This window comes from Halomonas elongata, assembly GCF_029081005.1.
In the GTDB taxonomy this organism is placed as follows: domain Bacteria; phylum Pseudomonadota; class Gammaproteobacteria; order Pseudomonadales; family Halomonadaceae; genus Halomonas; species Halomonas elongata_B.
This window is the reverse complement of record NZ_JAJQTQ010000028.1, coordinates 1-48,977: the sequence shown is the minus strand read 5'-3', so window position 1 is coordinate 48,977 and position 48,977 is coordinate 1. Positions and strand designations below refer to the sequence as shown.

Genomic DNA, 48,977 nt, shown 5'->3' with positions numbered 1-48,977 from the left:
TTTTTATGCCTGAATGGAGGAACTGCGTCCTTGCCATGTGCTCCGTGCGTCGGGCGCCAACGGGAACCGCTCTGGCGAGCCCGAGATCGAGGCCACGCAGGGGCCGCAGAGGCGTCAGGCACTGATACCGAGAAGCTTCCGGGCCCTGAAAGCTCGGGGTTTTTTCATGGGAGAACGTTGCCCGGGTATGGCGCGCTGGTCAGACAAGGGCGTTCCCCTGGAAAGTCGCGGAGAGCCGCCCTCCGGAGCGCCGGCCGGAACCTCGTCAGGCATTTACATCAAAAAATCCCCCGGGAAAGCCCGGGGGATTTTTTGATGTGCAGCACAACGAGTGATAAAGAGCCATCATTCGAGTCATCGTCATGCTTAGGCCACCGGTATCGCTGCGTGTTCGTCGGCTGAAAGGTGGCGCTCAGCCTTACTGGGCACCCACAACGAAGGGTGCGGAACTCCTGCCGAGGCGGTAGCTCCACAGCAGCACCGCGACGAAGATGGCCAGGCCGAGCAGATCCAGGGTCAGGTGGCCGTGGGGCCACAGCATCAGCGCGCCGATCGGGAACATGCCGAGGCGCAGCCACCAGGGCAGCTCGTGCTCCAGGTAGCCCTCGAGCCCGGCGATGATGGCGTAGATCCCGAACGCGGCGAATACGAACACCGTCACCATGTCGAGCGCCGAGCCGGTGATCAGCGGCGACCACACGAACAGCAGGGGGATGATGTACAGCCCCTTGGCGATCTTCCAGGCGGTGAAGCCGGTGCGCATCTGCGGCGTTTCGGCGATGGCCGCCGCGGCGAAGGCGGTCAGACACACCGGTGGAGTGACGTTCGAGTCCTGGGACAGCCAGAAGATCACCATATGGGCCGCGACCAGCAGCATGGTCAGGGTGTGCGGGGAAAGTGCCTGCTCGTAGAGCTGGCTGCGGAAGTTGTCCGGCACCACCGACAGCAGCTCCCTGGCCGCGCCGGCATCCATCGGTGCGTTCAGGGCGGCCAACTGGTCAGGGGCGGCCAGCATGAAGATGGCCTTGGCCTGCTCGGGTAGCTGGCCGCTCACCAGCAGGTCGATCAACTGGCCCTGTGCCATCAGGCCGTAGAGCGCCGGCGCCGACAGGGTGCCCAGCACGATGTAGGCCGCGGTGACCGGCAGCCCCATGCCCAGCACCAGGGAGGCCACGGCGATCAACACCAGGGTGATCAACAGGCTGCCGCCGGCCCAGTCGGCGATCATCAGCGAGAAGACGTTGCCGATACCGGTGGTGGAGACCACGTTGACGATCAGCCCGACCGTCATCAGCAGGATGGCGGTGGTGATCATGTTGCGGGTGCCGAGCGACAGGGCCTCGAGGATGGCCCTGACGGTCATCGGCGTCTTCGACAGCCAGGAGGCGGCCACCACCGAAAGGATGGCGATGCCCGCGGCGTAGGTGGGGGTGAAGCCGTAGATCAGGGCGGCCACCAGCACCACCAGGGGCAGCAGGTAATGCCAGCCGCCCTTGAGCACGCTCGCGAAGCTCGGAGCGTCCTCGTCGGCCAGTTGGTGGGCATGGCTGCGCTTGGCCTCGATGCGCACGAACATGGCGACGGAAAGGAAGTACAGCAGCGCCGGCAGGGCCGCGATGCCGATGATGGAGAGGTAGGAGACCTGGGTGTAGGACGCCATGATGAAGGCGCCCGCGCCCATCACCGGAGGCATCAGCTGGCCACCGGTGGAGGCGGCGGCCTCCACGCCGGCGGCGAAGCGCGCCGGGAAGCCGGCCTTGCGCATCATCGGGATGGTGATGACGCCGGTGGAAACGGTGTTGGCGACGCTGGAGCCGGAGACCGAGCCCATCAGGCCGGAGGCGAAGACGGCGACGAAGCCGGGGCCACCCACGAAGCGCCCGGCGGCGCAGCGCGCCAGCTCGATGATGAAGTCCCCGGCCCCCGAGCGCACCAGGAAGGCGCCGAACAGGATGAACATGAACACGTATGACCAGGAAATGCGGGCGATGGAGCCCAGCATGCCCTCGCCGCCCATATAGCTCCTGAACAGCACGGTCTCCCAGCTCAGCCCGGGGAAGTTGAACACCCCGCCGACGTACTGGCCCCACCAGGCCACATAGGTCAGGGCGACCAGGCACAGCGCCGGGATGAACCAGCCGGTGGTGCGCCGGGCGAATTCCAGCACCAGCCCCAGGGCGACGATGGAAACAATCCAGTCGGCGATCGAGAAACGCACGCCGCGGTCGTACAGCGCATCCTCGAAGGCGATCAGGTACAGCGCGCAGCCCACCGCGGCGAGGCCCAGCAGGATATCGATCAGCAGCACCAGCCGCCGATGCGACGGCTTTGCCGCGTGGCGCATCGGCACGGCCAGGGCGCACAGCAGGCCGAACAGCCCGAAGTGCAGCGCACTGGTCCAGATCTCTGACAGGGTGCTGAAGGTATTGAAGTAGAGGTGGCTCAGGGCGATGACGAGGGTCAGGCCGAACAGCAGACGACCCAGCCAGGGGTGCTCGAGGCGCTCCGGGGCCTCGCTGGCCGACTCGTCACGCACCTCGCTTGCGGGTGTGGTGTTCATGGGGAAGTTCTCCTGGAGCGGACGGCCGCGGTCGGGTGTCAGGGGCGCGGCCGTCGGCGATGCCTCGGATGGTCGTCGTGCTCCGAATGAATCGGGGCGCGATGACGGGGCGCGGGAAGGCCGTCAGTCGGCGATCAGGGCGTCCGGTATCTCCAGCCCCTGTTCCTCGAAGAAGCGGGCCGCGCCGGGGTGCAGGGGCATCGGCAGGCCGTCGAGGGCCTTCTCCAGCGCCATGGCGCGAGTGGCGGGGTGAATGTTGTTGAGAAACGGCAGGTTCTCGTACATCGCCTTGGTGATCTGGTAGACGTCCTCGTCGGGCACGTCGGCATTGACCACCAGGATGTTGGGCTGGGCGATGGTGTGGACGGCCTCGTCCTGGCCCGGATAGGTGTCGGCGTCGATCTCGTAGGGGCTCCATACCGGGAACTCCTGATTGATGCGGGCCAACTGGTCCTCGGTGACGTTCAGCACGTGGATATCGTCGCCCATGTTGGCGAAGGCGCTGGTGACCGCGGAGGCCGGAGCGCCGGCCGGGATGTTCATGCCGTCGATGTTGCCGTTCTGCATGGCCTCGGCACTGGCGCTGTAGCCCAGGTAGGCCAGGTCCATCCGCTCGGGATCGATGTCGAGACCGGCAAGAATCTGCCGACCGGAGCCCTCGGTGCCGGAGTTGCGCGCGCCGATGGAGAAACCGTGATCGTAGAGGCCGGTCAGGTCGTCGATGGTGCCGGTGTCCACCAGGTCGTTGCGCACCACGAAGTGCTCGACGTTCTGCCACAGCATGGACACCGAACGGATGTCCTTGTAGGCCTTGGGCACCGGGCCGCTGCCGTTCCAGGCCCAGGCGCCGTACAGGGCCTGAATGATGCCGAACTGGGCCTCGTCGACATCCATCAGGCGCAGGTTTTCCGCCGAGCCGGCCGAGCTGATGGCCGAGACCGAGAGGTCATGGGTGGGCTCGAGCTTGACCCGCACCAGGGTCGACAGGGCGACGCCGACCGGGTAGAAGGTACCGCCGGTGGTGGCCGTGCCCATGATGTACTGGCCGCCGTCTTCCCCGGACTGGGCGGATGCCGCGGATGCGCCCAGTCCGAGGGCCGTGGCGGTGGAGAGGGTCAGGGCGAGTTTCAGGAACTGGCGTTTTTGCATACGAGCCTCCGTCGCAAGCGAGTTATTTTGATGACTGGCTCGCTGCTATAGCGACAAGCTTGCCAAGGGGAGGCTTTTGCTTTTCCTTCAGTGGGTTGGCGTGATAATGCGCGGGGCGACGGGGCCTTGGCGCCCTGGCGTCGGCCATTTTCTGCCGACATCCGTCGGCGCCATCGGCAAGAAATGGCCGACGCTCGTCAGTCCTCGTCCGAGCCTGCGGACTCGCGGTCCTCGGGGGCGAGGAAGGCCTCCCGGCGCAGCCCGTGGCGGAGCATCTTCTGGTTCAGGGTGCGCCGGGGCAGCTCCAGCTCTTCCATCACTGCCTGGATGTTGCCGCCGTGGCGGCCCAGGGCGGCCCGCAGCAGGGCGCCCTCGAAGGCGGCGACCTGGGCATTCAGCGAGCCTGGCTCGGCCTCCCCGCCGTCCGCGAGGCCGGGAATCTCGAGCCCCAGCACGAAGCGGGTGGCGGCATTGCGCAGCTGGCGCAGGTTGCCCGGCCAGGCCTGCCCCTCGAGGGCCTGGAGCAGGGCGGGAGATGCCTCGGGGACGTCGCGCTCGTGGACCGCGGCGGCCTGCCGGCAGAAGTGGCCGAACAGCGTCGCGATGTCCTCGCGGCGTTCGCGCAGCGGCGGCAGGCACAGCTCGGTGATGGCCAGACGGTAATAGAGGTCCTCCCGGAACCGGTCCTCCCGCGCCATGGCCGGCAGGTCGGCCTTGGCGGCCGCCACCACGCGCAGGTCCACCGGGCGCACCGCGTTGCTGCCGAGCGGCGTGATCTCCCCCTCCTGCAGGGCCCGCAGCAGCTTGACCTGGGCGCTCAACGGCAGGGACTCCACCTCGTCGAGGAACAGGGTGCCGCCGCTAGCGTGCTCCAGCTTGCCGATGCGTCGGCCGTGGGCCCCGGTGAAGGCCCCCTTCTCGTGGCCGAACAGCTCCGACTCGATCAGTTCGGGGGCCAGGGCGCCGCAGTTCAGGGCCACGAAGGGGGCGCTGCTGCCGGGGCCGAAATCATGCAGGCAGCGGGCGACCACCTCCTTGCCGCTGCCGGTCTCGCCCTGGATAAGCACGTTGGCCCGCACCGGGGCCAGGGTCTCGAGCTGCCGACGCAGGGCCACCATGGCCGGCGCCTGTCCCAGCAGGCGGCCCGCCAGGTCGCCCTCGCGCAGGGCACGCCGGAGGCGGTCGTTCTCCAGCGCCAGGCGACGCTGCTGGAGGGCGCGCCGCACGCATTCCTCGAGGCGTTCCGGCGCGAAGGGCTTCTCCACGAAGTCCCAGCAGCCGGCCTGCATGGCCGCGACCGCCATGGGCACGTCGCCATGGCCGGTGATGAGCACCACGGGGGGCGGTATCTCGAGCGCCTGCACGGCGTCGAGCAGCGCCAGGCCATCCATGCCCGGCATCTTGACGTCACTGACCAGCACACCGCAGGGGGCGTCGTGGCGCAGGGCCTCGAGGGCCGGCATCGCGGCATCGAAGGTACGCACCGCCAGGTCCGAGACCTCCAGCCATTGGCTCAGCGATTCCCGCACGTCCGGGTCGTCGTCCACCAGCCATACGGGGAGGGTGTCGTCAGTCGGCATCCGGGGGGGCTCCTTCGGCTAGGCGGCGGTCCACGGCGAGGGGCAGGGTGACCTCGAAGCAGGCGCCGCCCTGCTCGAGGTTGGTGGCGCTGATGCGGCCTTCCAGGTCCTGCACGATGCCGAAGCAGATGAACAGGCCGAGCCCCAGGCCGTCGCCCACCGCCTTGGTGGTGAAGAAGGGGTCGAAGAGCCGGCTCAGGATGGCCGCATCGATGCCGGGGCCGTTGTCGGCGATCCGCAGCACCACGCTCTCCTCGGCGGTCGCCAGGGCGATGGCGAGCCGCGGTCGCGCGACCGTCTCCAGGGCATCCAGGGCGTTGCGCCGCAGGTTGGTCAGCAGCTGCTCGATGCGCAGCGTGTCGCCGAGGACCCGTGGGTTCGGCGCCTCGCCGCGGTCGAACGCCACCTCGACCCCCTGGCGGCGAATTCGCTCGTCGAGCAGCTCCAGCACGAAGGCCAGGCGGTCCTCGAGGTCGATCGGTTCGCGTCTGCCGCCCCGGCGGGCAAACAGGCGGAGCTGGCGGATCAGGGCATCCTGGCGGTCGCACAGCGACTGGATGCGCGTGAAGTTGCTCTCGGCCGCGTCCTGGCGACCCCTGGCCAGCAGGCGAGCGCCGTTGGCGGCATAGGTGCGAATGCCCGAGAGGGGCTGGTTCAGCTCGTGGGCGATGCCCGCCGCCATGGTGCCGAGCGAGGCCAGCTTGCCGGCCTGCACCAGCTCCTCCTGGGCCTCCTGCAGCGCCCGGGTGCGCTCGACGACCCGCGACTCGAGGCGCTCGTTGGCCTCGCGGATGATCCGCGCCTCGCGGTCCCGCAGGCGATGGCGCTTCTGGCGTTCGCGCAGCCACAGGCCCAGCAGCACCAGCACCAGGGTGGCGCCCGCCGCCGCCAGGAAGGCGTTGCGGGCGTCCAGGTACAGCGGCCGCATCGGCACCAGGTAGTGCATGGTCCAGCCCAGCCGCCGTTGCTCCCGCGACAGGTCCAGGTAGCGCTCGCTGACAGAGCCGCCGCCGATCGCCAGGGAACCGTCGGCCAGCCCCTGGCCTAGGCGCTCGAGGGGCCGATCGAGGAACTGGCGCTGCTGGCGGATCTCGTCCATGGCCGCGGGGGCGATCGGGGCGAGCGTCCGATACCGCCAGCCGGGGCGGCTGGAGAGGATCACCACGCCGTTGGCGTCGGAGAGCAGCACCGTCTCCCCGGCCCGCCGCCAGCTCGCTTGCAGGGATTCCAGTGCCACCTTGATGGCCACCACGCCCAGCGGTTGGCCGTCGGCGGCCGAGATCACCGGCGCCGAGACGAAGTAGCCTGCGCGCTTGGTGGTGCTGCCGATGGCGAAGAACTCGCCCTCGCCCCGGTCCATGGCATCCTGGAAGTAGGGGCGGAAGCCGTAGTGGTGGCCGATGAAGCTGTCCACGGTGGCATGGTTGCTGCTGGCCACGGTTTGGCCGTGTCGGTCGAGCAGGAAGATGGCCTCGGCCCCGGCGTCCGCGGCGACCCGCTCGAGGTAGCGGTTGGCGCGCTCGACGTCGTCCCCGGCCGTGTTGTCGTCCACCGCCGCGCGGACCCGCGACTGGCCGGCCAGCAGCCTAGGCAGGTAGGCGAAGCGCGCCAGGGCGCCCTCCAGGGTGGTGGAATACAGCGACAACCGGTTATCGGCATGCTGGCGGGCGACGTCCAGCGACTGCTGGAACTGCCACTGCCAGACGCCCCACCACAGGGCAGCCGCCAGCAGGCCGGCGGCGCTCAGCAGGGCGATGCGCCAGGGGCGCGTCACGGCAGCGGGTCCGATCACGATGCGGTTTCGTATAGCTCGATGGGCGTGCCGTCCGGATCGCTGAAGAAGGTGAAGCGGGCGCCGGTAATCTCATCGATGCGGATCGGTTCGGGATCGGCTCCCCGCGCCTCGAGCAGGGCCACGCAGGCATCGAGATCCGGTGTGGCCAGCGCCAGGTGACGCAGCCCGCAGGCCTCGGGGTAGCTGGGCCGTGGCGGCGGCGAGGGAAAGGAGAACAGTTCTAGGCGGATGCCGCCGGGCAGGCGCAGGTCGAGCTTGTGGCTGTCGCGCGGCTCGCGATAGGTCTCGTGGAGGATCTCGGCGTCCAGCACCTCCAGGTAGAAGCGCCTGGCGCGCGGATAGTCGGCGGTGATCAGGGCCACGTGGTGCACACCGCCCAGTGGCAATCGTTCCTCGCTCATGGGATGACTCGTCGATGGGACAGGAGAACGGGCGGGGCAAGCGGCCCCGTCCGCAAGGCTTGGCTAGGGGGTGAGCCCTTCCAGGACTTCGATCAAGCTATCCATCTCGTCCTCGGTGCCGATGGAGATGCGCAGCCAGCCGCTCAACGCCTCGGTATTGAAGTGGCGCACCAGGATGCCGCGCTCGCGCAGGCCGACGAACAGCTGGGCGGCGTCCTGCTCCGGGTGACTGACCAGCAGGAAGTTGCTCTGCGACGGCAGCACCCGGAAGCCGAGACCCTCCAGGCGGGTGCGGGTGCGCTCGCGAGTGGTGATCACCGCTTCGCGGCAAGCGTCGAAGTGCTCGTGGTCTTTCAGGGCGGCGATGCCGATGGCGCTGGCCAGGCTGTCGATCGGATAGGAGTTGAAGGAATCCTTGACCCGTTCGAGCCCTTCGATCAATTCCCGAGAGCCCACCGCATAGCCGAGCCGCAGGCCGGCCAGGCTGCGCGACTTGGAGAAGGTGCCGGTGACCAGCAGGTTGGGATAGTGATCGATCAGTGGCACGGCGCTTTCGCCGCCGAAATCGACATAGGCTTCGTCGACCAGCACGACCGATTCGGTGACCCGTTCGAGCAAGCCGGCGATCGCCTCGCGGCCGTGTCCGTGTCCAGTCGGCGCATTGGGGTTGGCGAAGATCGCGCCGCCGGCTTGCGGCGAGAAGGCCTCGAGGTCGACCCGCCACTCGGTATCCAGTGGCAGGGTGCGGCGCTCCACGTCGTAGAGTCGGCAATACACCGGATAGAAGCTGTAGGTGATGGCCGGCATCTCCAGCGGGCGGTCATGATAGAAGAACGCCTGGAAGGCCAGAGCCAGCACCTCGTCGGAGCCGTTGCCGACGAACACCTGCTCTACCTCGACCTTGAACTCCCGGGCGAGGGTCTCGCGCAGGGCGCGAGACTCGGGGTCGGGATAGCGACGCAAATGATCCACCGGGAACTCGCGCAATGCGGTCTCCACACCGGGCGCGGGTGGATAGGGGTTCTCGTTGGTATTCAGCTTGATCAGTCGCTCTCGGGGTTGCTCGCCGGGGATATAAGGCGTCAGCCCCCGCAACTTGGGGCTCCAGAACTTGCTCATCGTCACTCGCTCGGGGTGGAAACACTTTGGCCATGGTGACTCGACCGCCCGAACCGCGCAAGCCGGTGTCGTGCTAGGCTCGTCGTTCCCGTGAACGATGAGTCCGCCATGGATGAGGCCGAATGCTTGCCCAGATTCTTTCCACCCTGTTGCCGGTATTCCTGATCGCGGGATGCGGCACTCTCTATGGACGCTATCGACGTCCGGATATCCGGGGGCTGAACACGCTGAACATGGAGCTGTTCGTGCCCATGCTGGTGTTCGCCGCGCTGGCGGATCGGCAAGCGCCGTTGACGGATTACGTCCGACTGGCCCTGGCCGCTGCCGTGGTCGTGCTGGGCTCCGGTGTGTTGCTGTGGCCGGTGGTACGCTGGTTGAAACTGGAGGTGCGGACCTTTCTGCCGCCGATGATGTTCAACAATGCCGGCAACATGGGGCTGCCGTTGATCGTGCTGGCGTTTGGCGAGGCGGCACTGCCGGCGGCGGTGGTGGTGTTCATCGTCGAGATGCTGTTGCACTTCTCGGTGGGGCTCTGGATGCTCGATCCCCGCACGCCGCTATGGCGTTTGCTGCGAATGCCCATCGTGCTGGCCAGTCTCGCGGGGCTCGGGGCCAACCTGAGTGGGGCGACGCTGCCGGTCTGGTTGCTCGAGACGTTGAATATGCTGGGGGGTGTCAGTATTCCGTTGATGCTGTTCGCCCTGGGCGTCCGGATGCTCGACATCGACTTCGATCACTGGCGCATGGGGCTGCTTGGTGCCGTATTATGTCCGCTTTCGGGGCTGGTGATAGCGGCGCCGATGGTGGCCTTGCTGGGCCTCTCGGGCATCACGGCAGCGGCGCTGTGGGTATTCGCCGCCCTGCCGCCGGCGGTGCTGAACTACCTGGTGGCCGAGCAGTATCGGCAACAACCCCATCAGGTGGCCTCGTTGGTGCTGATCGGCAATCTGGGCAGCCTGGTGGTGATGCCGTTGCTATTATGGGTGGTGTTCGAGCATGTCCGTCCGATGGCATCATGAACAATGGAACCTGGCGTCGTCCAGGCTGTCCGCTGTTGGCGCGAGAGGTTATGCTATCGAGCAGGTTGCCGTGCATCACGGCGCCATGCCCATTGGTTAGGAGAACGAATATGCAAATCAGGACGTTGCTGGCGGGCTCGGCCATGCTCGCCTTGTTGGCGGGTTGTGCGGCGGGCCCCACCGATCAGGGAACCGCCGAGCCGGGGATGACGAGTACCGAGCAGACGTATCAGGGTACCCTGCCGTGCCGCAACTGCGAGGGGATCGACCTGAACGTCACCATGACGGGTGAAGAGCAGGGCGAAGCCGCCGACCGCACCTTCGATCTGGAAGCGGCCTATCGCGGCCATCCGGAAAATCCGCCCAACGAGACGTATTCGGGCAACTGGGAAGTGCTCGACGGAACGGCCGACAACCCGGAAGCCACTGTCTACGAGCTCACCCCGAGCGGTGAAGGCCAGGTCTATTACTTCCTGCGAGTGGATCCGCAGACCCTGGAGCTGATCGACCCACAGCGTCGCCGCTTCCAGAACAACGAAGTGCTGCGCCTGAAGCGCATGTGACGCGACAGGCATGTGTTGATGAGGGGCGGCCATCGGGCCGCCCCTTGTGCATGGTGCTACCGCAAGTCTTCCTCCTTCGACGAGACATCCATGGCCAAAGCCAAGAGCGCCTTCGTCTGCACCGAGTGCGGCGCCGAATATCGAAAGTGGCAGGGGCAATGCTCCAGTTGCCAGGAATGGAATACCCTGAGCGAGGTGAGGCTCTCCGCAGCCCGGCCCGGGGCCGCCAGCGGCGGTACCGCTGGTCGAGGGGGGTATGCCGGTGCCGTGTCGCGCGAGGTCGTCGAGCTGTCCAACGTCGATCTGAGCGAAGTGCCCAGGCTGACCTCCACCTTCGAGGAGTTCGATCGGGTACTGGGGGGCGGCCTGGTGCCTGGCTCCGCCGTGCTGCTGGGCGGACATCCCGGCGCCGGCAAGTCGACTCTCTTGTTGCAGACGGCCTGCAAGCTGGCTCAGCAGCGTCGCGTGCTCTATGTCACCGGCGAGGAGTCGCTGAGCCAGGTGGCGATGCGTGCCCACCGCCTGCAGCTACCTACCCAGGGCTTGAAGATGCTCGCCGAGACCAGCATCGAGACGATCCTCGGCGTCGCCGAGCGAGAGCGCCCCGAAGTGTTGATCATCGACTCCATCCAGACCACCCATCTGGAAGATATTGCCTCGGCGCCCGGGGGCGTGGCCCAGGTGCGAGAATCGGCCGCCGCCCTGACGCGTTTCGCCAAGCAGTCCAGCACGGTGCTCATGCTGGTGGGGCACGTGACCAAGGATGGCACTCTGGCCGGACCCAAGGTGCTCGAGCACATGATCGACGCCTCGCTGTTGCTGGAAGGCGGCGCCGACTCGCGCTTCCGTACGTTGCGGGGCCAGAAGAATCGCTTCGGCGCGGTCAATGAACTGGGTGTCTTCGCCATGCTCGAGCATGGTCTCAAGGAGGTGAAGAACCCCAGTGCGATCTTCCTGTCGCGCAGCGAGGAACAGGCGCCGGGCAGTCTGGTGATGGTGGTCTGGGAAGGTACTCGGCCGATCCTGGTGGAGGTACAGGCGCTGCTCGATGACTCGGCGCTGGGCAATCCTCGACGCGTGGCGGTGGGCCTCGACCAGAATCGCCTGGCCATGCTGCTGGCGGTGCTGCACCGCCACGGCGGGCTGTTCACCGGCGATCAGGATGTCTTCCTCAACGTGGTGGGCGGGGTCAAGGTGCTCGAGACCAGTGCCGATCTGGCGGTGTTGCTGGCGGTGGTATCGAGCCTGCAGAGTCGGCCGCTGGCCCGCGAGCTGGTGGTGTTCGGCGAGGTGGGGCTGTCCGGCGAGATCCGTCCGGTGCCGAGCGGCCAGGAGCGCATCGTCGAGGCTGCCAAGCATGGCTTCCGCCGTGCCATCGTGCCGCGTGCCAATGCGCCCAAGCAGGCCCCGGAGGGCATGGAGGTGGTGGCGGTGGATAAGCTGGCCGATGCCCTAGAAGCACTCTAGACGTTGTAGAATGCCGGTAACGATTGCCAAGGAGAACCAGATGAGCGCCATCCGCCTGACTCAGTACAGTCACGGTGCCGGTTGTGGCTGCAAGATCGCCCCCGACGTCCTGGACGGTATCCTGGCCAAGGCCGGGCCGGGAGCTTCCCACTCCCGGTTGATCGTCGGCAACCAGGGGCGCGAGGACGCCGCCGTCTATGACCTGGGGGACGGCCGCGGCATGATCGCTACCACCGACTTCTTCATGCCGATCGTCGATGATCCCTTCGATTTCGGCCGGATCGCCGCCACCAACGCCATCAGCGATGTCTTCGCCATGGGCGGTTCGCCCGTCATGGCGCTGGGTATCCTCGGCTGGCCGATCGACAAGCTCGGTCCCGATATCGCCGGTGACGTGGTGGCCGGCGCCCAGGCGGTGTGCCGTGAGCTGGGCCTGGCGCTGGCCGGAGGGCACTCCATCGACTCGCTGGAGCCGATCTTCGGGCTGGCGGTCAATGGCCTGGTCGATCTCGAACACCTCAAGCTCAACAAGGGCGCTCAGGTTGGTGACCTGCTCTACCTCACCAAGCCGCTCGGCGTGGGGATGCTGACCACCGCGGAGAAACAGGGGCGTCTGGAGCCGGGCCATCAGGGGCTTGCTCGACGAACGATGCTCGAGACCAATCGCATCGGCATGGAGCTGGCGAGGATTCAGGGTGTGCATGCGATGACCGATGTCACGGGCTTCGGTCTCGCCGGCCACCTGACCGAGATGTGCGACGCCAGCGGTGTCGCGGCACGGATCGATTTTCGACGCCTGCCGCGACTGGCCGAAGCAGAGGCCTATCGGCGCCAGGGTGCTGTGCCGGGCGGGAGCGGCCGCAACCGCGACGCCCTGGGCAAGGCGTTGCCGGCCATGGATGACGCCCACTGGCAGTGGCTGTGCGACCCCCAGACCTCTGGCGGCCTGTTGCTTTCGGTTCACCCCTCCTGGGAGGACGATATCGAGCGTGTCGGGCGGTCGCACGGCCTCGAGCTTCAGCCCTTCGGCGAAATCGTCGCCGCTCGGGGGGAGGCACGCATCGAGGTTCGAGGATGACGCCGACGCTGATCGAACCCGATCTCGAGTTGTTGCGTGAAGGTCGTGTCCTGATCGACGTGCGCGCCCCGGTGGAGTTTCGTCAGGGGGCACTGCCCGGTTCGATCAACTTGCCGTTGATGGATGACGAAGAGCGCCATCGAGTCGGCATCGAGTACAAGCGTGCCGGCCAGGATGCCGCCATCGCCCTGGGTGAGCACCTGGTCGCCGGGGATGTGCGGGCTGCACGCGTCGATGCCTGGCAGCGTCTGCTGGCTCGCCATCCCGATGCATTGATCTACTGCTTCCGAGGAGGCCAGCGTTCCAGGATCGCCCAGCAGTGGCTCGCCGAGGCCGGGATCGAACGACCGCGTATCCGGGGCGGCTGGAAGGCCATGCGTCAGGCGCTGTGTTCGCGAATCGATGCGGCGGCGGAGCAGCCGCTTCTGGTGGTCGGTGGCCTCACCGGCTGTGCCAAGACGAGCCTGATCCAGGCGCTCTCATGCGGACTGGACCTCGAGGCCTGCGCTCGCCACAAGGGATCCGCCTTCGGTCGCCACCCGCTGGCGGCACCCTCCCAGATCGATTTCGAGCATGACATGGGTCGACGTCTGCTGGAACTGGCGGGGCCGGTGGTGCTCGAGGACGAGTCTCGTCATATCGGCACGGCCAACATCCCCCTGACCTTCTGGCGGGGGATGGAACGAGCGCCGCGCATCCGCGTCGAGATGCCGCTGGACTGGCGCCTTCAGCAGATTCACAAGGATTACATCGAAGACCTCTGGGCAATCTATCGCCATCAGTTCGGCGAATGGCTGGGCTGGACGCTGATGCGCAAGCAGCTTTCCGGTGCCCTGCAGCGCCTGAGGAAACGGCTGGGCGGCGCCCGGCTGGCTCGCCTGCAGCGTCTGCAGGCACTGGCCTTTCGTGAGCATGAACGGGGTAATAGCCTGGCCCACGAGGCCTGGCTGGCGCCACTGCTTACCGAGTATTACGACCCCATGTATCGCTATCAGCTGGAGAAGCACGACGAGCAGCATTTCCTGCACGTGGGCGACTGGGACAGTTGTCTGGCGGCGGCACGAGACTGGGCCGATGAAGCATCCGGCGGTGATCGGGAGTTGCCCCCGACCTCAGCGTCGGGGGCTGGCCAGCCATTGGGATAGCAGCCGATCCAGCAAGGGAGCCTGGCGGTCGAAGCGTCGGGCGTCGGCCAGCATCGTCTGGCGATCCTGGAGATAGGGGCCGGTGCCGAGAGAGGGCAAGTGGTCCAGCATGTCGGCCACGCTGGCGGGGGTGGCCTCCAGGTGGCAAAGCAGGCCGACCACGCGGTGGCCGTCCCAGCTGAAACCCTGCATGGGGCTCGCCTCGCTGCTGCCGAGTGGCAGGGCTTCTTCGGGCAGGGCGAAGATATCGCGGTGCCACATGAAGGCCTCGAAGCGCTCGGGAAGATCGAAGGGGCTGTCGGGGGCCAGGTCGATGGCGTGCCAGCCGCTTTCGGCATAGGTGCCTCGGGATACCATGGCACCGAGCGCCTCGGCGATGCGTCGAGCGCCGTGACCGAGACCGAGCAGGGGTTTCTGGCCATTCAGCGCCTGCTCGATCAGCTTGCGTTCCCGGCGTGGCCAGGCTGCGTTCGGGGCGATCTGGCCTTCGTCCGGGCCATCGAGGATGATCAGGGCATCGCCGTCGGCGAGTCGCGGTGGCAGCTCGCCCTCGTGCAGATGGAAAACGGTATGGCTGTGTCCCATGCTGTCGAGCCAGTCGGCGATCCGGGCCGGGCCTCGATGCGGGTCGTGCTGAAGGAGATGCAGGTGCATGGGGACCTCGCAATGGGCGTGAGCAAAGGACGGGGAGCGAAGGGTACATGAAGCCGGCACTAAAGGAACAGATCCTGACGATCCTGGCCGAGATCCCGCCCGGGCGGGTGACCACCTACGGTCGCATCGCCGCCATGACCGAAGGCGCCACTCCACGCCTGGTGGCCAGGGCATTGCGTGAACTGCCTTCGGGGCACGACCTTCCCTGGTTCCGGGTGATCACCGCTTCGCGGCGGCTGGCCGACCACGGTGGAGCGGATGAACAGCGTCGACTGCTTATCGATGAGGGCGTGGCGTTCGACAGTCGGGGGCGGGTGGCCAAGGAGCGCCTCTGGCCTTGAGCGACCCCATCACACAAGGAGATTTCATGAGTCAGTCACCCGGTGGTTTTTTCGAGCGGCTCCAGGCGCTGTCGCCACGTGCTCAGCAGGCGTTCATGGCGGCGCTCTGCGAGCGCCTGGTACCCAATTATGCCCTGTATGCCGATACGACCGGTCATGGTGATGTTCAGGCGCTGCGTGCCGTACTGGCCTTGGTCTGGGAGCGGCTTTCGGTCAAGGACGCGCGTATCGACTTCGATCGACAGGCGGAAAAGCTGGCCGAGCTGGAGCCGCCGGAGGAGGATGACAGCTTCGGGGCTCGTCGAGCCCTGGAGGCGGTCGTCGCGGTTTCCGCGTTGCTCGATACCTTGCGTGGCGAGTCTCCGGACTCGATTCTGGACGTCAGCCGCACCTCGCGTGGTGGTGTGCGGGCTTTCATCGAGTTGACCGAAGGCGAGGAGGATGCCGGCAAGCTTGCCGCCCTGGCGCGCGAGCATCCGCTGATGTGCGAGGAAAACGACTTTCAGGATGCGGTGCTCGAGGCGGCGCAAGGCCATCTGGATCGCGACGCTCTCAAGGCGTTGCGCCGGCTCGGGCGTAACGAAGGGGTCAGCAATCTGGGGCTGACGACGGACTGAGCTGTCAGAAGCGAAGCCCCGCCGTGATCATCATGCCGGCGCCGCCGAACAGTATCAGGTCGCCTTCGACACGTCCCCATCGTATGCCAATGCTGGGGAGTGCGGCGGGGGCGATGCCCAGATGGTTGAGGGGGATCTTGTCCTGATACTCGCCCCTGTACCCATGCAGCAATCCTGCCGTCAGCTTGGCGCGCAGGCTGATGTCATGAGTGAAGTGCCAGAGGGGAAACTCCCTGCCAACGTACAGGTAGATGGATTCCTGAGCGAAGGAGTTCTGGAATCGGGCTCCGCCTGCCAGCCAGTCATCCGGGGTGTGGAACTCGAGGCTGATCAGCTTCTGGTGGTTGTTGTGCTCGGGGTCAGGGTCGAAGTGCCGAGTGTAAAGGCTGGTTTGCACGAGGGTGTGATCCAGCTCCAGCGTGGGTGGCCAGTCGAGTGGCGAGGCCGGAGGGCTGGAATGGGCCTGGCTGGCCAGCAACGCCGACGAGATGATGAGGATCTTTCCGAGCGGGCGATGCGTCATGATGAGTCCAACGGAGTATAGGATACATCATGACCGCCATGGCTCGGGGCGGCAACCGAGTCCTGAACCAAAGGCGCGAGCAACCGGCCCGGGATGCGCCCGGGCCGGTTTTCCCCACGGTGATCTACCGCGCATCTGTTACGGCCCGATTCCCGTATTCGACGGGCAGCCAGTCATAGCCTTCGCGAGCCTTGCGAATATGGCCGATACCCGGGAAGGGCATATGAGGTGCCGCGACGAGCTCAGCATCCTCGGCAAAAGCCGAAAAGGCTTGTGAGCGCACGCTAGCAGCTCTTTCGGGATTGACATCATAAGCAATGGTCACCGACGGCTCCGGGAGCTGTACGGCTGCCACGTGAAGAATGTCGCCGATGAAGGTGAGCCTCTGCCCCTGGCTTTCCAGTGTGTAGAAGGCACTGCCTGGCGTGTGGCCAGGATGGAGTGACGCCGTCAAGCCCGGGAGTATTTCCGTGGCCCGGTCGAAGGAAGTGACCTTGCCGGCATCGATATAGGGCGTCAGGACCGTGATCGCCTGGTCAAAATAGTGTCTGTCATAGTCGGTATGCGCCGCGTTCTGGCGATCCAGGAAGAAGTCGACATCCGGTTTGCCGACGTGGATCGTGGCGTTGGGGAAGACCATCTGTCCGTCTTGGGTAAGTCCGCCCATATGGTCGGAATGCACATGGGTGAGCAGGACGTCGGTGATCTGTTCGGGCTCAACGCCTGCGGTATGCAGGCTAGCGATCAGCTTGTTGCCCAATCCCGGCCCGAAAAGTTCGCCCACGCCCGTATCCACAAGGACGAGCCGGTTGCCCATCTCGAGCAGAAACGCATTGATCGAAGCTTCGACAGGGTTGGCCAGATAGGCCTGCTCCAGCATGGCATCGATTCTTTCGTTGGAAATGTCGTGCAGGAGCTTATGGAGGTCTTGCGGCACTGTGCCGTCGGAGAGCGCCGTGACCCGGATGTCCCCGATCATGACGGTATAGGTATCGGCGCCCTGCTGGGCAATACCCGGCGAATCGTCCGAAGCGGAAGGCTCGGTTGCGAGGACGGGGCCCGATGTGACCAGGCCCAGCAATACAGCGGCAAGCATAAGGAATCGTAGAGCCATTGGTCTGTCTCCCTGTTCAAGTGAATGTCAGGGCCAGATCATAGAGGGCGAGAAGATTGCCGAGAAAACGATAGCCGTTATACCTTGCATAACCCGCGCCGATACCACCTGTATCGGCCTGTCCCGAGTGGGAGTGAAACCAGGGAGCTCCAATGCCCGATCGGTTGAGTGACATTGATATCGGATTGTTGACGGCGTTCGAAGCCCTGTTCGAGGAGTGCAACGTCAGTCGTGCGGCGGACCGGTTGGGGATTACCCAGCCAGCCCTCTCGGGACGACTGACGCGTCTGCGAACGGTCTTTGGCGATCAGCTCTTTGTCCCGATCGCCGGCCGGGGCATGGCACCAACGCCTCGCGCCAACGAACTGGGGACGACATTGCCTCGACTGCTGGGCCAGCTGCGCGAGTTCATCGGGCCATCTCCCGCGTTTGACCCGGCGGAAAGCGATCGTGAGTTTGTCGTGGCGGCCTATGACAACCCTGCCATCATGCTGGGGCCGGACATCGTTCCCGCGCTCAAGCGGGCGGCGCCCCATGTCAGAGTCACTTTCGTACTGCCGGATCCCGAGACGATCACGCAGGCCCTTGATCATGGGGATATCGACATGGTCATCGGTCTACCCCGGTCGGAGGATGAGGGCTTGATTGGCCGGACGCTGTTTACCGACGATTTCGTCACCGCGCAACGACGTGGCCATCCGAGAGGAGACCACCCCGTCACGCTGGATGAATTCTGCGCCGCCGAGCATGTGCTGGTGTCGACCAGCGGAGGGGGATATGAGGGGGCGGTGGATCGTGCGCTCGACAAGCTGGGTCGGACGCGTCATGTCAGTCTTTCTGTACAGAGCTATGCCCTGGCACCGATCATTCTCGATAGCAGTGATCACCTCTGCACGCTGCCCGGCCGATTCCTTCGGCGCTTCGAGACCATGCTGGATCTGTTTGCTCCGCCGCTGGATGTTGGCACCGTCGAGCTGTATGCCCTCTGGCATCCGCGCATGAAGGATGACCCGGCTCACCGCTGGTTTCGCAATCTGGTGTTTGAAGTGACGCGGGGACCGCAGGCCTGAAGCGCCGAGGTCTGCTCATCGAAGACCTTGCTTGAGAGCCCGCCATCCAGGTCGTCGAGTGCGGAATATCGAGCGGCGGCCGCCTTCAGGGGCGAGGAGTCGCACCGCTTGCCGAGCAGCGACATCATGCACAAACAAAAAAACCGCCTTGGTGGCGGTTTTTGTCGTTCTGCAAGATAGCGATTTTAAAGGAGATTTCCGATGGTGCCGACACCAGGAGTCGAACCCGGGACCTACTGATTACAAGTCAATTGCGGGTTTCTGGGCGGCTGGAATAGCGCAGTCGCCATGCGCTATGAAAATTGTCATTCCCCAAGCGTGCAAGGAGGGCCTATTCCGGCCTATTTGCTCTATTGCACTACATTGGCGCTTAGAAGCATGGCCAACACCGACAGGGATGTCAACCCACCAATCATAGGTTGTGGCTAGGTGAGGAGGGGACTCCCTCCTCACCTCTCACCGTCCCTGTTCAGCTAAACTGGCACACGCTTGTTCAACGCACGTCGCATCGCTTCAACGTCTGGATGTATGTACTCCATCGTGGTGCGTATGTCGGAGTGGTTCAGTATGTTCTGCGTGATATGGATATTCCTTTCGGGGCTATCCATGAGGTCTGTTCCCAGGAAGTGACGAAAACGGTGCGGTGACATCTTGTACCCCGTGAGCTCCGATAATACTTGGAAGAATCGCTCAACTTGCCATGTATCCATCGTCGTACGTTTATGCCGTTGGCTGAAACGATTCACATTAAAGAGCTGATCCTCTCTTTTGAAGCCAGAGTTATGAGCTGCGACAATCAGCTGACGCATATATGGATACAGCCCATCAGGTATGGGCATTATACTTTCAGAATGGGTCTTCGATCCCACAGCTGACGTGCGAAATACACGCTTTTTCAAATTTATATCCCCTGCCTCAATATGTAATAACTGGTTGAGACGTATCCCTGTGTAAAAGAATGCCTCCATCAAGGTCTGCCAGAACCAGGCTGGGTGGATTTTTGAGCGTTCATCGTAGCAATGCTCGTACCGTCGACAGACCTCGAGCACCTCCCTGGCGTAACGTATCTGCAAGGGTTGCAAGGATTTTTTGGGTACCTTCGGCTGCTTAACCGAAACATCTATGAATGGGTTTTGGCTGCAGGCTATCAATCCATGCTTGATGCCGAAGCTATAGAGCGCCTTGAGATGCCTCACGTAGTTATTCCAGCTTGATTCAGTGATGCCATCAGGCTTGTCCTTGGTGCGTATGATCGATACCCGCCAGTCAATCACCATCTGTCGTGTCACCATGCTCGGATAAGCCTCATGGCCTAAATAGCGCCGAAACAATCGGACGACAGCCGTGTAGGTGCTTACGCTTTTAGGGCGTAGATGTTTGTCGGCGGCATAGCGGCTCAACAATTCCAAGAACGACACATCATTCATCTGAAACTCCTTTTTCTCCCTTGGTGGTTACAAGAGTCAAAACCCAGTTATCAGGTGGGATTTTCTGACTCACAAGCACCGGGTCCTTGATTAAGTAGCCCATCAGGGTTCCGGTTTTGTTCTGTCCTTCGACAGAAACTTTATGAATATTCTGTCCCTGGGTTCTGACGTGTAAACCCAGCTTTTGGAACCGCTTCTGAACTGCCTGCCATTGGTTTTTGTCATTCAGCACGCTATTACAGAAACGCTTAAAAATGCCGGGGCTGACAAGGAAGTAGGTACCATTAACAGTATGAACCGGGGCCTTTGTGTCATTAATGACAATGGAATGGTCCGCTAGACCCGCCTTCAGCCACTGCCAGAACCGCTCTCCAAGGTCTGCTGGATCGTTGGAATTGTTGGCATCCTCACTAGACTTTTGTATAAGAGGTGCCGTTTTAGCAGATTCTGATGCTTCTTGCAGTTGTGTTTCAGGTTCGCTACTCGATCTTTCTTTCGTAACATCTTGTTTATCCTCGCCATTTGCTTCCGGGAAAAGTGCTATGATGTCGTCATCTATTGATCCAGACTCTGCCTCAGACGCTATTGATGAGGTTGCCGCTACCTCTGCAGAGGCCGGGTCGGGGGTAGGCGTATCGGTCTGATCCTGCGTTGATTGTTCTACTGCAGAAGTCGGCTCTGTAGATTTTTCCAGAGGAGCCGTAGCCGTAGCTGTAGGTGGCTGCTGCTCCTCGACTGTCCCTGCTCCCTGGACCGTCAAATGACCGCTGAATGAACTCGGTCGATCGTCGACACCCCAAATCAGGGTGGGGGGCACTTTGATCATGTTGAAGGTCTGCTGCCAGTCACCATCCGTGATATTGCATTTCCAGACGTGCTTGCCTTCCTCAACTTCCTCGATGATGCCGTGAGCATGCATTTCACCCTGCAGCCTGTTCAGGTCGGCAGGAATGCTTTTTATCCCTTGTGCATAGATGTGCGCTTTGAGCTCGTTGATGGCACGAGGTGATACCAGCCATAGTGCTTCATCGGTCAACCAGGCTTGTCCCCCTCGTTTGTTTAGCTTGAACTGTTCCTTGACCAGGAACCTCAGGCCTTCGGCCAGCTTGCGCTGGATGGATTCGATGGGTGCGGAAAGCGCTTGAACAGGATTTCCACCAAGAGCCTTGGCGACACTGGCGCGGTCAGCCTGATGGATCAGTTCGGCAATGATGCCGCCTCGCTCGGTATGCCCCGAGATGGTGTACATGAAAAGAGAGAAAAGCTTGGGCTGGCTCATCAGCCAGTCCATGACCTTCCCGCCAAGGATCTGTTGACCTAGCAGGGTGTTGACGGCGCTGTGAAGGTGATACTCCCGGTTTGCGCGATACCTCACGCGGTAGGGTTTCGGGATCACACCGTGCCATACACGCCATTCACTGCCGTCCTGGAGGTGGATCTCGATGTCGACCAACACTTTGGCGACGTCGTGCATCAGCGCGCCATAGATGATGGCAGCACTCCACAACTCACCGGTTGAGCTCTGGTCCTCTGGTTTCGCACCAGGAGGGAGAAGATGGCGTTGCCGGAGACGCAATCCATAACAGGCCATCTCGAGTGCGTGATCCAGCATGCCGCCGGCGTAGGCATGGTGGTGGGACTCCGACGCGGGAAGCAGCTGCACCAGTTCGGCGTACCGCTCTATCGGGGCCAGCAAATACTCGTTGAAGACAGACTGCGTCAGGGACGTTGTGTCCCACAGCATTTTGACCATGGACTGACGACGTGGTGTCGCCAAGAGCTCCTTACCTGAACGCGGCGTATGGAACCCCTCTGCTGCTTGCGAGGTGGTCGTGGAGCGCGAGAATAGGCGTCGGAGCATCGGTTGTTCCCTGCAGCTATCAAACAATCGACAGGTGTGACAGGGAAAGGAGGTCAGGAGAAGCCAAAACGTTAAGCTCAAGAGCTAGGTTTTTTTCACTCTGACGACCACTGTCGGCGTGGAGGGACTTAGAGGTCAGCCTGGATACCCTCAGGTGGTGCCTGAACATAGTTGGAAAAGACCTGCCGGGACATGGAGCACATGTCCCAGAGCGCCCCGATCAGTTGTTGCCGGTAGGAGGACTGCAGCAGTTGCCCGCCGGGTTGAGGGCTGAGCCAGCCCGCCTCCTCGTTGCGTTGCCGCGTTTTCCTGTCTGTACGAAACCAGCCGAGCATTCTCAGTACCTTGGTGGAGATGTCCGTTGGTATCTGAGCGGCTAATCGGTGCGTTGGCACAGAGGAGGTTCTTGGATTCTGCAACCGGGATGCCGGCTAAGCATGCCCCCCGACAAGCATCGGCCCGTAACCCCGTAACGAGAATGGGGCATGGAATTTTTTTGTAAGGAATACTGCAAGCAGGGCGACGAAGGCTAGAAGGGATCAAGCTCATTGATCCTCATGCTGAAATGCGCTTTTGCCGAAGAGAGGAGACAGTATGAGTCGTTATACCAGTGCCATGATCGCCGGCTTCGCCGCGACTGTCGTGCTATCGATACTTATGGTGGTCAAGGCCAGTATGGGCCTGATGCCGAGGCTTGATGTCATCCATATGCTCACTCAGATGATGAGTACGCGGCTAGGTCTGCCAGCCACACCTATAGTTGGCTGGGGTGCCCACTTTGTCATCGGTACGGTGATATGGGGTGTCCTCTTTGCTTCACTGGTCAATATCATTCCAGGCAAGACAGCGGTGACCAAGGGAATGGTATTTGGCGCGGGTGCCTGGGTGTTAATGATGCTGATACCTTTACCCATGGCCGGTGCCGGTCTCTTTGGTCTTTCTCTTGGCCCAATGGCGCCCGTTATGACGCTGATCCTCCATCTGATCTGGGGAAGTGTGCTCGGGGGGATCTTCCAGCGACTGGTGAGTCGTGCCCGCACGAACTGATAAAGGTATCTCTGTCGAGATGCTTGAACATGGCGACGTGGTGTTGCCATGTTCAAAAGATGTGGTGACGACTGGCGTGATCGATTTCTTACCGACCGTTTTTGGCTATCAATCAGGCTTGATGTCTTTGCAAGATGGCCCCATGGCGGTATTGAGTTGCTGTATTCCTCCATGCAATGACGAAATCAGCGGACAAGTGATATCGCCTTCGTGTGCATGGCAGCGATTGATCACGTCGCTCAGCGCCGACTCGATACGCTGCAGTCTGTCTATCTTCTCGCGTACGTCCCGCAACTTGTGCTCGGCGAGAGCACTGGCTTCCTGACAGTGAGTGCCATCGTCCAGCCGAAGCAGGTCGCCGATCTCGTCGAGACTGAAGCCCAACTGCTGGGCCGTTTTGATGAACGTCAATCTGCCTATCTCGACGGGGCCATAGCGCCGGATGCCACCGGGAGGGCGTTCGGGTTCTGGTAACAGGCTGCGTCGCTGGTAATAGCGAATCGTCTCGACGCCGACCCCAGCCGCCTTGGCCAGGCCGCCGATGGTCAGTGAATTTGCATTATCCTCCATGTCCTTGACTCCGTAGCTGACTACGGAAGTAACCTTATATCAATGATCAGGGCCGTGAAAGGGGCGCGCGCAATGGTGAGAGCGAAATCAGGGCGAGGTCCGTTGGCCATCGGAGGCGTCGCCGGGATCTTGGCCTCGGCCTGCTGCCTCGGGCCACTGATCCTGATCACGCTGGGCGTCTCCGGCGCCTGGATTGGCAACCTGACGGCTCTGGAACCCTACCGCCCACTCTTCATTGGTGTGGCGTTGGTGGCCATGTTCTTCGCCTGGCGTCGGATCTTCCGGCCTGTGAATAAGTGCCAGCCGGGTGAGGTGTGCGCCCTTCCCCGAGTTCGTGTGGCCTTCAAGGTGCTCTTCTGGGGGGTGGTGGTGCTGGTATTGATCGCCTTGGTGTTCCCCTACGTCCTGCCACTGCTCTATTGAAAGGAGGTTCCATGATAAGGCGTCTCGTCCTGACATCATTCATCGTTCTACTCAGCGTGCCTGCTTGGGGCGCCATGCAGACCGTGACGCTCTTGGTGCCGGACATGACCTGTGCTGCATGCCTGGTCACCATCAGGACGGCACTCAACAAGGTGGAAGGTGTTTCGCGAGTGGCGGTGAACTACCCGGATCGTGAGGCCGTGGTCACCTTTGACGATTCCCGAACGACTGTGAAGGCATTGACCGAGGCCACCACCAACGCAGGATATCCGTCCACCTTGGAAGCCAATCGCGAGTGACCATGAAGAACCCAAAGATCCTGCTACGAGTAAGCGTGATCGGTACCGTTCTGGTGGCACTGTGCTGCTTCACGCCGATTCTGGTGGTCTTGTTGGGCAGCGTAGGCTTGGCGGCCCTGACAGGGTATCTAGACGTTGTGCTGCTTCCTGCCCTGGCTTTGTTCATCGGCCTGACCCTCTATGCGCTATGGCGCAAGAAACGATACGACAGTCGCCGGTGACAGTGCTCCCTATATCAAGGAATCCTCCGCATGAGTAATGACAAGAATCTGCATATCGCCGTGATCGGGAGTGGTGGCGCGGCCATGGCAGCGGCCCTGAAGGCAGCCGAGCGCGGCGCCCGTATCACCTTGATCGAGCGAGGTACCGTTGGTGGCACCTGCGTGAATGTTGGCTGTGTGCCCTCGAAGATCATGATTCGAGCCGCAAATGTTGCTCATCTGCGCAAGGAGAGCCCCTTTGACGGGGGCGTGAGTACCCAGGCGCCGGTAATCGATCGCTCGAGGTTGCTTCAGCAGCAGCAAGCCCGCGTTGAGGAACTGCGCGATACAAAGTACGCAGGTATATTGCGCGACCATCCGGCGATCACGGTATTGCAGGGGGAAGCGCGATTTACCAACCCGCGCACCTTGAGCGTTCAGCTTGGAGACGGTGGCGCAGAAAGGGTTCGCTTCGATCGTGCCTTTATCGGCACCGGGGCTCGTCCGTCGGAACCGCCAATACCGGGACTGGCCGATACGCCATACTTGACCTCCACCAGTGCGCTGACCCTGGCGTCAGTTCCAGAACGGCTGATCGTGATCGGCGCCGGCTTTGTTGCCTTGGAACTGGCGCAGGCCTTCGCTCGGCTAGGCAGCCGGGTCACGGTGCTGGCCCGCAGCCGCCTCCTCTCCCAAGAAGATCCGTTGGTGGGCGAGGCGGTGGAGGCGGCGTTTCGCCGTGAGGGCATCGAGGTGCTCAGGCAAACCCAGGCAAGTCGCGTGGGCTACACCGACAATGAATTCATTCTCGACACCAACGCGGGCACCTTACGGGCGGATCAACTGCTGGTGGCCACCGGACGGACACCCAACACCGACCCCCTGAATCTGGTGGAGCTGGGCATGGAAACCGCGCATGGCGCGATTCTTGTGGATAAACATCTGCAGACCTCCGTGCCGGGCATCTATGCAGCTGGTGACTGTACCGATCTGCCGGCGTTCGTCTATGTTGCTGCCGCCGGGGGTAGCCGGGCTGCCGTCAACATGACGGGGGGCCAAGACATCTTGAATCTCAGCGTCATGCCAGGCGTGATGTTTACTGAGCCGCAAGTGGCTACCGTTGGTTTGACAGAGGCCGAAGCCATCAGACAAGGCGTCAGCGTGGCGTCCCGAATGCTCGATCTGGAGTACGTTCCGCGTGCGCTGGTGAATTTCGATACCAGTGGCTTCATCAAGATGGTGGCCGAACGTGACTCGGGGCGTTTGCTGGGCGTACAGGCCGTCGCCGGGGAAGCGGGTGAACTGATCCAGACGGCAGCACTGGCGCTGCGGGCGGGAATGACCGTACATGACATCTCCGATGAGCTCTTTCCCTACTTGACCATGGTGGAAGGCCTCAAGCTCTGCGCCCAGACCTTCACCAAGGATGTGAGGCGGTTATCGTGCTGCGCGGCATGATGGGTTATTCGCTTGACTCCGTAGTCTGGTACGGGGGCTATTCTTGGGATATGGCCTTATCAGATTTTGGGGGCGAACTTGGGTTTGGCAGTGCAGCACGTAATCGCTGAGAAGATCCTGCTCTCGCCTTATAGCGTGAGACTCCCACCTGTATCAATTCACGCTACAACGTTCGAGGCCGTGGCCAGTGTGCTCGCTCCAGGATAGCGAGCCTGAGTGCTATCAAAAGCGCTCCAGAGCGCCCCTTACCGCAGACATCATGAGGTAATCACCATGACAACTCCCAGGCTTCATGCCGCCCTATTAGCACTGGTCGTCAGTCTTATCTCAACCATCGCCATGGCCACCGGCCCGAGTTATCAGGTCAAGGTCGATGGCCTTGCCTGCCCTTTCTGTGCCTATGGGATCGAGAAACAGCTCAACAAGATCGCCGGCGTGGAGGTGCTCGAAACGGATATCGAAGGCGGCAGGGTCATCGTCACCATGGACGACGGACAGACACTCGATGAGTCCCAGGTAGAGCAAGCCGTTGACAGGGCAGGTTTCACCATGAAGGGCTTCGAACCTCTCGATACGGCGGATAGCCAATAAATGAGAGAGGGCATGCCATGTCCGTGGTGAAACGCAAGACACGTTGGGCCTCTCGACTAGGGGGCATACTGGCGGCGATAACGCCGAGCGTGGTACTGGCCGCACCTCAGACGTTCAATACGGCGCTGCCCATTGCGGAGGACAGTTTCGTTCTGCGCGAGCAGCTCCTGTATCGCCACGCGACTTCGGCACAGCGGGATCTGGACGTCACCGGGGCCATCACCGTGCTTGGCTATGGCCTAACCAGCGATATCGCCCTGTTTGGCGCTATTCCCTATCTCGACAAGACCCTCGACGGCGGACGACGCGAGCGTAGTGGTCAAGGATTTGGCGATGTACGTCTGTTTGCTCGCTACACGGCATTCAAGGACAACGCGCCGGGTCGCACCTTCCGCATTGCGCCATTCTTCGGTGTGGAAACGCCGACCGGTGACGATGATGAACGGGACCGTTTCGGACGACTGCCGCAGCCGCTACAGTCGGGTTCCGGTTCCTGGGATCCCTTCGGTGGTGTCATTCTGACGTACCAGACTCTCGCCTATCAGCTCGATGCTCAGGTTGCCTATCAGGCCAACACCGAGGCCAATGGTTTCGAGTTCGGTGACAAGGTACGTCTCGATGGAGCCTTCCAGTATCGACTTTGGCCACGCGAACTGGGCGGTGGGCTCCCTGCCTTCCTGTACGGAGCACTGGAGGCCAATCTGATTCATCACGGGAAGAACGAGGTGAATGGGATCAAGGATGATCACTCGGGCGGGACGCAGCTTTTCCTTTCACCTGGCCTACAGTACGTGACGTCTCGTTGGGTCATCGAAGGTACCGTCCAGCTGCCGGTGGCACAGGATCTGAATGGCACGGCGCTGGAAGATGACGTTGTCACGCGGATTGGTTTTCGTATCAACTTTTAGAGGGCGTGATGACAACCAGAAAACTTCTCAAGATCAGTGCCATGGCCGTCAGTCTGGTAGTGCTCCTGGCTTTGGTGGCGTGGGTGATGTTCGTGCCCCAGGCGACAGGCAACGGTTATGTGTTCATTGAGGCATGGGGGAGCCATGGCAGCGAGCCGGGTCAATTCGATGACCCGACCGGCATCGCCGTCACGGAAGATGAGGTGTTTGTCGCAGACTCCCGTAATGGGCGCATACAGGTCTTTGATCATGAGGGACAGTTCAAACGAGCCTTCGGTACTCCGGGCAAGGCTATCGGCGAACTCGGGCGACCGATGAACCTGACGGTCCATGACGGAGAGCTCTATGTGCCTGAGTACATGAACGATCGCATTCAGATCTTTAGCTTGGAGGGGGAGCCCCGGCGCATGATAGGGACTCCCGGCGATGGACCCGGTGAGTTCAACGCCCCTGGCGGCGTGGCGGTTGCAGCGAACGGTGAGGTGTTCGTGGCCGATTTCTACAATCACCGTGTTCAGCAGTTGAGCGCCGATGGTGAATTCGTTTGCCAGTGGGGTAAGACCGGCGAGACGGGCCACCAGGCAGGCGAGTTTACTTATCCTACCGATGTCATGCTCGCCGAAAACGAAACGCTCTACGTGGCGGACGGCTATGGGAATCGTATACAGGCTTTCAACCGTAGAGGCGAATTTTTGTACAAGTGGGGCGGTCCCCTCGCGTTGGGCATCTATGGTCCCTTCAATGGTTGGTTTTCGACGGTCACGGGGCTTACCGTGGGGCCGGCCAACAATATCCTGGCAGCCGACTTTCATAATGACCGGATACAGGTATTTACGCCTCAAGGGGCCTTCCTGAATACCTTTGGTGAAACGGGCGATAAGCCTGGTCAGTTCAACAATCCCATTGCGATGGATGTCGCACCGAACGGTACGGTATTCGTCGCTGACTTTCAGAATGATCGTATTGAAAAATGGCGTCCATCCGTAGAGCCGGTTCGATAGATGCCCCATCCGTTCCGGCTTGAGGCCTCAGAGGGCTATATCCCGACAGGGGCCTCTCTAGGGGGTCAGATGGACACCTGAAGGCCGTGCCGAGGCTCGAAGGTCCTGGGAGGTTTCGCAATACCTGTACACACGAGTGTTTCTTTCTCAGTACCTACCCAACCTGTAAGGAATTGGGCCCCCTCACCGACAAAAGACTGTAGCACCAAAAAAGCAACGTGGAGGGTGCCGTCATGAAACGCTACATCCTTATTGGTACAGCGCTATTCTTTGCTTCTCTGATGTTAGCAACTCCTCTGTTGGCAATGGACAGTGTTGTCATAGAGCGTGGGCAACAGGAAATCAGCGAGCCGTTGAATACTGGAGAGGCATTGAAAGCGAATGAAGAAATGGAATCTTCGCTGGAGCTGGCAAGACAAGCTACCAAATAGCAGGGTGGAGACCTTGAAAGTATGCCCATCCCCAACCCTGGGGGTGGGCATGCTGTGTTGGTGAGTAAAGGGGCGATAACATCAAACATCCACCTGCGAAGTACATAACTGGTAGCCCGGTCGTTCCATCAGGGTGTAAGGAATGGCCTGGTTCGGCGACTCAAGAGTGATGGCAGGCAGTCTGCGGTCAGTTCAACGTCATGGAGATGCGCTTTTGAAATATCTACGCCCCCTGCTTGCCGTGTTGTTGCTGGCAGTGATTGCCGGGATTGTTGCCAGCGGTGTGCTGGACTTTCTCAGTCTGGACTATCTGAAGGCCGAGCAAGCGAGCTTTCAAGCCTGGTTCGCTGCCGAGCCCGTCGTCGTCGCCGGTGGATTCTTCCTTCTCTATACCGTCATGGCCGCGCTGTCGCTGCCTGGGGCGACTCTGCTGACGGTATTGGGCGGCGCGTTGTTTGGTCTGGGGTGGGGGCTCTTGATCATTTCCTTCGCCAGTGCGCTCGGGGCAACCCTGGCGGCGTTGCTCGCGCGAACCCTGGCGCGCTCCTTTCTGGAAAAGCGCTTCTCTTCCCAGCTTGAGCGGGTCAATACCGGCATTCGTCGTGAGGGCGCTTTCTACCTGTTCACGTTGCGGTTGATACCGTTATTTCCCTTCTTCGTGATCAATCTGGTGCTGGGGCTGACACGGATGCGCCTGCGCACCTTCTATTGGGTCAGTCAACTGGGCATGCTGCCGGGTACGGCGGTGTTCGTGAATGCCGGGCGAGAGCTCGGTAACCTGGAGTCCCTCTCCGGCATCCTGTCGCCGTCGCTGATCGCTTCCTTTGCGCTGATCGGGCTCTTTCCCTGGCTGGCGCGTGCTCTGGTCGCCCTGGGCAAGCGGCGCCGGCTGGCCAGGCGGTTCCGGCGACCGCGTCGCTTCGATCACGATATCGTGGTGATCGGTGGTGGCTCGGCGGGTCTGGTGGCCAGCTATATCGCCGCGGCCGTCAAGGCCGATGTCGCTCTGGTGGAGCGTGACCGCATGGGCGGGGATTGCCTCAATACGGGCTGCGTTCCCTCCAAGGCCCTGATCCGGGCGGCCCGCTCGGCCAAGGAAGTTCGCCAGGCGTCGGCCTTCGGCGTTCACGCCGGCGAGCCCCGTGTGGATTTTGCCGCCGTCATGGCGCATGTGCGGCGTGCCATCGATGAAGTGGCGCCCCACGACAGTCGCAGCCGCTACGAGGGCTTGGGCGTCGAGGTGATGGAGGGGCAAGCGCGACTGGATGATCCGTGGCGTGTCGTTGTCACCACCGCGAATGGCGAGTGCGTATTGACGACCCGCCACGTCATCATTGCCAGCGGTGCCCGGCCCCGGGTGCCGGACCTTCCCGGTCTCGAGCAGGTGGAGGTGTTGACCTCGGACTCGCTCTGGACGCTCGAGGCATTGCCCGAACGCCTCCTGGTGCTGGGCGGAGGGCCTATCGGCTGTGAGCTTGGCCAGAGCTTCGCGCGGCTGGGCAGCCGGGTCGACCTGGTCGAGATGGGCCCGCAACTGCTGCCCCGAGAGGATCCCGAGGTTGCCGACGAGGTCGCCTCTAGCCTTCGTAGTGAGGGCCTGCACCTGTATCTGGGGTATCGGGCATTGCGGGTGGTGGCCTCCGATGAGGGCCATGCCTTGGAGATTCAGGGGGACGGGGAAGTAGTCGAGCGTCTGGGCTTTAGCCATCTGCTGGTCGCGGTGGGGCGGCAGGCCAACTTCGAGGGTATGGGGCTCGAGGCCCTCGGCGTCGAAACCTGCGAGGATGGCACGCTCCGCGTGGATGAAACGCTGCAAAGCGTGCTGCCCAACGTCTGGGCGTGTGGCGACGTGACGGGCCCCTATCAGCTTACCCATGCCAGCGCGCATCAGGCGTGGCATGCCACGGTCAATGCGCTGTTCGGCGAGTTCAAGCGGTTCAAGGTCAGTTATCGGGCAATGCCGGCGGTGACCTTCACGGACCCCGAGATAGCCCGGGTCGGGCTCAATGAGCGCGAGGCCAGGGAACGGCACATAGCGTATGAGGTCACCCGCTATGCATTGCATGATCTGGACCGGGCTTTGGCGGAGGGAGACGCGACGGGGTTCGTCAAGGTGCTGACGGTGCCCGGGCGTGACCGAATCCTGGGGGCGACGATCGTCGGCACCGGGGCAGGCGAGATGCTGGCCGAATTCACCCTGGCGATCACACGCGGCATCGGGCTCAACAAGTTGTTGGGCACCATCCACCCGTATCCCACGCGCAGCGAGGCGGTGAAGGCGACGGCCGGCGTATGGAAGAACGACCACAAGCCAGAGCGCCTGCTGGGATGGCTCGAGCTTTACTTCCGCTGGCGACGTGGCAGAGAGCGCTCAAGAGAGGAGGCCTGATGCTGGATCGGTGGACGATGCCAATGACCCAGAGGCCCTTGGTCGGGCTGGCCAGGTGGCTACATCAAACGGGCTGCCAGCCGCATCATGTCACGTTGGTCGCCTTCGGCATTGGAATGTTGGCGTTGCCGCTTCTGGCGTTGGAAGCGTATGTGGCCGCTTTGGTGGCCATTCTGCTGAACCGTCTGGGGGACGGTGTGGATGGTACATTGGCGCGCTACTCGGGGACAACAAGTGACGCTGGCGGCTTTCTCGATATCGGCCTGGATTTCGTTTTCTATGCCGCCGTGGTACTGGGTTTTGCCCTGGCCGACCCCGAGGCTAATGCCCTGGCTGCTGCCTTTCTGCTCTTTGCCTTCATTGGCACGGGGACTTCGTTCCTGGCATTCGCCATTATGGCGGCTCGTCATGGCTTGGAACGTCCTCGCTTCCCGCAAAAAGCCTTCTACTATCTTCATGGCCTCACGGAAGGTACCGAAACCCTGTTGGCCTTCGTAGCTTTCTGCGTGTTTCCTTCCCTGTTCGCCTGGTTGGCGCTGGTGTTCGGGGTGGCGTGTTTGGTGACGACGGCGACCCGCCTATGGGGTGGCTATCGGGCGCTCCGCCATACTGAGGATCGCTAAAGGAAGGGCCAACCCGGAAGGTTGGCCCTGAGTCTGCCTAACCCGCTTGGCGATCATCCTTGCCAGGCGTGTCCGGAAAAGGCCTCGTCGAGTTCGGGATGGTTGACGTGGTTGGCGTAGTTGGAAAGTGTCTTGACTGCCAGGGCCAGCACGATCTGCAAGACGTGCTGCTCCTCGAAGCCGGCAGCCAGGAAAGCCTTGACGTCCGCCTCGGTGGGCATGCCTCGGGTTTCGAACATCACGCGAGTGAAGTCGCTGAGTGCCGCGAGGCGTTCATCGGGAATGGGCTGGCCGTCACGGATCGCTTGCACGGTTTCTGCTGGCACTTGGGAGACTTTGTCGGCCAGCATGCTGTGAGCTGACATGCAGTAGTCGCAACCATTGAGTCGGCTGATGGTCAGGAAGACGACTTCTTGCTCCGGGGCAGAGAATCCGGAGTCCTCACGGAAGAGTTGATAGCCGTGTAGATAGGTATCCAGAACCCCCGGCGCCTTGGCCATGCCTGCATACATGTTGGGCACAAATCCCAGCGTCTCCTGGGCCTGTTGTAGAAGTGGGCGGGCCTTCTCATTGGCACTGTCCAGTGTCTGAGGGGCGAGTTGCATTTGATAGTCGGCTGCCATGGGACTTCTCCTGTTCGCGAGTCTATCGCGGGTTTCGATGAAATTTGGATCAATTGGTCCAAATATGGCGTAGCAGGATCTTGCGGTCTCCGTGTCGGGTGACTAAGGGGTGATATTGCCTGTGGTATCCAGCACCAGCCTGGCGGCGGCCTGAGCCTGATGCCCGTCGCCTCCTGTTTTCAGCAGGGTACGTAACCCCGCCATGCTCAGGGTTAGATAGTGGGCGAGAGTGTCGGCATCGTGTGCCGCTGTGATACTGCCGTCGGCTTGGCCTTGCAGGACCGCTTCGCGAAATAGATCGGTGATGGCGGCCATGCTGTCGCGAGCTGCCACGGAACTTGCAGGGTCTAACTGATTGATTTCGCCCACTGAGTTGAAGATGAGACACCCCAGGGATGCACGGTCGCTGCTAGCTTCCCCGGCGGTATCGAGGAAGAGTGTCTCCAGGAAAGATTGAGCCGACGGGGCGATCGCCAGTCGGCGCCTCAATCGTTCGATCAGCGTTGCGCGATAGCGCTCAAGGGCTTCGAGGAACAACTGTTCCTTGCTCCCGAAGACCTGGTAGAAGCTGCTTCGTGAGATCTGCATGGCCTTGAGCAGGCCCCGGGTGGACGTCTGGCCGTACCCGTGAGTCCAGAAAACCTGCATGGCGGTACTGGTGGCTTCATCTGGATTGAAAGCGAGTGGGCGTCCGCGTGTCATGCCTGACAATTTAGGATCGACTGGTCCAGAAATCAAGTCGACGACAATTTCTGCATTGGATGCTATCGCTAGTGTAAGGAAGCGCGGTATCGGACGACTGAATCTACAGGCGCCGGTTCTCTACAACGATAATCTCGAGCGGTGAGGGGCAGGATGACAGAGCAGACTACTTCGATACGACGCTTCTGGCTCGGCGGAAAGCGCGAGGCTGAACAAGACACGTTCTTTCGCGAAGCCCTGGAATCGCTGGGCTGGGAGCAAGGTGACGAGCAGCATTGGGATGCCGGTTGGGTGACGGGGATGCCTGGGGCCGCGCAGTTTCGCCGGGCGTCCCCGCGGCGAAAGTTGAATCATATTCCGGGGAATGCGGCGCTGACGGTGAAGAGTCGGCTGGCCGATGGCCTGATGGCTCTGCGAGAACGCATACGGGAGAGCGGTGGCGACGTTCAGCGCCTGGATTTCTTTCCTCGCTCCTACTCGATGCCACGCGACTATCATGCGTTGCAAGACGCGGCGGCAGAGAGCGGTGGGCGCTGGATCCTCAAGCCCACCAACGCGTCCAAGGGCAAGGGAATAAGGGTGCTGCGCGAGGCAACCGATGTCCCCCTGGCCCCGAACTGGCTGGTGCAGGAGTACCTGGACCACCCTCACACGATACGCGGGCATAAGTATGTGCTCAGGCTTTATGTCCTGATTGCTGGTCTGGAGCCTTTGCGCGTCTATCTCTATCGACAGGGCTTTGCCAAGCTGGCCTCCGAACCCTGGGATCCCGAGGATGCGGACAACCCCTTCAGTCAGTTGACCAACCCGGACATCAATGCGCTGAACGACCGAGCAGAAGTGCCGGTGGAGTTCATCGACCTGGAGCGCTATCGAGCCGGGTTACGGGAGCAGGGGCATGACGATACGGCGCTCTTTTCCCGGATAGAGGACCTCGTGACACTGACCGTGCTGTCGGCCGTCGGTGCCATGCGCCGGCAGACTGCCAGAGTCGGGGGGGATCCTCGGGGCTGCTATGAGCTACTGGGGCTGGACTGTCTGGTGGACGATACGCTCAAGCCCTGGATCCTGGAGTGCAACCTCAGCCCGTCGTTGGGCATCTGCGCGGCGCCGGACAATGGCGGGCGTATTGAGGCAGCCGTGAAGGGAGACTTGGTCCGTGACCTGATCTCATTGGTCGATATTCCCGGAAGCCACGAGACCGTATCGGCTGATGTCGAATCCGTGCTGGCCGACGTGCAAGCCGAACAATCCCGGGCCGGTCTTTTCACGCCCTTGTGGCCTTCGCGAGAGCCGGAACGCTACCTGCCGTTCTTTGCCCTGCCAAGCCCGGCCGACTTTCAACTGGCCGAGGGCATGGCAGGGCGGCCTATCGACAAGCCGACGCTGAAGCGTCGACGTGTGGCGGAACTGGTCGAAGGTGACCAACTGGCCCTTTATGCCACGGATACGGGCGACATCTACCGACCCAACGAGACGGCCGCCATGATCTGGCTGCTGGCGACCGAGGGGCTGGACCTGGATGCCATCGCCGACACCCTGGTACAGGCCTTTCGGGGGGAAGAGGTTCCCGACGACTCGACGGTGCGACGCGACGTGTGGACGACGCTGGAGGAATGGTGTCAAGCGGGGCTTCTCTGCCAGGCCTGCGGGGCCGATTCAATCCCTCCCGCTGCTGAGGAAGTGCCTACGACATCAACCTCGATGCCTCTTCACCAGTCTGGTAGCGCCATGCGGCTCGACATTGATGGCAAGCATTGGATCCTGGAGGCCGGAAGCGATGCCGCCATGGAGCGACTGTCAGCGGACTGGGCGGCGTATCTGTCGCCGCTTGAAGGTGATGAACCGGGGAGGGGGCAACGCCTGTCGGTACTGAGCGAGCCGCACGGCGGGTATGCCTTGGCAACCGACCAGGCACTGGTCGCCACCCGGCTAACCCTCGACCAGGTAATGCCGGCGCTGATTTCCTATTTGTTGCGCCAGGCGGCTGAGGTCGGCCGCCCATCGGTGGATGTCGATGTGTTGATGACTGGTGCGGGAGAGGGAGTCCTCTGCCTGTTTTCTGAGGAGAAATATGGCGACGACGTACTGCGTGCGCTGCATGGCGTGGTCGGGGCACCCTCTTGCCGGGGTGCTCGCCTGGTGTTGTCGATGCCAGGCCAGGTCGAGCCCTTGGCACTGCCTATTCCCAACAACATCGAGACCGAGTCGACCTCCTGCCTCGCGGCGGTCACGCTGCGTGGATTGTTGGTGATCGAGGATGAAACGACCAACGAGCCAACCTCCCTACTGTCAAGTCTCGACGTTCTGACCACCTTGTTGCCACGGCTGTGCACGCATGATGAAAGCCCCTTGGATGGGACGGGTGTGCAGGCATTGGCCGCTTGGCTGACTGCTGTACCTTGTTATCGCCTGGCAGGAGAAAGCTCGCTTGAGAGCCTGAGCGATTGGCTCGAGTCACTATCAACACGCCGTGTCGAAAACGGGAGGGCTGCCCGCCCTGCCCTGAATGAGGGGATGACAGCAACTCCCTCCGAGCAGAGTACGGATGCTCGACTATGAGCCGTCCGTACAGGCGCCGCCCGGTGGAAGGGCGCCACTGCACTCGGCATGCGAGGGCATGCCGTTCATGCCAATAGAGTGGAAAGGAGCAACCCATGACACAACAAAACGAGAATCGACGCAGCCTGCTGAGTCGCCTCAGTCGTCAACTGGGTTACACGGCCCCGGCGCTGGTGCTGGTGGCTAGCGGTGCGGCCGTGCAGGCCGTGGCCAGCGAGACGCCCGGGGAGTCGATGTATTCCAGCGGACAGGAGGCGCCCTTGATGCTTGCCGAAGCCCAAAGTGAGAAAGCCGAGGCAGAAGCCGAAGCTGAAGGCGAGGCTGAAGCTGAGGGAGAGGCTGAAGCCGAAGGTGAAGCTGAGGCTGAGGGAGAGGCTGAAGCAGAAGCTGAGGCAGAAGCAGAAGAGTAAGAAACGTGGCACGACCCAGCAGCGGGTCGAGCGAATGCTGGCCCGCTGTCTCTTATTCTGCTGTGTGCACGACCCTGACCGAGAAGGGGACTCACCATGATGCAAGACGATGACAGGCCCATGGCGCCACTGGCTGGCTTGGTCGTGGAGAACCGGCTGGCGTTGTCGCAACTACGCGAATTCATCGAAGACCTGACACCCACCGACTATTGCTGCTCCCTGGGAAGTGGTGGACGCCACAGTATTGGTCGGCATCTGCGCCATATCATCGATCATTATGACGCGTTGTTGAGTGGGGCCATGGGAGGACGTGTCGACTATGAGCGGAGGCGTCGTGAGGTGACATTAGAGCAGTGGCCTGCTGAGGCACGCGCGCGTCTGGAGGATATCGATATGTGCCTGGCCCGACTGGGTGGGGCGCCACCGTCAGAGGAACTGAGCATCGACTATCCTGTTGACGGCAGTGATTGCCAGGTATTGGCCAGCAGCCTGGCGCGCGAACTCGCGTTCCTGACCAGCCATACGATCCATCACATGGCCATCCTGGGGCTATTGGCAGAGTCACTGGATATCGGCCTACCCGCCACGTTCGGGGTACACCCTTCGACACTGAGGCACTGGGAGCAGTCGGCACGCCCCCAAGCGGATAAGAGGAGTGAGATAGCATGAAATGGATACAGCGTTGCATGGCCTTTGGACTGGTTGTGGTACTGACGTCTCCCGTGGCGGCCGATACACATTGGCCGAAAGAAGGCTGGGAAGTGACGCATACGTCCCTGGGTTATGAGGCATTACTGACATCCCTCAAGGAGGCGGTTGATGCTGAAGGAATGGCTGTCGTCACCGAGGCTGGCCCTACAGAAGCAGCGGCTCAACGTGATGTGACGATTCCGGGGAACCGTGTGGTCGGTGTCTTTCGCAATGATTATGCAGTGCGACTGTTGCGATTCAGCGTACCTGCCATGATCGAGGCGCCGATGCGCTTCTATGTCACTGAGAACAAGGATGGTAGTGCGACGCTTTCCTGGAAGGAGCCGAGTTACGTGCTTTCCCCTTACGAAGCGGCAACAGAGGAAGGCGCCATTGAGAAGATTGGCCAGGAGCTGGATGCGATTTTCTCCGCGATTGCAGAGCGGGCTGTCTCGGAGACGGAGTAAACGATTGTGCCTGGAGACGTTTCCGGTATCGATGAGAGTGGCTTGTAGCCAGCGTCATTCAGGCTATCCAGCCTGAGCGGGCAAGCCACCTTTTACGAAGAAGGACACTCGGGTAGTGAAGCACTGGAAGAGAAGGCAATATGTGTGAACCAGGCTGTGGCATTGACGCTGGCATTGTCACCATCACTCATTAAAGCCACTCCATCGATATGGTCAACTTTCTTGCCAAACAATTTGGCATAGTCTGCACTGACGTCATGTGCTTCGGCAACCCACTCGCCGACTTTACTCCCACCACTTTGCAGGGCGAGAAGGTGGGCGCGATCGGTAAAAGCGTTGATCCAGTCTGCCCCTATGGGCTGGCTGGAGGCCCATACGTAGTTCACTGACTCGATTTGCCAAGGTAATAGCCCTGTTTTCCTGGCGACATAAACGCGGGCGGGATAGTCGTCACCTTGTTTTGTTGTTTCATCAAGTCCTGGGTACACGTTACTGACTTTCCAGCACCACTGGATATAGGGGGTATTGGTCAGGTTGATTTCCTGTTCCAGGTATAGGGCCGAGGCGTTACCTCTAGATTGTGCTTGAAGGACTTTGTATCCATTCTGCTCAATGAGTTGATAGTCGGTTTCCCCGCTGAAGCTACGGGAGGACCATGTCATGATCTCGTCAGCACTAAAATGTGGATTTCCCGAGGCCGTTACGGTAAAGCCACTGGTCAGTAGCAAAACCGCCATCCTTGATAATGAAGGTATCATGATGAGTCTCCATATGGACCATGCATTATGAGCGATTCTGGTTCTCTTGAACTATTGCGGAAATTACAGCTTGTAAATATGTAAGGAGCATGATCAGTGGGGTAGGTCATTGTCGTCATCATCCGGTTCAAAGCGAGGAGGCTGGATTTTCCGCCTAACGTAATGTTGACTCATTTGGTGCATCAGGGTGAACTGACGATCACATTGACGGCATGGGGCGCACACTAGAAGATGTAAGCGAAGCAAGAGTCGCTCACTAAACATCAGACGACGCTCGAGTTTCAGTGACATCAGGCGTGTGGCGGCTTTGCAGCTGCGGCGTAGGAACATCAAGGGTCCTCACATGGATAGTCTCGATTCGAAGGGAGGAGATACTTTGTCGTATCGAGATGGAGGACCTTACAGTATGCTGTCAGTTATCTAGTCATGGCTGTCCCGCTCGCTACCTCGAGTGGTTTCAGGTGGTCGTTCCAGCGCTGCCTCGAAACGTTCACCGAGCTGATGCATCAAGGCGAACTGATGGTGGCACTGTCGGCAGGGATCGCACATCATCAGATGGATACGAAGCGACAGACGCTCTGACAACGTAAGGCGACGATCTTGTTTCAGGGACATGAGGCGAGTTGCCTCTCGGCACATCATCATGAGTTGTTCTCCTCTAGCCAGCCCTTTTCCAGGCATGAGCGAAGGCGCAGGCGAGCTCGATGGAGGATGACCCAGCAATTGTTTTCCTTGATGCCGACTTCCTGGCAGATCTGCTCAGTAGACAGCCCCATGAGCTCGCGCAGCGAGAAAACGCGGGCGATATTGTCAGGCAGGCTAATCATGCATGCATCGAAGACTTGCCAGAAGCGTTCATTTTCGAACAGGGTGTCAGGTTCTCCCCATGATGCTGGCCGTGCGGTCTCCTGCCATCTGCCATTCTGCTGGAAGAGTCTATCGATTGACTCGTCATCGCCCTCTGTCTCCAAGGGTTGCCAGGTGCCACGGCGTTTCTGCTCGCGTAGTGCGTCGAGTATCTTGTATTTAAGGATGCCAAAGACCCAGGTTTCATACCCTGAAAGACCGGCAAAGCTCTCACTTTTTTCGAGGGCCGTCATCAGGGCCTCTTGAACGGTATCCTCGGCCAGCGCATTGTCTCGAAGGTGAAGACGGGAAAAGGATATGAGACGGGGTCTCAAGGCTGTGAGGCGTTCCGTTCGCGTCAGTGGCTCCGAAGGCTCTCCGGCCTTGAGAGTCGAGTCTTGAGACATATAAGCGTTCCCTATAGATAAAAGGAGGCATGATATCGCGTCTTGTTATGAGACAGTGGATCATCCTCCAGGGACAGATACTATTCCGTAACCTGAGGACAGGTCTTTCCGTCACTATGGTCTTTTTCTAAAGGCGATGTTTTTCCCCTCATGATGCGTCGGTTGCCGTTCAGTGCATTGGCTTGCCCATCGGGAGAGATCCTCGGGGCGGTCGATATCCCATACTGTGGCAGGACAGGCAATGCGCCATCCGAGCGCTGCGGCGCGTTCGCGTGTAGTGCCCATTACTCGACTGGTTCCCCAGGGTACATCGTGAAATAGTCGAATGTCGGGGGATTGAACGCCCACGAGACCATAACCTCCATCCTCGGCTGGCAGGAAGACCGCGTCGGCATTGGCCAAGGCATGGTAGCAGCGTAGCAAAAGTGCTGGCGTCAGTGTGGGACAGTCGGTGCCGATCAAGAGTCCCGGTCCGGGCAGCCGGGAGAGGGCTTGGTAGATACGTATCCCTAGGTCGCCAGGGGGCTGAGGGCTCAGTGCAATGTCGTGCTCATGGGCGAGCTCAAGAAATAGAGGATGAAAAGGAGCCAGGGCCGTCCAAAGCGTGATGCGATGGGAAGGGGTAGCGCCACAAGCGACCGTCAGCGTGTGGCGAACCAGATCTTCATGGAACTCAGCGGCGCCTCGTGCACCGAGACTGGGAATCAGTCGTGTCTTGGCCTTTCCAGGTATTGGGGCCTTGGCCAGGATGGCGAGTGGAAAGTCGCCAAGAGGGATGTCAGCGGACATGAGAATATGCAGTCGCCAGTCGTTCCGCTGGGACGCCCCGCCAGTAGCGATAGCGAAGCCTCCACATCAGCCAGACCGTGGACCAGACGCCATTGCGTTCCCAGCGGCGACCGCTTGTGACGACGCGTTTCTTCAGACAGGCAGGACGACTTAGTTGTCTCAACCGTTTTGACATCTCGATGTCTTCCAGTAGCGGTTGTTCCGGAAATCCACCGACTTTCTCGAAGACCTCACGTATCATGAAGATTCCCTGATCGCCAGTGGCGATGCCAGTGAGGCGAGAACGTCGATTCATGGCAGTGGCAATCACTGGCAGGAGCGGGTGCTGGCCATCGATACGGACATCGAAGCGGCCCCAGTACCGTCCAGAGGTGAGAGCTGTATGAATCGATGCAAGCGCGTCATTTGGCAATCGCGTATCGGCATGCAGGAAGAGCAAATAATCTCCTGCTGACTGTCGGGCACCATGATTCATCTGTTGAGCCCGGCCTGGGGCGCTCGAGAGTACTCTGACGCCCCATTGCTGCGCCTTGACTCGCGTAGCATCTCGGCTGCCACCGTCCACGATCACGACATCCCGTGCACCTTGCTGTGTCAGGGAGTCCAACAAGGTGTCGATCGTGCTGGCTTCGTCGAGCACCGGAATGATGAGGCTGACAGGAGAGCAGTTGGGCATGATGGGTTGTAAGATCCATGGCTGATACCCATTGTGTCGTGCCGTACCCTGGAACCTTACAGTGTCCTACAAAAAAAATGTGGGCAAGAATGTCTGGAGGATCTGCCACTGGTGTGGCGGGCAAGGCTCGAGCTCAGTGGGTCAACGCCGGCTAAGATTGAAAGAAGGGAGTGCCTGTGACACTCCCGTCCTTGAGAGGCTTCAGAGGGTGATTGCCCAGTCCGGCAGCCATGTCAGTGCCCAGGCCTCAAGAAGCTTGTCAATTCCTGTTAGTACAAAAAAACCAAGGAACAACAGCATCCATCCCAGAAATACCTTGCCTTGTCCTGCACGCTGCATCATCTGTGGCCGCCACTTTGACAATGCCTTGCTTGATAGTAGTCCCGAGATCAGCAAGATACTCCCTGTCCCCAGACCGAAGGACAGCATGACCAGGAATGACGTCACCATGTCCTGCCCCATCGAGGCAAGCGCAATGGCAGCTCCCAGTGTTGGGCCAACACAGGGCAACCACACCAGTCCCAGAAGTAAACCAATACCTAGCTGGCCTTTCCAGCCACCTTCTCCACTCATGTTGATATCAAAGCGAGAGGTGAGGGTTGAGAGTTTTAGTGACAGCCACTCGCCCAGGGACTTGATAATTAGTGGCAATGACACTGCAAGCAGCAGCACAGCGGCGAAATATCGGAACAGCTCAGGATCCAGGCCCAGGCTGACAAGAATAAAGCTGAGCAGGGTTCCCGCCAGAGCGAAGGAAAGGCTCAGACCAAGCGCGAGGGCATATGGGCCAAATCGACCGCTACTGACGGCAGAACCCATCACAACAGGCACAAGAGGCCATACGCAAGGGGAAAGGACACTCAGTATCCCTGCTAATAGCGCCAATGGAAGGACTGTTAGCTCCAAGGTCATCCTTCTTCCACCTTCACGTTATCGAGCGCTTCGAAGATCTTCTCCTGGCGAGTTTCCGCAACCGAGAACCAGACTTGGTTCGTCCCCTTGTACAGGATGAGCGTGGATTGACGAGGTGCCTTGAAGTGCTTGACCCACTCTTTTTGATTGTCAAAGTCCACGGTCAGCATGGTAATGCCCGAATTTGGATTTTCTTCTCTGTATTTATCCAGTATCTCATGCTGTCGCTGACAGGTAGGGCACCATGTAGCACTGACATCTACAAGAATGGTGGAGCCTTGCTCCTGCAATTTATCGAAGCGTTCCTTGGTAAAAGGTTCCTTTTCCAGGGCCAACGTCCAAGTGGACATGAACAAGCCTGCCAGTAGGGCAAGGATTGTCGTTGCAGACTTGAGGCTCATGATTCTCATAGGTCCCTCTCTTTTGCCAGTTAGATAAAAGGGGCTGAAAGCAAGGTCGCCCTGCTTCTTTCTGACAGCCGCCTCACCCTTGGTCGTGGATGCTCCCGAATCCTTACAGCCAACCCATGCCTCACACAGAAAATATGGGAAGAGGCGTAAGGAAGGGCACCTCGCCGAGGACAAAAATATATAGAGAGATGCCTTTGCGACCGGTAGGACCGTTCGTTCCGGATGATGGAGTGCGCCATGATGAGCCTGCACGGTTGTGGATATGTTTTGAGCTGCTGGCTGTCCTGCCCGAGGCCATGGCTGCGGGAGAGACTACCGGATGAAGGGGATGTACAAGCTTGCCTGATGCCGGGTGATGTACTGCTGGTGGATGGATCCTCGCGGATCAGCACGGTGATTAAGTACCTTACCCAGTCAACGTGGTCACATGCGGCGCTCTACGTCGGCGAGGCTGCCTGCCGGCAACGGTTTGGGGTAACACGGGGGGAATGTTTCGTCGAGGCGGATCTTTCCGAGGGTGTCAGGCTCGTGGGTACCGAGACATATGCCAGAGATGCGGTACGTATCTGCCGCCCGGTGGGGTTAAGGCCGGGAGAGATAGAGCAACTGGTCGAGTATGTGTGTCAGCGGGTCGGTCAACGCTATGATCTTCGTAACCTCTTCGACCTGGCGCGTTATCTGTTGCCGCTTCCCCCGGTGCCCTCTGGGTGGCGACGTTACATGCTTGGTCTCGGCAGTGGGGATCCCACGCGCGCGATCTGTTCCACCTTGATTGCTCAAGCATTCCAGGCGGTGAACTACCCGATTCTGCCATTACCCGTAGGGCAAACACCGGCGGGAACGCTCTGGCGTCGCCGTCACTATTCGCTGTTCACGCCCAAGGACTTCGATATCTCACCGTATTTTGCCATCATCAAGCCGAAGCTGGTCCATGGGTTTGACGCTCATACGCTGCACTGGCAAAGGTCGTCAGCGACGATAGCCGCGAAGTGTTCAATTCGTTAGTTCGATCACACGGCCAGCAGCATCGGCAGCATCCTCCCGATCATGGGTCACCAGCAGGCTCGGTAGCTTCGCTCTGTGCAGATGTCCAAAAACCAGTTGGCGCATCTCGTGGCGCAGATGAGCATCGAGCTTGGAGAAGGGCTCGTCGAGCAAAACCGCACAAGGGTCGGAAAGCAGTAACCGCATCAAGGCCACTCGGGCCTGCTGGCCGCCCGACAGGGTGGCCGGGTCGCGATCGCCAAAGCCGGGCAGTCCGATCTCCTCGAGGGCCGTCTGGATGCGTGCCGCCTTATCGGGCGTATGGCGTGGCATGCCGAAGCGCAGATTGCCCTCCACGGATAGATGCGGGAAGAGCATGGCATCCTGAAACAAGAGCCCGATGCGGCGCTGCTCGGCGGGGAGTCGCGTGATGTCGCACCCATCCAGTCGCACTCGCCCGCTGACCGTGAAGACAGGGTTGAGAAAGCCCGCTACCCAGGCTAGCAGCGAGGACTTGCCCGAGCCTGACGGGCCCATGATGGTCAGGACTTCACCGGGGCCAATGGTCGCATCAAGTTCGACCAGCGCTCGGTGCTGTAGGGAGAGACGTACCTGTTCCAGAGTGAGTCGATGCGTCATAGTGTTCCTTTCATGCCTTGGCGCCTCGCCCAGAGTAACCGAGGTAGGCCCAGGGCAAGGATGAAGCCCAGCAAGGGGAGGCAGGCCTGCGTCAGTGCCCAGACGCCGATGATCCGGCGACTGCCTCCGGCGGCCAGTGCTACCGCCTCGGTGGTGACCGTGGGGAGTCGACCGGCACCCAGCAGCTGGGTTGGTAGGTACAGGCCGATGCTAATGGCCAGTCCGACGGCGATGGCGGTCAGGATCGGCCCTAGCAGCATGGGGAAACGTATGCGCCAGAAGGCCGCGTTCTGGCTTGTGCCCAGCGAAGCGGCGAGGTGCAGCCAGCGTGGGTCGAAGCGTCGGTAGGCTTCGGACAGTGCTAGAAAGACATAGGGCAACACGAAGAGCAGGTGACCGAAGACGACCATCACCGAGGGGATGCGAATACCTAGCGATTCCAGTACCACCGCCAGGCCGAACAGGAAGGCGATCTGGGGCACGATCAGTGGCAGATAGAGTAAGCCTTGGGCTGACTGAAGACGAGCCTCGGAAGGGCGACGACCGGTACGTTGCTCGTTCTCCAGTGCCGCCAGCACGAGAATCAGCGCCGCGAGTGTCGAGATGATGGCGACCACGAGCGTCGTGATGAGCGAAACGCTCAGTTCAGGCAGGGCATGCTGCCAATGCCGAGGCGTGAAGCCCTGGGGCAAGAGATCGGGAAAGTGCCAGAAACCTGCTGCCGAGTTGAGGGCGAGGCTTCCTAGGCCGATGAAGGCGGTGAGTGTCGCCAGCAGAATCAGGATCTTGCCCGTGTTGCGCAGCATGGCATCGCCGCGGCGTCGATGACCGTTCATGACCCAGCGATAGCCCAGATATCGGATCCCCCGTTCCAGCATCCACCATGTCAGCAGGGCCATGGCGGTGACGCCCAATTGCAACAAGGCGCCGGCCGAGGCCATGAAGCGTCGTGACAAGTCGGGATCGTGGAACCAGCTCAGAATCGAGACCGCCAACGTTGGTGGCATTGTGGGCCCCAGGATCATGGCCACGTCCACGACGGAGGAGGCATAGGCAATAACCGCGAAAATCGGCAGTCGGATCAGTGGATAGAGGGCTGGGGTGACGACCTTGAGCCATGCCAGGGTTGGGTGATAGCCCAAGGAACGTGCCATCTGGGTACGTCGCACTGGATCGAGCTGGGGCAGCATGGCCAGGCTCATCAGCAGCAGAAAGGGCAATTCCTTGAGAATCAGGCCGGCCATCAGCGAAATGCCCCAGGGATCCTGCACGATCTGCCAGTCCGGTGGGCGTTCCCACCCTGTCAGGCCCGGTGAAACGAACCTGGCGATCAGGCCGGATGGGGCGATAAGGAAGGCCAGGCCGAACGCTGCGGCGGCATGCGGTACCGAGAGCAAGGGCGAAACCAGGCGCTGTATCCAGCGATCCAGGCGAGTCCCGGCGACGCCCGCCAGGAACAGCAGGACCACGACAACGGATACCGCCGTGGTGACCAGTCCTGTGGTGAAGCTCAGGATGACCGAGCGGGCGAGTCCCGGCTGGGCCAGCAAGTCCTGCCAGGGCGTCAGGCTTAATGCCTGTCCGCCCAGGGCCGGCAAATAACCGAACGCAGGGAGCACGGCCATTCCCAAGCCTGCCACGATAGGACCGACCAGAAGCACGATGATGAATGATGGCGTGAGTCTGAGGATCACGAGGGCAGGCCCCTACTCTCTTATATAGCGCTTGCGCCATTCTTCCTGCAGAGCCGTCATCCAACTGGGATGCGGTTCGGGGAGCGTCGTTTGCAAGGCGCCCCGAGGTGGCAACGCTGGATTGTCCGACGTCGCGGCGAAGGCTTTCCTGGCCGGGTCGTCGAGCCGCGTGACATCCAACACGGTCCTGTCCCCCCAGACGGTGATATCCTGCTTGTGAGCCTGGGCGCGAGGGGAAAGCAGAAAGTTGGCGACGACCATGGCGCCTGCCTTGTGGGGCGAGTTGGCGGGGATGGCCACGAAGTGCACATTGCCCAGCGTGCCGCCATCGAGGACATAGCTGCGGGTCATGGGTGGGAGCTCGAAGTCGTCGACGGCGGCGGCCGGCTCGGAGGGATTGAAGGTGAAGGCCAGATCCAGCTCGCCATCGGCCATCAAGCGGCGCATGGCGGGGCCGTTGGCCGGGAACTGGCGCCCGTCGCGCCACAGGTGCGGATGCAACGCCTCGAGGTAGTCCCATAGCGGCGCTGTCACGCTCTCGAAGTCACTCTCCTCGACGGGAGCATAGAGCGGCTCCGGATTCGCGGTCAGGGAGAGCAGGGCCTGCTTGAGGAAGGTACTGCCCGTGAAGTCGGGTATCCGAGGATAGGTAAAGCGCCCGGGATGGTGACGCGCCCAGTCAAGGATCGCCTCGATGCTGCGAGGCGGGGATGCGATCCGGGCGCTATCGTAATAGAAGGTGATCTGTGCCTTTCCCCAAGGTGACTCGTATCCGTCGGTGGGAAGTGTGAAGTCGGTCACCACCTCGGGGTTGTGCTCCGGGTAAGTGAGGGAAAAGTTCGGCAGGTGTCGGGCAAAGGGGCCGAAGAGCAGGTCGTGCTCGCGCATCGCAGCGAAATTTTCCCCGTTGAGCCAGATGAGGTCCACGCTACCGTCCCGGCGGTTGCCGGCCGTCTGCTCGGCCAGCACCCGCGAGACCGCCACCCCGGTATCGTCCACCTTGACGTGAACGACGTCCACGCCGTATTTCGCTTGCACTTGCCGATTGACCCAGTCGATGTAGTCGTTGGTCCGGACGTCGCCTCCCCAGGCATTCCAGTACACGGTCTGGCCGCGGGCTTCTGACAGGACGGTCTTCCAGTCGTCGGGTGCCGGGGCGGCCATCGAGGGGCCGGCAAGCAGGGTGGCCACCATCAGTGTGGCAAGCGTGAAGATCGATCGCATAACGGCATTCCTTGTGGTGCAGGTTCAGTGGTTCAGGATGTCGCGTAATGTCGGGAATTCATCTCGGATGCGTCGGATTACCTGTGGGTCGAGATAGTGTGCGGCCCGATCTCGGACATGAGTTACGAGCGAGTCCGCACTGAGCTCGGCAGACCAATCCTCGCCTTGGGCTTCCCTGTCTTGGGGCATGTCATGCTGGGTTTGCCACTTGGCACACCAGGTCAGAGACCAGAGCCACATGGCTTTGCGGCAGGCGAGTAGTGTCTGGGGGTGGCAAGCACGACCAAACCATTGCTGCCAATGTCGGTAGAACGCGGCAATCTGGTCGATATCGAGCTCGGTTTGATGGTGAATATCCCAAGTAGTCGAGGTATAGAGGCTGGCATGTGCTAAATCGAAACCTGGTAACCCATAGCGGCATTTTTCTAGATCCACCAGTACCGCGTGCCCTGAGTCGGTGATCAAGAAATTGCCTGGATGGGCGTCAAAACTGATCAAACTGCGGACCTCGTCGGGGAGACGGACGGGGAGGTCCCGGAGTAGCTGCTGGATGAGCTGGAAGGCGCCATCGTCAAGATCAGCCTCTGACAGCCATAGGGCTTGGCGCTCTATCTCCTCTCGCATGGTCCCCCAAGCATCTGCTGGAGAGGCAATAGGTGGGCGTGATTCCATCGAGGGGAGATCGAGACGATGTAAGGCTGCCAGCGCCTCGGCAATGGCCGGCAGGTCCTCGGGAAGGCGAGCGGGACGTCCATGAATGGCGCTGACCAACAAGCCGCCTCGCGGGAGTTCCTGCGATGGGGGAAGCACTTTCTGAAGCTCTGGGGTATGTCCACTCTTGGCCGCCCGGGCAAAGCACGCCGCCTGGTGATGAAGGTTGTCGCGAGTGGAAAGCCCGAGTTGGCTCTGCTTGGGCAGGCGGGCTACCCAATCGATATCATCCCTCTCTAGCCAGATATGGTGATGGGCCAGGCCTGTGTCGGCCATGAGGGACATGTTGCGTATCCCCAGTTCTCCCTCGGGAGCGTTCAGGACCTTCATCAGTCCTTCTACCGTGGGGAGGCTTGTTGTACCGGATGCAGTATGTTCGGACATCGGGTTCCCAAAGGCAGCAAGTCTTCTCTGTAGTCGAATGTCGGCCCTATTCCTTACATGATTTGTCGGCTTATGGATCGAAACAGCTAAACATGGCAGGGCTGTCGCCGATGGGAGCAGGAACTCCTGTGGAAGGTGGTGAGCATGGGGGAGAAGGCCGCTGCGGCTTGTTAGGGCAGCACAATGCAGATGACGAGATGAAAGGGGCACGCGTTGCGGAGTAGTGATGAAGCCGTGTAAGGATCCTCATCGGTGAGCGACCAAACCCTATAGGCCGTAAGCTGGCCGTATGGGGGAAGAAGTCCTGGTAAGTGCTCAAGAGGGCTTCACTCCCAAGGTTCGACAACATCGTTGCCAAGTCCAGGGCATGAATGGACAGCTATAGTGAGGAGACCGACTTGTGACTGGCTGTCTTTCGAGAGAGGAGAATCTGCGCATGAATCAGTTCAGCAACGATCAACAGTACACCGCCACCACATTACCCGCGGCGCACTGGCTGCTGCGGGCGGCGGTGGCAAGCGTCTTCCTCTATACCGGCATCGATAAGTTCATGGGCACTGGCATCGAGGGTTTTGCCCAGATCATGAATCTCCCTGTCGTGATCGGAGGAGCTGTAGCACTAGGAGAGCTGGCCGCCGGTTTACTGGTACTGGTGGGTGGCTGGATCGCCGGTCCCCTGGGCGATCTGGTTACGCGGCTTGGCGCTTTGTTCACCGTGCCGATCCTGCTGGGGGCCATCTTCATGGAGCATTGGGGGCAATGGCACTTCATGGCGACGCCGGAGCACCCGTTGGGCGGAATGATGTTCCAGGTCACTCTATTGCTATTGGCGCTGTATTTGATGGCCAAGGGCAATCGTGCATGAGGCAGCCAGACGCCCGCTGGCGTCGACATCCAACATGGAACGAATGGCTCTGCTGTACGCAGGCGAGGTCATCGAGGAGGCATGATGATGGATAATGATAAACGACACTCATTGCTCGAGAAGTTATCACGCGGCATTGCCTATAGTGTGCCGGTGATTGCACTCGTTGTGGCTGGCACAGGAGCGTATGGCGTTTATTCAGATGTAGCGAAAACGGACGGCTATTATATGCTTGCCTCAGCCGAGGGAGAGGCTGAAGCCGAAGCCGAAGCCGAAGCCGAAGCCGAAGCCGAAGCCGAACAATAACTCCTGAGTGTAGATGTGCTGTCAAGCTAGGGGGAGCAGAGGTGTTCCGACATACTTGGTTAATGGATGATCTTCCATGAATCACGGATCAGCCTAACGACTTGACCAAGTAGAGGGGAGGGGCTTATTTGGCGAGATGGAGCTGGCCGTCGTATATATTGTTGGATGGCTTTAAACAGGCATGGGGACTCGAGTGACCCCATGCCTGTTCATTATGCTGATCTGGAAGGGGCAGCAAAGTGATTAGTGATTCGAGAAAAGATTCAACCCTGTGGGAAGTCAGATTCAGAGCTGGATGCCTCAGCAATCAGCTCAAGGTGATCATAAAGTGTCTTAGGTTTTGTCTGAAAAGTCAGCACGCAGGCAACGGTCTATGCAAGCCAGACATACCATGGCACTAAAGCTACTGGCGAGCTTGTCGTATCGGGTGGCGATGCGCCGTAGTTCCTTAACCCAGCCGAAGCCACGTTCGATCACGTTTCGCTCCCGGTACTT

54 protein-coding genes are annotated in these 48,977 nt (G+C 61.0%); 26 read left to right on the top strand and 28 right to left on the bottom strand.

Features of this window, described 5'->3' with window-relative positions:
* Window positions 1–418 precede the first annotated feature (418 nt).
* The 6 genes from LU493_RS16540 to hisC all read right to left on the bottom strand — a co-directional run bounded on the left by LU493_RS16540 (window position 419) and on the right by hisC (window position 8,604).
* On the bottom strand, window positions 419–2,560 hold the full coding sequence (locus LU493_RS16540) for a TRAP transporter permease (RefSeq protein WP_275288906.1): 2,142 nt from the start codon (window positions 2,558–2,560) through the stop codon (window positions 419–421).
* A gap of 123 nt (window positions 2,561–2,683) precedes the next feature.
* Complete coding sequence (locus LU493_RS16535; protein ID WP_275288905.1) at window positions 2,684–3,709, bottom strand: TAXI family TRAP transporter solute-binding subunit; 1,026 nt, start codon at window positions 3,707–3,709, stop codon at window positions 2,684–2,686.
* Window positions 3,710–3,906: 197 nt separating this feature from the next.
* Window positions 3,907–5,289, bottom strand: coding sequence for a sigma-54-dependent transcriptional regulator (locus tag LU493_RS16530; RefSeq protein WP_275288904.1), 1,383 nt, complete (start codon window positions 5,287–5,289; stop codon window positions 3,907–3,909).
* Window positions 5,279–7,081 carry a sensor histidine kinase gene (locus tag LU493_RS16525; protein ID WP_275288903.1) on the bottom strand — a complete coding sequence of 601 codons (1,803 nt, stop codon included), beginning with the start codon at window positions 7,079–7,081 and terminating at the stop codon, window positions 5,279–5,281. The genes LU493_RS16530 and LU493_RS16525 overlap by 11 nt, the downstream gene beginning before the upstream one ends.
* Window positions 7,078–7,485, bottom strand: a complete 408-nt coding sequence (gloA2, locus tag LU493_RS16520) for an SMU1112c/YaeR family gloxylase I-like metalloprotein (protein WP_275288902.1) — start codon at window positions 7,483–7,485, stop codon at window positions 7,078–7,080. The genes LU493_RS16525 and gloA2 overlap by 4 nt, the downstream gene beginning before the upstream one ends.
* Before the next feature lie 63 nt (window positions 7,486–7,548).
* Complete coding sequence (gene hisC / locus LU493_RS16515) at window positions 7,549–8,604, bottom strand: histidinol-phosphate transaminase (protein WP_275288901.1); 1,056 nt, start codon at window positions 8,602–8,604, stop codon at window positions 7,549–7,551.
* A 122-nt stretch (window positions 8,605–8,726) separates the two neighbouring features.
* Between hisC and LU493_RS16510 the strand changes: the two genes are divergently transcribed.
* The 5 genes from LU493_RS16510 (at window position 8,727) to mnmH (ending at window position 13,876) form a co-directional block, all read left to right on the top strand.
* The gene (locus tag LU493_RS16510) at window positions 8,727–9,623 is read left to right on the top strand and encodes an AEC family transporter (RefSeq protein ID WP_275288900.1); all 897 of its coding nucleotides are present in this window, start codon (window positions 8,727–8,729) and stop codon (window positions 9,621–9,623) included.
* A 110-nt stretch (window positions 9,624–9,733) separates the two neighbouring features.
* Window positions 9,734–10,186, top strand: coding sequence for a copper resistance protein NlpE N-terminal domain-containing protein (locus tag LU493_RS16505; protein ID WP_275288899.1), 453 nt, complete (start codon window positions 9,734–9,736; stop codon window positions 10,184–10,186).
* A gap of 90 nt (window positions 10,187–10,276) precedes the next feature.
* Window positions 10,277–11,653, top strand: a complete 1,377-nt coding sequence (radA, locus tag LU493_RS16500) for a DNA repair protein RadA (RefSeq protein WP_275288898.1) — start codon at window positions 10,277–10,279, stop codon at window positions 11,651–11,653.
* A gap of 40 nt (window positions 11,654–11,693) precedes the next feature.
* Window positions 11,694–12,731 (top strand): selenide, water dikinase SelD, encoded by a 1,038-nt coding sequence (gene selD / locus LU493_RS16495; RefSeq protein WP_275288897.1) that lies wholly within the window; start codon window positions 11,694–11,696, stop codon window positions 12,729–12,731.
* Window positions 12,728–13,876 (top strand): tRNA 2-selenouridine(34) synthase MnmH, encoded by a 1,149-nt coding sequence (mnmH, locus tag LU493_RS16490; RefSeq protein ID WP_275288896.1) that lies wholly within the window; start codon window positions 12,728–12,730, stop codon window positions 13,874–13,876. Before selD ends, mnmH begins: the two co-directional genes overlap by 4 nt.
* On the opposite strand, the gene LU493_RS16485 is transcribed toward mnmH, so the two are convergent.
* Entirely contained in the window at window positions 13,844–14,530 is a 687-nt protein-coding gene (locus LU493_RS16485) for a type 1 glutamine amidotransferase (protein ID WP_275288895.1), read from the bottom strand. The two genes, mnmH and LU493_RS16485, sit on opposite strands and share 33 nt — an antisense overlap.
* A gap of 47 nt (window positions 14,531–14,577) precedes the next feature.
* On the opposite strand from LU493_RS16485, the gene LU493_RS16480 reads away from it, so the two are divergent.
* Window positions 14,578–14,871, top strand: coding sequence for an MGMT family protein (locus tag LU493_RS16480; protein ID WP_275288894.1), 294 nt, complete (start codon window positions 14,578–14,580; stop codon window positions 14,869–14,871).
* A gap of 26 nt (window positions 14,872–14,897) precedes the next feature.
* Window positions 14,898–15,488, top strand: a complete 591-nt coding sequence (locus LU493_RS16475) for a YjaG family protein (protein ID WP_275288893.1) — start codon at window positions 14,898–14,900, stop codon at window positions 15,486–15,488.
* A gap of 4 nt (window positions 15,489–15,492) precedes the next feature.
* Here the strand turns inward: LU493_RS16475 and LU493_RS16470 are convergent, their stop codons facing one another.
* Complete coding sequence (locus LU493_RS16470) at window positions 15,493–16,011, bottom strand: hypothetical protein (RefSeq protein ID WP_275288892.1); 519 nt, start codon at window positions 16,009–16,011, stop codon at window positions 15,493–15,495.
* Between the two features lie 124 nt (window positions 16,012–16,135).
* Window positions 16,136–17,125 carry an MBL fold metallo-hydrolase gene (locus LU493_RS16465; RefSeq protein WP_275288891.1) on the bottom strand — a complete coding sequence of 330 codons (990 nt, stop codon included), beginning with the start codon at window positions 17,123–17,125 and terminating at the stop codon, window positions 16,136–16,138.
* 152 nt (window positions 17,126–17,277) lie between these two features.
* Here LU493_RS16465 and LU493_RS16460 point away from each other — a divergent pair, with 152 nt between their 5' ends.
* The gene (locus tag LU493_RS16460; protein WP_275288890.1) at window positions 17,278–18,195 is read left to right on the top strand and encodes a LysR family transcriptional regulator; all 918 of its coding nucleotides are present in this window, start codon (window positions 17,278–17,280) and stop codon (window positions 18,193–18,195) included.
* Window positions 18,196–18,668: 473 nt separating this feature from the next.
* On the opposite strand, the gene LU493_RS16455 is transcribed toward LU493_RS16460, so the two are convergent.
* The 3 genes from LU493_RS16455 to LU493_RS16445 form a co-directional block, all read right to left on the bottom strand.
* Window positions 18,669–19,622 (bottom strand): tyrosine-type recombinase/integrase, encoded by a 954-nt coding sequence (locus LU493_RS16455; protein ID WP_275288889.1) that lies wholly within the window; start codon window positions 19,620–19,622, stop codon window positions 18,669–18,671.
* The gene (mobH, locus tag LU493_RS16450) at window positions 19,615–21,483 is read right to left on the bottom strand and encodes a MobH family relaxase (RefSeq protein ID WP_275288888.1); all 1,869 of its coding nucleotides are present in this window, start codon (window positions 21,481–21,483) and stop codon (window positions 19,615–19,617) included. The genes LU493_RS16455 and mobH overlap by 8 nt, the downstream gene beginning before the upstream one ends.
* Window positions 21,484–21,611: 128 nt before the next feature.
* Window positions 21,612–21,818, bottom strand: coding sequence for a hypothetical protein (locus tag LU493_RS16445; protein WP_275288887.1), 207 nt, complete (start codon window positions 21,816–21,818; stop codon window positions 21,612–21,614).
* Window positions 21,819–22,077: 259 nt separating this feature from the next.
* Between LU493_RS16445 and LU493_RS16440 the strand changes: the two genes are divergently transcribed.
* Window positions 22,078–22,530 carry a DUF6789 family protein gene (locus LU493_RS16440; RefSeq protein WP_275288886.1) on the top strand — a complete coding sequence of 151 codons (453 nt, stop codon included), beginning with the start codon at window positions 22,078–22,080 and terminating at the stop codon, window positions 22,528–22,530.
* Window positions 22,531–22,638: 108 nt separating this feature from the next.
* On the opposite strand, the gene merR is transcribed toward LU493_RS16440, so the two are convergent.
* On the bottom strand, window positions 22,639–23,100 hold the full coding sequence (gene merR / locus LU493_RS16435; RefSeq protein ID WP_275288885.1) for an Hg(II)-responsive transcriptional regulator: 462 nt from the start codon (window positions 23,098–23,100) through the stop codon (window positions 22,639–22,641).
* 42 nt (window positions 23,101–23,142) lie between these two features.
* On the opposite strand from merR, the gene merT reads away from it, so the two are divergent.
* From merT to LU493_RS16385, 10 genes are all read left to right on the top strand, one after another.
* Window positions 23,143–23,523, top strand: coding sequence for a mercuric ion transporter MerT (gene merT, locus LU493_RS16430; RefSeq protein WP_428994575.1), 381 nt, complete (start codon window positions 23,143–23,145; stop codon window positions 23,521–23,523).
* Between the two features lie 11 nt (window positions 23,524–23,534).
* Window positions 23,535–23,822 (top strand): mercury resistance system periplasmic binding protein MerP, encoded by a 288-nt coding sequence (gene merP, locus LU493_RS16425; protein WP_275288883.1) that lies wholly within the window; start codon window positions 23,535–23,537, stop codon window positions 23,820–23,822.
* A gap of 2 nt (window positions 23,823–23,824) precedes the next feature.
* Entirely contained in the window at window positions 23,825–24,043 is a 219-nt protein-coding gene (merF, locus tag LU493_RS16420; protein ID WP_275288882.1) for a mercury resistance system transport protein MerF, read from the top strand.
* Between the two features lie 30 nt (window positions 24,044–24,073).
* Complete coding sequence (merA, locus tag LU493_RS16415) at window positions 24,074–25,480, top strand: mercury(II) reductase (protein ID WP_275288881.1); 1,407 nt, start codon at window positions 24,074–24,076, stop codon at window positions 25,478–25,480.
* A 273-nt stretch (window positions 25,481–25,753) separates the two neighbouring features.
* Window positions 25,754–26,071, top strand: coding sequence for a heavy-metal-associated domain-containing protein (locus LU493_RS16410; RefSeq protein WP_275288880.1), 318 nt, complete (start codon window positions 25,754–25,756; stop codon window positions 26,069–26,071).
* An 89-nt stretch (window positions 26,072–26,160) separates the two neighbouring features.
* Window positions 26,161–26,979: a transporter gene (locus tag LU493_RS16405; RefSeq protein WP_275288879.1), complete on the top strand. Its 819-nt coding sequence runs from the start codon at window positions 26,161–26,163 to the stop codon at window positions 26,977–26,979.
* A gap of 8 nt (window positions 26,980–26,987) precedes the next feature.
* On the top strand, window positions 26,988–27,980 hold the full coding sequence (locus tag LU493_RS16400) for an NHL repeat-containing protein (protein ID WP_275288878.1): 993 nt from the start codon (window positions 26,988–26,990) through the stop codon (window positions 27,978–27,980).
* A gap of 233 nt (window positions 27,981–28,213) precedes the next feature.
* Window positions 28,214–28,411 (top strand): hypothetical protein, encoded by a 198-nt coding sequence (locus LU493_RS16395; RefSeq protein ID WP_275288877.1) that lies wholly within the window; start codon window positions 28,214–28,216, stop codon window positions 28,409–28,411.
* Window positions 28,412–28,625: 214 nt separating this feature from the next.
* Complete coding sequence (locus LU493_RS16390; protein WP_275288876.1) at window positions 28,626–30,800, top strand: FAD-dependent oxidoreductase; 2,175 nt, start codon at window positions 28,626–28,628, stop codon at window positions 30,798–30,800.
* Window positions 30,800–31,423: a CDP-alcohol phosphatidyltransferase family protein gene (locus LU493_RS16385; RefSeq protein ID WP_275288875.1), complete on the top strand. Its 624-nt coding sequence runs from the start codon at window positions 30,800–30,802 to the stop codon at window positions 31,421–31,423. Before LU493_RS16390 ends, LU493_RS16385 begins: the two co-directional genes overlap by 1 nt.
* A 53-nt stretch (window positions 31,424–31,476) precedes the next feature.
* On the opposite strand, the gene LU493_RS16380 is transcribed toward LU493_RS16385, so the two are convergent.
* Together LU493_RS16380 and LU493_RS16375 are read right to left on the bottom strand one after the other, a co-directional pair.
* Entirely contained in the window at window positions 31,477–32,046 is a 570-nt protein-coding gene (locus LU493_RS16380) for a carboxymuconolactone decarboxylase family protein (protein ID WP_275288874.1), read from the bottom strand.
* 102 nt (window positions 32,047–32,148) lie between these two features.
* Window positions 32,149–32,694 (bottom strand): TetR/AcrR family transcriptional regulator, encoded by a 546-nt coding sequence (locus tag LU493_RS16375; RefSeq protein ID WP_275288873.1) that lies wholly within the window; start codon window positions 32,692–32,694, stop codon window positions 32,149–32,151.
* Between the two features lie 207 nt (window positions 32,695–32,901).
* Here LU493_RS16375 and LU493_RS16370 point away from each other — a divergent pair, with 207 nt between their 5' ends.
* The 4 genes from LU493_RS16370 to LU493_RS16355 all read left to right on the top strand — a co-directional run bounded on the left by LU493_RS16370 (window position 32,902) and on the right by LU493_RS16355 (window position 36,877).
* Complete coding sequence (locus tag LU493_RS16370) at window positions 32,902–35,310, top strand: PqqD family peptide modification chaperone (protein ID WP_343076098.1); 2,409 nt, start codon at window positions 32,902–32,904, stop codon at window positions 35,308–35,310.
* 95 nt (window positions 35,311–35,405) lie between these two features.
* Complete coding sequence (locus LU493_RS16365) at window positions 35,406–35,720, top strand: hypothetical protein (RefSeq protein WP_275288872.1); 315 nt, start codon at window positions 35,406–35,408, stop codon at window positions 35,718–35,720.
* A 96-nt stretch (window positions 35,721–35,816) separates the two neighbouring features.
* Window positions 35,817–36,389 carry a DinB family protein gene (locus LU493_RS16360; RefSeq protein WP_275288871.1) on the top strand — a complete coding sequence of 191 codons (573 nt, stop codon included), beginning with the start codon at window positions 35,817–35,819 and terminating at the stop codon, window positions 36,387–36,389.
* Entirely contained in the window at window positions 36,386–36,877 is a 492-nt protein-coding gene (locus LU493_RS16355; RefSeq protein ID WP_275288870.1) for a DUF302 domain-containing protein, read from the top strand. The genes LU493_RS16360 and LU493_RS16355 overlap by 4 nt, the downstream gene beginning before the upstream one ends.
* Before the next feature lie 92 nt (window positions 36,878–36,969).
* Here the strand turns inward: LU493_RS16355 and LU493_RS16350 are convergent, their stop codons facing one another.
* The 8 genes from LU493_RS16350 to LU493_RS16320 form a co-directional block, all read right to left on the bottom strand.
* Entirely contained in the window at window positions 36,970–37,635 is a 666-nt protein-coding gene (locus tag LU493_RS16350) for a DUF3047 domain-containing protein (RefSeq protein WP_275288869.1), read from the bottom strand.
* Window positions 37,636–37,728: 93 nt separating this feature from the next.
* Window positions 37,729–37,965, bottom strand: coding sequence for a zf-HC2 domain-containing protein (locus LU493_RS19980; RefSeq protein ID WP_343076097.1), 237 nt, complete (start codon window positions 37,963–37,965; stop codon window positions 37,729–37,731).
* Between the two features lie 90 nt (window positions 37,966–38,055).
* Window positions 38,056–38,274, bottom strand: coding sequence for a zf-HC2 domain-containing protein (locus LU493_RS16345; RefSeq protein WP_275288907.1), 219 nt, complete (start codon window positions 38,272–38,274; stop codon window positions 38,056–38,058).
* 2 nt (window positions 38,275–38,276) lie between these two features.
* On the bottom strand, window positions 38,277–38,888 hold the full coding sequence (locus LU493_RS16340; RefSeq protein ID WP_275288868.1) for a sigma-70 family RNA polymerase sigma factor: 612 nt from the start codon (window positions 38,886–38,888) through the stop codon (window positions 38,277–38,279).
* Between the two features lie 114 nt (window positions 38,889–39,002).
* A complete protein-coding gene (locus tag LU493_RS16335; RefSeq protein ID WP_275288867.1) occupies window positions 39,003–39,677 on the bottom strand; it encodes a TIGR04282 family arsenosugar biosynthesis glycosyltransferase in 675 nt (224 codons plus the stop codon).
* On the bottom strand, window positions 39,667–40,353 hold the full coding sequence (locus LU493_RS16330) for a TIGR04283 family arsenosugar biosynthesis glycosyltransferase (protein WP_275288866.1): 687 nt from the start codon (window positions 40,351–40,353) through the stop codon (window positions 39,667–39,669). The genes LU493_RS16335 and LU493_RS16330 overlap by 11 nt, the downstream gene beginning before the upstream one ends.
* A 201-nt stretch (window positions 40,354–40,554) precedes the next feature.
* Complete coding sequence (locus tag LU493_RS16325; protein WP_275288865.1) at window positions 40,555–41,265, bottom strand: cytochrome c biogenesis CcdA family protein; 711 nt, start codon at window positions 41,263–41,265, stop codon at window positions 40,555–40,557.
* Complete coding sequence (locus tag LU493_RS16320) at window positions 41,262–41,666, bottom strand: thioredoxin family protein (protein ID WP_275288864.1); 405 nt, start codon at window positions 41,664–41,666, stop codon at window positions 41,262–41,264. The genes LU493_RS16325 and LU493_RS16320 overlap by 4 nt, the downstream gene beginning before the upstream one ends.
* A gap of 246 nt (window positions 41,667–41,912) precedes the next feature.
* On the opposite strand from LU493_RS16320, the gene LU493_RS16315 reads away from it, so the two are divergent.
* Window positions 41,913–42,680, top strand: coding sequence for a YiiX/YebB-like N1pC/P60 family cysteine hydrolase (locus tag LU493_RS16315; RefSeq protein ID WP_275288863.1), 768 nt, complete (start codon window positions 41,913–41,915; stop codon window positions 42,678–42,680).
* Here LU493_RS16315 and LU493_RS16310 read toward each other — a convergent pair.
* The 4 genes from LU493_RS16310 to LU493_RS16295 all read right to left on the bottom strand — a co-directional run bounded on the left by LU493_RS16310 (window position 42,669) and on the right by LU493_RS16295 (window position 47,311).
* Window positions 42,669–43,298, bottom strand: coding sequence for an ATP-binding cassette domain-containing protein (locus LU493_RS16310; protein WP_275288862.1), 630 nt, complete (start codon window positions 43,296–43,298; stop codon window positions 42,669–42,671). The two genes, LU493_RS16315 and LU493_RS16310, sit on opposite strands and share 12 nt — an antisense overlap.
* Window positions 43,295–44,923, bottom strand: coding sequence for an ABC transporter permease (locus LU493_RS16305; RefSeq protein ID WP_275288861.1), 1,629 nt, complete (start codon window positions 44,921–44,923; stop codon window positions 43,295–43,297). Before LU493_RS16305 ends, LU493_RS16310 begins: the two co-directional genes overlap by 4 nt.
* Before the next feature lie 81 nt (window positions 44,924–45,004).
* Window positions 45,005–46,216: an ABC transporter substrate-binding protein gene (locus LU493_RS16300; protein ID WP_275288860.1), complete on the bottom strand. Its 1,212-nt coding sequence runs from the start codon at window positions 46,214–46,216 to the stop codon at window positions 45,005–45,007.
* A 24-nt stretch (window positions 46,217–46,240) separates the two neighbouring features.
* The gene (locus LU493_RS16295) at window positions 46,241–47,311 is read right to left on the bottom strand and encodes an aminoglycoside phosphotransferase family protein (protein WP_275288859.1); all 1,071 of its coding nucleotides are present in this window, start codon (window positions 47,309–47,311) and stop codon (window positions 46,241–46,243) included.
* A gap of 436 nt (window positions 47,312–47,747) precedes the next feature.
* Here LU493_RS16295 and LU493_RS16290 point away from each other — a divergent pair, with 436 nt between their 5' ends.
* The gene (locus tag LU493_RS16290) at window positions 47,748–48,176 is read left to right on the top strand and encodes a DoxX family protein (RefSeq protein ID WP_275288858.1); all 429 of its coding nucleotides are present in this window, start codon (window positions 47,748–47,750) and stop codon (window positions 48,174–48,176) included.
* A gap of 81 nt (window positions 48,177–48,257) precedes the next feature.
* The gene (locus LU493_RS16285; RefSeq protein ID WP_275288857.1) at window positions 48,258–48,482 is read left to right on the top strand and encodes a hypothetical protein; all 225 of its coding nucleotides are present in this window, start codon (window positions 48,258–48,260) and stop codon (window positions 48,480–48,482) included.
* A 333-nt stretch (window positions 48,483–48,815) separates the two neighbouring features.
* Here the strand turns inward: LU493_RS16285 and LU493_RS16280 are convergent.
* Window positions 48,816–48,977, bottom strand: a 162-nt coding sequence (locus LU493_RS16280) for a transposase (protein ID WP_275288381.1), incomplete at its 5' end; no start/stop codon positions are given.

Coding starts and splice junctions, on each gene's coding strand:
- LU493_RS16540 (WP_275288906.1), bottom strand. CDS start 2,560: ATGAACACCACACCCGCAAGCGAGGTGCGTGACGAGTCGGCCAGCGAG.
- LU493_RS16535 (WP_275288905.1), bottom strand. CDS start 3,709: ATGCAAAAACGCCAGTTCCTGAAACTCGCCCTGACCCTCTCCACCGCC.
- LU493_RS16530 (WP_275288904.1), bottom strand. CDS start 5,289: ATGCCGACTGACGACACCCTCCCCGTATGGCTGGTGGACGACGACCCG.
- gloA2 (WP_275288902.1), bottom strand. CDS start 7,485: ATGAGCGAGGAACGATTGCCACTGGGCGGTGTGCACCACGTGGCCCTG.
- hisC (WP_275288901.1), bottom strand. CDS start 8,604: ATGAGCAAGTTCTGGAGCCCCAAGTTGCGGGGGCTGACGCCTTATATC.
- LU493_RS16510 (WP_275288900.1), top strand. CDS start 8,727: ATGCTTGCCCAGATTCTTTCCACCCTGTTGCCGGTATTCCTGATCGCG.
- LU493_RS16505 (WP_275288899.1), top strand. CDS start 9,734: ATGCAAATCAGGACGTTGCTGGCGGGCTCGGCCATGCTCGCCTTGTTG.
- radA (WP_275288898.1), top strand. CDS start 10,277: ATGGCCAAAGCCAAGAGCGCCTTCGTCTGCACCGAGTGCGGCGCCGAA.
- selD (WP_275288897.1), top strand. CDS start 11,694: ATGAGCGCCATCCGCCTGACTCAGTACAGTCACGGTGCCGGTTGTGGC.
- mnmH (WP_275288896.1), top strand. CDS start 12,728: ATGACGCCGACGCTGATCGAACCCGATCTCGAGTTGTTGCGTGAAGGT.
- LU493_RS16485 (WP_275288895.1), bottom strand. CDS start 14,530: ATGCACCTGCATCTCCTTCAGCACGACCCGCATCGAGGCCCGGCCCGG.
- LU493_RS16480 (WP_275288894.1), top strand. CDS start 14,578: ATGAAGCCGGCACTAAAGGAACAGATCCTGACGATCCTGGCCGAGATC.
- LU493_RS16475 (WP_275288893.1), top strand. CDS start 14,898: ATGAGTCAGTCACCCGGTGGTTTTTTCGAGCGGCTCCAGGCGCTGTCG.
- LU493_RS16470 (WP_275288892.1), bottom strand. CDS start 16,011: ATGACGCATCGCCCGCTCGGAAAGATCCTCATCATCTCGTCGGCGTTG.
- LU493_RS16465 (WP_275288891.1), bottom strand. CDS start 17,125: ATGGCTCTACGATTCCTTATGCTTGCCGCTGTATTGCTGGGCCTGGTC.
- LU493_RS16460 (WP_275288890.1), top strand. CDS start 17,278: ATGCCCGATCGGTTGAGTGACATTGATATCGGATTGTTGACGGCGTTC.
- LU493_RS16455 (WP_275288889.1), bottom strand. CDS start 19,622: ATGAATGATGTGTCGTTCTTGGAATTGTTGAGCCGCTATGCCGCCGAC.
- mobH (WP_275288888.1), bottom strand. CDS start 21,483: ATGCTCCGACGCCTATTCTCGCGCTCCACGACCACCTCGCAAGCAGCA.
- LU493_RS16445 (WP_275288887.1), bottom strand. CDS start 21,818: ATGCTCGGCTGGTTTCGTACAGACAGGAAAACGCGGCAACGCAACGAG.
- LU493_RS16440 (WP_275288886.1), top strand. CDS start 22,078: ATGAGTCGTTATACCAGTGCCATGATCGCCGGCTTCGCCGCGACTGTC.
- merR (WP_275288885.1), bottom strand. CDS start 23,100: ATGGAGGATAATGCAAATTCACTGACCATCGGCGGCCTGGCCAAGGCG.
- merT (WP_428994575.1), top strand. CDS start 23,143: ATGATCAGGGCCGTGAAAGGGGCGCGCGCAATGGTGAGAGCGAAATCA.
- merP (WP_275288883.1), top strand. CDS start 23,535: ATGATAAGGCGTCTCGTCCTGACATCATTCATCGTTCTACTCAGCGTG.
- merF (WP_275288882.1), top strand. CDS start 23,825: ATGAAGAACCCAAAGATCCTGCTACGAGTAAGCGTGATCGGTACCGTT.
- merA (WP_275288881.1), top strand. CDS start 24,074: ATGAGTAATGACAAGAATCTGCATATCGCCGTGATCGGGAGTGGTGGC.
- LU493_RS16410 (WP_275288880.1), top strand. CDS start 25,754: ATGACAACTCCCAGGCTTCATGCCGCCCTATTAGCACTGGTCGTCAGT.
- LU493_RS16400 (WP_275288878.1), top strand. CDS start 26,988: ATGACAACCAGAAAACTTCTCAAGATCAGTGCCATGGCCGTCAGTCTG.
- LU493_RS16395 (WP_275288877.1), top strand. CDS start 28,214: ATGAAACGCTACATCCTTATTGGTACAGCGCTATTCTTTGCTTCTCTG.
- LU493_RS16385 (WP_275288875.1), top strand. CDS start 30,800: ATGCTGGATCGGTGGACGATGCCAATGACCCAGAGGCCCTTGGTCGGG.
- LU493_RS16380 (WP_275288874.1), bottom strand. CDS start 32,046: ATGGCAGCCGACTATCAAATGCAACTCGCCCCTCAGACACTGGACAGT.
- LU493_RS16375 (WP_275288873.1), bottom strand. CDS start 32,694: ATGCAGGTTTTCTGGACTCACGGGTACGGCCAGACGTCCACCCGGGGC.
- LU493_RS16370 (WP_343076098.1), top strand. CDS start 32,902: ATGACAGAGCAGACTACTTCGATACGACGCTTCTGGCTCGGCGGAAAG.
- LU493_RS16365 (WP_275288872.1), top strand. CDS start 35,406: ATGACACAACAAAACGAGAATCGACGCAGCCTGCTGAGTCGCCTCAGT.
- LU493_RS16360 (WP_275288871.1), top strand. CDS start 35,817: ATGATGCAAGACGATGACAGGCCCATGGCGCCACTGGCTGGCTTGGTC.
- LU493_RS16355 (WP_275288870.1), top strand. CDS start 36,386: ATGAAATGGATACAGCGTTGCATGGCCTTTGGACTGGTTGTGGTACTG.
- LU493_RS16350 (WP_275288869.1), bottom strand. CDS start 37,635: ATGATACCTTCATTATCAAGGATGGCGGTTTTGCTACTGACCAGTGGC.
- LU493_RS19980 (WP_343076097.1), bottom strand. CDS start 37,965: ATGTTCCTACGCCGCAGCTGCAAAGCCGCCACACGCCTGATGTCACTG.
- LU493_RS16345 (WP_275288907.1), bottom strand. CDS start 38,274: ATGTGCCGAGAGGCAACTCGCCTCATGTCCCTGAAACAAGATCGTCGC.
- LU493_RS16340 (WP_275288868.1), bottom strand. CDS start 38,888: ATGTCTCAAGACTCGACTCTCAAGGCCGGAGAGCCTTCGGAGCCACTG.
- LU493_RS16335 (WP_275288867.1), bottom strand. CDS start 39,677: ATGTCCGCTGACATCCCTCTTGGCGACTTTCCACTCGCCATCCTGGCC.
- LU493_RS16330 (WP_275288866.1), bottom strand. CDS start 40,353: ATGCCCAACTGCTCTCCTGTCAGCCTCATCATTCCGGTGCTCGACGAA.
- LU493_RS16325 (WP_275288865.1), bottom strand. CDS start 41,265: ATGACCTTGGAGCTAACAGTCCTTCCATTGGCGCTATTAGCAGGGATA.
- LU493_RS16320 (WP_275288864.1), bottom strand. CDS start 41,666: ATGAGCCTCAAGTCTGCAACGACAATCCTTGCCCTACTGGCAGGCTTG.
- LU493_RS16315 (WP_275288863.1), top strand. CDS start 41,913: ATGATGAGCCTGCACGGTTGTGGATATGTTTTGAGCTGCTGGCTGTCC.
- LU493_RS16310 (WP_275288862.1), bottom strand. CDS start 43,298: ATGACGCATCGACTCACTCTGGAACAGGTACGTCTCTCCCTACAGCAC.
- LU493_RS16305 (WP_275288861.1), bottom strand. CDS start 44,923: ATGGCCGTGCTCCCTGCGTTCGGTTATTTGCCGGCCCTGGGCGGACAG.
- LU493_RS16300 (WP_275288860.1), bottom strand. CDS start 46,216: ATGCGATCGATCTTCACGCTTGCCACACTGATGGTGGCCACCCTGCTT.
- LU493_RS16295 (WP_275288859.1), bottom strand. CDS start 47,311: ATGTCCGAACATACTGCATCCGGTACAACAAGCCTCCCCACGGTAGAA.
- LU493_RS16290 (WP_275288858.1), top strand. CDS start 47,748: ATGAATCAGTTCAGCAACGATCAACAGTACACCGCCACCACATTACCC.
- LU493_RS16285 (WP_275288857.1), top strand. CDS start 48,258: ATGATGATGGATAATGATAAACGACACTCATTGCTCGAGAAGTTATCA.